Source organism: Oceanicaulis sp. UBA6590, assembly GCF_002433705.1.
Classification (GTDB): domain Bacteria; phylum Pseudomonadota; class Alphaproteobacteria; order Caulobacterales; family Maricaulaceae; genus Oceanicaulis.
This window is the reverse complement of the sequence record NZ_DJIQ01000026.1, coordinates 23906-78968: the sequence shown is the minus strand read 5'-3', so window position 1 is coordinate 78968 and position 55063 is coordinate 23906. Positions and strand designations below refer to the sequence as shown.

57 protein-coding genes and 1 pseudogene (1 of these 58 only partly in view) are annotated in these 55063 nt (G+C 64.4%); 31 read left to right on the top strand and 27 right to left on the bottom strand.

Annotated elements, in window-relative coordinates:
* The 7 genes from B2Z70_RS05750 to pheT form a co-directional block, all read left to right on the top strand.
* Window positions 1-192: the final stretch of a pre-peptidase C-terminal domain-containing protein gene (locus tag B2Z70_RS05750; RefSeq protein WP_009802358.1), read on the top strand. Its footprint begins 270 nt before the window's first position; 192 of the gene's 462 nt are visible here — the last part of the coding sequence; its start codon lies off the left edge, out of view; its stop codon occupies window positions 190-192.
* 198 nt (window positions 193-390) lie between these two features.
* Window positions 391-2151: a hypothetical protein gene (locus tag B2Z70_RS05745; RefSeq protein WP_292981952.1), complete on the top strand. Its 1761-nt coding sequence runs from the start codon at window positions 391-393 to the stop codon at window positions 2149-2151.
* A 187-nt stretch (window positions 2152-2338) separates the two neighbouring features.
* Window positions 2339-2542, top strand: coding sequence for a 50S ribosomal protein L35 (gene rpmI / locus B2Z70_RS05740; protein WP_009802356.1), 204 nt, complete (start codon window positions 2339-2341; stop codon window positions 2540-2542).
* 47 nt (window positions 2543-2589) lie between these two features.
* The gene (gene rplT / locus B2Z70_RS05735; protein WP_009802355.1) at window positions 2590-2949 is read left to right on the top strand and encodes a 50S ribosomal protein L20; all 360 of its coding nucleotides are present in this window, start codon (window positions 2590-2592) and stop codon (window positions 2947-2949) included.
* Window positions 2950-3089: 140 nt separating this feature from the next.
* Window positions 3090-4172 (top strand): phenylalanine--tRNA ligase subunit alpha, encoded by a 1083-nt coding sequence (gene pheS / locus B2Z70_RS05730; protein ID WP_292981951.1) that lies wholly within the window; start codon window positions 3090-3092, stop codon window positions 4170-4172.
* 9 nt (window positions 4173-4181) lie between these two features.
* Complete coding sequence (locus B2Z70_RS05725; RefSeq protein WP_009802353.1) at window positions 4182-4739, top strand: DUF8453 domain-containing protein; 558 nt, start codon at window positions 4182-4184, stop codon at window positions 4737-4739.
* Window positions 4740-4764: 25 nt separating this feature from the next.
* Window positions 4765-7155: a phenylalanine--tRNA ligase subunit beta gene (gene pheT / locus B2Z70_RS05720; RefSeq protein ID WP_292981950.1), complete on the top strand. Its 2391-nt coding sequence runs from the start codon at window positions 4765-4767 to the stop codon at window positions 7153-7155.
* A 71-nt stretch (window positions 7156-7226) separates the two neighbouring features.
* On the opposite strand, the gene B2Z70_RS05715 is transcribed toward pheT, so the two are convergent.
* Together B2Z70_RS05715 and B2Z70_RS05710 are read right to left on the bottom strand one after the other, a co-directional pair.
* Window positions 7227-8372 (bottom strand): hypothetical protein, encoded by a 1146-nt coding sequence (locus B2Z70_RS05715; protein ID WP_292981949.1) that lies wholly within the window; start codon window positions 8370-8372, stop codon window positions 7227-7229.
* Between the two features lie 149 nt (window positions 8373-8521).
* Window positions 8522-10741 carry a prolyl oligopeptidase family serine peptidase gene (locus tag B2Z70_RS05710; protein WP_292981948.1) on the bottom strand — a complete coding sequence of 740 codons (2220 nt, stop codon included), beginning with the start codon at window positions 10739-10741 and terminating at the stop codon, window positions 8522-8524.
* 138 nt (window positions 10742-10879) lie between these two features.
* Between B2Z70_RS05710 and dapF the strand changes: the two genes are divergently transcribed.
* From dapF to ftsY, 3 genes are all read left to right on the top strand, one after another.
* Window positions 10880-11686, top strand: a complete 807-nt coding sequence (dapF, locus tag B2Z70_RS05705; protein WP_292981947.1) for a diaminopimelate epimerase — start codon at window positions 10880-10882, stop codon at window positions 11684-11686.
* A gap of 277 nt (window positions 11687-11963) precedes the next feature.
* Window positions 11964-13277, top strand: coding sequence for a tRNA (N(6)-L-threonylcarbamoyladenosine(37)-C(2))-methylthiotransferase MtaB (gene mtaB, locus B2Z70_RS05700; protein WP_292981946.1), 1314 nt, complete (start codon window positions 11964-11966; stop codon window positions 13275-13277).
* Window positions 13274-14587: a signal recognition particle-docking protein FtsY gene (ftsY, locus tag B2Z70_RS05695; RefSeq protein ID WP_292981945.1), complete on the top strand. Its 1314-nt coding sequence runs from the start codon at window positions 13274-13276 to the stop codon at window positions 14585-14587. Before mtaB ends, ftsY begins: the two co-directional genes overlap by 4 nt.
* 215 nt (window positions 14588-14802) lie before the next feature.
* On the opposite strand, the gene B2Z70_RS05690 is transcribed toward ftsY, so the two are convergent.
* Genes B2Z70_RS05690 through rarD form a run of 3 tightly spaced genes read right to left on the bottom strand, consistent with a single transcriptional unit; the run spans window position 14803 to window position 17448 of the window.
* Complete coding sequence (locus B2Z70_RS05690) at window positions 14803-15513, bottom strand: NAD-dependent deacylase (protein ID WP_292981944.1); 711 nt, start codon at window positions 15511-15513, stop codon at window positions 14803-14805.
* Between the two features lie 4 nt (window positions 15514-15517).
* A complete protein-coding gene (locus B2Z70_RS05685) occupies window positions 15518-16495 on the bottom strand; it encodes an alpha/beta fold hydrolase (RefSeq protein WP_292981943.1) in 978 nt (325 codons plus the stop codon).
* Between the two features lie 17 nt (window positions 16496-16512).
* Window positions 16513-17448 carry an EamA family transporter RarD gene (rarD, locus tag B2Z70_RS05680; RefSeq protein ID WP_292981942.1) on the bottom strand — a complete coding sequence of 312 codons (936 nt, stop codon included), beginning with the start codon at window positions 17446-17448 and terminating at the stop codon, window positions 16513-16515.
* 209 nt (window positions 17449-17657) lie between these two features.
* Here rarD and B2Z70_RS05675 point away from each other — a divergent pair, with 209 nt between their 5' ends.
* Window positions 17658-20090 carry a methyl-accepting chemotaxis protein gene (locus B2Z70_RS05675; RefSeq protein ID WP_292981941.1) on the top strand — a complete coding sequence of 811 codons (2433 nt, stop codon included), beginning with the start codon at window positions 17658-17660 and terminating at the stop codon, window positions 20088-20090.
* On the opposite strand, the gene B2Z70_RS05670 is transcribed toward B2Z70_RS05675, so the two are convergent.
* The 6 genes from B2Z70_RS05670 to B2Z70_RS05645 all read right to left on the bottom strand — a co-directional run bounded on the left by B2Z70_RS05670 (window position 20091) and on the right by B2Z70_RS05645 (window position 24207).
* Complete coding sequence (locus B2Z70_RS05670) at window positions 20091-20411, bottom strand: hypothetical protein (RefSeq protein WP_009802342.1); 321 nt, start codon at window positions 20409-20411, stop codon at window positions 20091-20093.
* A 54-nt stretch (window positions 20412-20465) separates the two neighbouring features.
* On the bottom strand, window positions 20466-21068 hold the full coding sequence (locus B2Z70_RS05665; protein WP_292981940.1) for a hypothetical protein: 603 nt from the start codon (window positions 21066-21068) through the stop codon (window positions 20466-20468).
* 6 nt (window positions 21069-21074) lie between these two features.
* Window positions 21075-22397 (bottom strand): dicarboxylate/amino acid:cation symporter, encoded by a 1323-nt coding sequence (locus tag B2Z70_RS05660; RefSeq protein ID WP_009802340.1) that lies wholly within the window; start codon window positions 22395-22397, stop codon window positions 21075-21077.
* A 100-nt stretch (window positions 22398-22497) separates the two neighbouring features.
* Entirely contained in the window at window positions 22498-22803 is a 306-nt protein-coding gene (locus B2Z70_RS05655) for a hypothetical protein (RefSeq protein WP_292981939.1), read from the bottom strand.
* A 129-nt stretch (window positions 22804-22932) separates the two neighbouring features.
* A complete protein-coding gene (ahpD, locus tag B2Z70_RS05650) occupies window positions 22933-23463 on the bottom strand; it encodes an alkylhydroperoxidase, AhpD family (RefSeq protein WP_292981938.1) in 531 nt (176 codons plus the stop codon).
* Window positions 23464-23661: 198 nt separating this feature from the next.
* The gene (locus B2Z70_RS05645) at window positions 23662-24207 is read right to left on the bottom strand and encodes a peroxiredoxin (RefSeq protein ID WP_292981937.1); all 546 of its coding nucleotides are present in this window, start codon (window positions 24205-24207) and stop codon (window positions 23662-23664) included.
* A 361-nt stretch (window positions 24208-24568) separates the two neighbouring features.
* Between B2Z70_RS05645 and katG the strand changes: the two genes are divergently transcribed.
* A complete protein-coding gene (gene katG / locus B2Z70_RS05640) occupies window positions 24569-26743 on the top strand; it encodes a catalase/peroxidase HPI (protein ID WP_292981936.1) in 2175 nt (724 codons plus the stop codon).
* A 71-nt stretch (window positions 26744-26814) separates the two neighbouring features.
* Window positions 26815-27729, top strand: a complete 915-nt coding sequence (locus B2Z70_RS05635) for a hydrogen peroxide-inducible genes activator (RefSeq protein WP_009802335.1) — start codon at window positions 26815-26817, stop codon at window positions 27727-27729.
* 179 nt (window positions 27730-27908) lie between these two features.
* Here B2Z70_RS05635 and fabB read toward each other — a convergent pair whose 3' ends face one another.
* The 3 genes from fabB to B2Z70_RS05620 all read right to left on the bottom strand — a co-directional run bounded on the left by fabB (window position 27909) and on the right by B2Z70_RS05620 (window position 30361).
* Window positions 27909-29123 carry a beta-ketoacyl-ACP synthase I gene (gene fabB, locus B2Z70_RS05630; protein ID WP_009802334.1) on the bottom strand — a complete coding sequence of 405 codons (1215 nt, stop codon included), beginning with the start codon at window positions 29121-29123 and terminating at the stop codon, window positions 27909-27911.
* A complete protein-coding gene (gene fabA, locus B2Z70_RS05625) occupies window positions 29120-29656 on the bottom strand; it encodes a 3-hydroxyacyl-[acyl-carrier-protein] dehydratase FabA (RefSeq protein ID WP_009802333.1) in 537 nt (178 codons plus the stop codon). Before fabA ends, fabB begins: the two co-directional genes overlap by 4 nt.
* Before the next feature lie 114 nt (window positions 29657-29770).
* Entirely contained in the window at window positions 29771-30361 is a 591-nt protein-coding gene (locus B2Z70_RS05620; RefSeq protein ID WP_009802332.1) for an SH3 domain-containing protein, read from the bottom strand.
* Between the two features lie 139 nt (window positions 30362-30500).
* Between B2Z70_RS05620 and B2Z70_RS05615 the strand changes: the two genes are divergently transcribed.
* The 3 genes from B2Z70_RS05615 (at window position 30501) to B2Z70_RS05605 (ending at window position 31943) form a co-directional block, all read left to right on the top strand.
* Entirely contained in the window at window positions 30501-31400 is a 900-nt protein-coding gene (locus tag B2Z70_RS05615) for an MBL fold metallo-hydrolase (protein ID WP_292981935.1), read from the top strand.
* Window positions 31387-31626, top strand: coding sequence for a hypothetical protein (locus tag B2Z70_RS05610; RefSeq protein ID WP_292981934.1), 240 nt, complete (start codon window positions 31387-31389; stop codon window positions 31624-31626). Before B2Z70_RS05615 ends, B2Z70_RS05610 begins: the two co-directional genes overlap by 14 nt.
* Window positions 31627-31688: 62 nt before the next feature.
* Entirely contained in the window at window positions 31689-31943 is a 255-nt protein-coding gene (locus B2Z70_RS05605; protein ID WP_009802329.1) for a hypothetical protein, read from the top strand.
* Here B2Z70_RS05605 and B2Z70_RS05600 read toward each other — a convergent pair.
* Window positions 31867-32643, bottom strand: coding sequence for a HesA/MoeB/ThiF family protein (locus B2Z70_RS05600; protein ID WP_292981933.1), 777 nt, complete (start codon window positions 32641-32643; stop codon window positions 31867-31869). The genes B2Z70_RS05605 and B2Z70_RS05600 overlap by 77 nt on opposite strands.
* A 106-nt stretch (window positions 32644-32749) precedes the next feature.
* Between B2Z70_RS05600 and B2Z70_RS05595 the strand changes: the two genes are divergently transcribed.
* The 4 genes from B2Z70_RS05595 to B2Z70_RS05580 all read left to right on the top strand — a co-directional run bounded on the left by B2Z70_RS05595 (window position 32750) and on the right by B2Z70_RS05580 (window position 35880).
* On the top strand, window positions 32750-33169 hold the full coding sequence (locus tag B2Z70_RS05595) for a hypothetical protein (protein ID WP_292981932.1): 420 nt from the start codon (window positions 32750-32752) through the stop codon (window positions 33167-33169).
* Window positions 33170-33240: 71 nt separating this feature from the next.
* Complete coding sequence (locus tag B2Z70_RS05590) at window positions 33241-33696, top strand: hypothetical protein (RefSeq protein ID WP_292981931.1); 456 nt, start codon at window positions 33241-33243, stop codon at window positions 33694-33696.
* Window positions 33697-33769: 73 nt separating this feature from the next.
* The gene (locus B2Z70_RS05585; RefSeq protein ID WP_292981930.1) at window positions 33770-35074 is read left to right on the top strand and encodes an ATP-dependent DNA helicase; all 1305 of its coding nucleotides are present in this window, start codon (window positions 33770-33772) and stop codon (window positions 35072-35074) included.
* Window positions 35071-35880, top strand: a complete 810-nt coding sequence (locus tag B2Z70_RS05580) for a PIN domain-containing protein (protein WP_292981929.1) — start codon at window positions 35071-35073, stop codon at window positions 35878-35880. Before B2Z70_RS05585 ends, B2Z70_RS05580 begins: the two co-directional genes overlap by 4 nt.
* On the opposite strand, the gene dut is transcribed toward B2Z70_RS05580, so the two are convergent.
* The 4 genes and pseudogenes from dut to ubiB all read right to left on the bottom strand — a co-directional run bounded on the left by dut (window position 35877) and on the right by ubiB (window position 39717).
* Window positions 35877-36323 (bottom strand): dUTP diphosphatase, encoded by a 447-nt coding sequence (gene dut, locus B2Z70_RS05575; protein ID WP_292981928.1) that lies wholly within the window; start codon window positions 36321-36323, stop codon window positions 35877-35879. The two genes, B2Z70_RS05580 and dut, sit on opposite strands and share 4 nt — an antisense overlap.
* Window positions 36324-36383: 60 nt before the next feature.
* Complete coding sequence (locus B2Z70_RS05570; protein ID WP_292981927.1) at window positions 36384-36875, bottom strand: hypothetical protein; 492 nt, start codon at window positions 36873-36875, stop codon at window positions 36384-36386.
* 73 nt (window positions 36876-36948) lie between these two features.
* A pseudogene (gene coaBC / locus B2Z70_RS15420) lies at window positions 36949-38120 on the bottom strand (bifunctional phosphopantothenoylcysteine decarboxylase/phosphopantothenate--cysteine ligase CoaBC).
* Window positions 38121-38187: 67 nt separating this feature from the next.
* Window positions 38188-39717 carry a 2-polyprenylphenol 6-hydroxylase gene (gene ubiB / locus B2Z70_RS05555; RefSeq protein ID WP_292981922.1) on the bottom strand — a complete coding sequence of 510 codons (1530 nt, stop codon included), beginning with the start codon at window positions 39715-39717 and terminating at the stop codon, window positions 38188-38190.
* A 195-nt stretch (window positions 39718-39912) separates the two neighbouring features.
* On the opposite strand from ubiB, the gene B2Z70_RS05550 reads away from it, so the two are divergent.
* Complete coding sequence (locus B2Z70_RS05550) at window positions 39913-40095, top strand: hypothetical protein (RefSeq protein ID WP_292981920.1); 183 nt, start codon at window positions 39913-39915, stop codon at window positions 40093-40095.
* On the opposite strand, the gene B2Z70_RS05545 is transcribed toward B2Z70_RS05550, so the two are convergent.
* The 5 genes from B2Z70_RS05545 to B2Z70_RS05525 form a co-directional block, all read right to left on the bottom strand.
* Window positions 40084-41292 carry an RNA polymerase sigma factor gene (locus B2Z70_RS05545; protein ID WP_292981918.1) on the bottom strand — a complete coding sequence of 403 codons (1209 nt, stop codon included), beginning with the start codon at window positions 41290-41292 and terminating at the stop codon, window positions 40084-40086. The two genes, B2Z70_RS05550 and B2Z70_RS05545, sit on opposite strands and share 12 nt — an antisense overlap.
* Window positions 41293-41323: 31 nt before the next feature.
* Window positions 41324-41668 (bottom strand): YciI family protein, encoded by a 345-nt coding sequence (locus B2Z70_RS05540; protein ID WP_009802316.1) that lies wholly within the window; start codon window positions 41666-41668, stop codon window positions 41324-41326.
* The gene (locus tag B2Z70_RS05535) at window positions 41665-42030 is read right to left on the bottom strand and encodes a YciI family protein (protein ID WP_292981916.1); all 366 of its coding nucleotides are present in this window, start codon (window positions 42028-42030) and stop codon (window positions 41665-41667) included. Before B2Z70_RS05535 ends, B2Z70_RS05540 begins: the two co-directional genes overlap by 4 nt.
* A gap of 104 nt (window positions 42031-42134) precedes the next feature.
* Window positions 42135-42908: a class I SAM-dependent methyltransferase gene (locus tag B2Z70_RS05530; protein WP_292981914.1), complete on the bottom strand. Its 774-nt coding sequence runs from the start codon at window positions 42906-42908 to the stop codon at window positions 42135-42137.
* 61 nt (window positions 42909-42969) lie between these two features.
* On the bottom strand, window positions 42970-43611 hold the full coding sequence (locus B2Z70_RS05525; protein ID WP_292981912.1) for a hypothetical protein: 642 nt from the start codon (window positions 43609-43611) through the stop codon (window positions 42970-42972).
* A 46-nt stretch (window positions 43612-43657) separates the two neighbouring features.
* On the opposite strand from B2Z70_RS05525, the gene mutM reads away from it, so the two are divergent.
* The 8 genes from mutM (at window position 43658) to B2Z70_RS05485 (ending at window position 51820) form a co-directional block, all read left to right on the top strand.
* Window positions 43658-44518, top strand: a complete 861-nt coding sequence (mutM, locus tag B2Z70_RS05520; RefSeq protein WP_292981910.1) for a bifunctional DNA-formamidopyrimidine glycosylase/DNA-(apurinic or apyrimidinic site) lyase — start codon at window positions 43658-43660, stop codon at window positions 44516-44518.
* Between the two features lie 109 nt (window positions 44519-44627).
* Window positions 44628-45527, top strand: a complete 900-nt coding sequence (locus B2Z70_RS05515; protein WP_292981908.1) for a TraB/GumN family protein — start codon at window positions 44628-44630, stop codon at window positions 45525-45527.
* Between the two features lie 123 nt (window positions 45528-45650).
* Window positions 45651-46427, top strand: coding sequence for an enoyl-CoA hydratase (locus B2Z70_RS05510; protein ID WP_009802310.1), 777 nt, complete (start codon window positions 45651-45653; stop codon window positions 46425-46427).
* Window positions 46428-46547: 120 nt separating this feature from the next.
* Complete coding sequence (rpsT, locus tag B2Z70_RS05505; protein ID WP_009802309.1) at window positions 46548-46817, top strand: 30S ribosomal protein S20; 270 nt, start codon at window positions 46548-46550, stop codon at window positions 46815-46817.
* A 457-nt stretch (window positions 46818-47274) separates the two neighbouring features.
* A complete protein-coding gene (dnaA, locus tag B2Z70_RS05500; RefSeq protein ID WP_009802308.1) occupies window positions 47275-48711 on the top strand; it encodes a chromosomal replication initiator protein DnaA in 1437 nt (478 codons plus the stop codon).
* A gap of 124 nt (window positions 48712-48835) precedes the next feature.
* Entirely contained in the window at window positions 48836-49954 is a 1119-nt protein-coding gene (gene dnaN, locus B2Z70_RS05495; RefSeq protein WP_009802307.1) for a DNA polymerase III subunit beta, read from the top strand.
* Window positions 49951-51117, top strand: a complete 1167-nt coding sequence (gene recF / locus B2Z70_RS05490) for a DNA replication/repair protein RecF (protein WP_292981904.1) — start codon at window positions 49951-49953, stop codon at window positions 51115-51117. The genes dnaN and recF overlap by 4 nt, the downstream gene beginning before the upstream one ends.
* A 37-nt stretch (window positions 51118-51154) precedes the next feature.
* Window positions 51155-51820: a TetR/AcrR family transcriptional regulator gene (locus tag B2Z70_RS05485; protein ID WP_292981902.1), complete on the top strand. Its 666-nt coding sequence runs from the start codon at window positions 51155-51157 to the stop codon at window positions 51818-51820.
* Here the strand turns inward: B2Z70_RS05485 and B2Z70_RS05480 are convergent.
* Window positions 51777-52568, bottom strand: a complete 792-nt coding sequence (locus B2Z70_RS05480; protein ID WP_292981900.1) for a CPBP family intramembrane glutamic endopeptidase — start codon at window positions 52566-52568, stop codon at window positions 51777-51779. The two genes, B2Z70_RS05485 and B2Z70_RS05480, sit on opposite strands and share 44 nt — an antisense overlap.
* 137 nt (window positions 52569-52705) lie before the next feature.
* Complete coding sequence (thpR, locus tag B2Z70_RS05475; RefSeq protein ID WP_292981898.1) at window positions 52706-53254, bottom strand: RNA 2',3'-cyclic phosphodiesterase; 549 nt, start codon at window positions 53252-53254, stop codon at window positions 52706-52708.
* A gap of 194 nt (window positions 53255-53448) precedes the next feature.
* Between thpR and B2Z70_RS05470 the strand changes: the two genes are divergently transcribed.
* Window positions 53449-54210 carry a Bax inhibitor-1/YccA family protein gene (locus B2Z70_RS05470; protein ID WP_009802302.1) on the top strand — a complete coding sequence of 254 codons (762 nt, stop codon included), beginning with the start codon at window positions 53449-53451 and terminating at the stop codon, window positions 54208-54210.
* A gap of 55 nt (window positions 54211-54265) precedes the next feature.
* Here the strand turns inward: B2Z70_RS05470 and B2Z70_RS05465 are convergent, their stop codons facing one another.
* The gene (locus B2Z70_RS05465) at window positions 54266-54565 is read right to left on the bottom strand and encodes a DUF2794 domain-containing protein (protein ID WP_241760702.1); all 300 of its coding nucleotides are present in this window, start codon (window positions 54563-54565) and stop codon (window positions 54266-54268) included.
* A 376-nt stretch (window positions 54566-54941) separates the two neighbouring features.
* On the opposite strand from B2Z70_RS05465, the gene B2Z70_RS05460 reads away from it, so the two are divergent.
* Window positions 54942-55063, top strand: a 122-nt coding sequence (locus tag B2Z70_RS05460; RefSeq protein ID WP_292981969.1) for an ATP-binding cassette domain-containing protein, incomplete at its 3' end; no start/stop codon positions are given.

The following is a 55063-nucleotide window of genomic DNA, read 5'->3' as shown; positions in this document are numbered from 1 at the left end:
GCGGACACCACCCTTGTGATCAACACGCCCAGCGGCGGTTGGTCGTGCAATGATGACGGCGGCAACGGCACCAATCCGTCGATCCGCTTCAACAACCCGCAATCGGGCCAGTATGACATCTGGGTGGGCACCTATTCCAGCGGCGCCACCCAGGCGTCCCAACTGCACATTTCCGAACTCTACAGCCAGTAGGGTTCCGCGCCGCTTTCCGTCCTGCGGGGGCGGCGCAGAGGTTTGGCCGGCGGGGGAATCCCGCCGGCCTTTTGCCAGGCGCCGGCAGGCGCGCCTGGGGGCACAATATCGCCGTGGCGGCGCCAGATGGTCATGATCTGGCCTGTTTGCGGGACATGCTCTGATGCATGTCGAAGTTCAAACACAAAGGGGGACGACATGACGCCATCATTGAAACTCACGGCTTGCGCGGCGGCTCTGCTTCTGGCGTCGAACGCTCCGGCGCTCGCCCAGACCTTCCAGGGCGAACCGGCCTATGGCGTGCTGTCGCTTCAGACCGGCGCCGCGGAAACCGGCGTGCGCGCCGGCGGGGCCTGGGGCGCGAATATCCTCAGCCAGGGCTGCAACGGCTACATCACCGAAATTCCGACCCTGGCGGTCAACTATCAAGGTGATGCGGACCTGTACCTGTCCGCGGGCGCGGACGAGGACACGACCATGGTCGTGCGCGCGCCGGACGGCTCCCTGCATTGTGATGATGACGGCGCCGGCGAGTTCAACCCTGGACTGGTCTTCGCCAAGGCGGAAACGGGTCTTTATGAAGTCTGGATCGGCACGTATGCGGCCGGCATGGGAACGCCGCCGGTCCGGTTCCACGCCTCCACGACGGGGTTCGACACGTCCAATCCCTATACCGTGTCCCCCAACCCGTCCCTGCCGGGCGAGCAGAGCGTGCGCCTGCGCTCGGGCTTCCGCGATGATCCCCATGAAATCGAGGTGACCGCTGGCGGCGAGGCCCGGCTCGAGACCCTGGGCGCCCTGTGTTACGGCTATGCGGGCGAAGCAGCGGATGTGGCGCTGAATTTCCGCGCCGGTTCCCTGCCGCTCTACATCGCCATGGACAGCGAGCGCGATGGCGTGCTGGCCGTGCAGACCCCGTCAGGCGAGATGCTGTGCAATGACGATGCGGTGGGCCTGAATCCGGGCGTCTATCTGGAGAGCCCTGAGCGCGGCGAATACCTGATCTGGGCCGGTCTTCTGGGGGATCGCGGCGCGACCGAATCCGCAGTCCTGTCGATCTCGGAGATCGGCTATCAGGGCGTTGACCGGCGTCTGGACCTGACGGCGCGGCCGCGGTTCGGCTCCGGAACGCTCCAGGCCGGCTTCCTGCCCGACCCCGAAGCGATCGAGGTCGAGGCCGGCGGGCCGATCCAGGCCAGCATGGCGGTCGAGGATGGCGTCACCGCGATCGGGTATTGCACGGGCGACATCACCCGTGAGCCGACCTATGAGCTGACCTGGCGCGGCGGCGAGGATGCGCCGCTCTTCATCTCCGCGATCTCTGATGACGACACCACCCTGGTGGTCAACGGGCCCGACGGCGCCTGGATGTGCGATGATGACGGCGGTTCGGGCGTCAATCCGCTGCTGACGGTGGAGAATGCGCCCAGCGGCGTCTATGACATCTATGTGGGCCGGTTCTTCGGCGACGGCGAGACCTCGCCCGCCACGCTCTACATTTCCGAGATCGGCGGCGGCGCGGACCCGGTGAATTCCCGGGTGGATATCGCCCTGCCCGCCCTGTTCGGCGATCATCAGCTGCAAGCGGGCTTCACGCCGGACCCCTACCGCATTCAGGTCGAGGCGGGGGGCCCGATCGACTCAGAAAGCTCCGGCATCAACTCCGACGCGGACTGGTGCAGCGGATATTACACCCAGGCGCCGACCGCCCAGCTCGACTGGTCCGGTCAGAACGGCCCGCTCTCGATCTATGTCGAGGGCGAACGCGACACGACGCTGGCCATCAACATGCCCGACGGCAGCTGGCGCTGTAATGACGATGGCGGTCCGAGCCTCAGCCCGGCGCTGGAGTTCGATAACGCCATGAGCGGCGTCTACGACATCTATGTGGGCGTGTTCAGCGGCGAACCGGCCTCGGCCGAACTGATGATTTCCGAGTTCGACGCACCCGCCGACTAGGGCTGCGCGGCATGGGAATAAAAGGCGCCTCGGCCCGTCCGGGGCGCCTTGCATTTTGGGCGGGGACGCGTATAACCCCCGCTCTTACTCACCGGCCACCCCGGCCTTATCGACATGCCGGGCAGCCGAGAACGCTGGAATGACAGGTCTTCGCAGACCCGATTTCCCCGCAGGAATGGAGAGCGAAATGTCGAAACTGAAGACCAAGTCGAGCGCCAAGAAGCGTTTCAAGGTCACGGCCTCCGGCAAGGTTCTGGCCGGCCAGGCGGGCAAGCGCCACGGCATGATCAAACGCACCCCGAAGCAGATCCGTCAGAAGCGCGGCACCACCGCCCTGGCAGCTCCGGACGCGAAAGTCGTCAAGCGCACCTACATGCCGTACAACCGCTAAGGCGGACGGCTCAGCCCACCTTGTAACGAGATTTAGGAGACAGCCCTATGGCTCGCGTGTCCTCCGGTCCGGCCCGTCACGCCCGGAAAAAGAAGATCATTTCCCAAGCGAAAGGCTATTATGGCCGTCGCAAGAACACCTTCCGCACCGCCAACCAGGCGGTGGAGAAGGCTGGTCAGTATGCCTATCGCGACCGCCGCGCGAAAAAGCGGACCTTCCGCGCGCTGTGGATCCAGCGGATCAACGCTGCTGCGCGTCTGAACGACTTCACCTATGCTCGCTTTATGGACGGGCTCAACAAGGCCGGCATCGAGCTGGACCGCAAGGTTCTCGCCGACATCGCCGTGCATGAGCCCGAAGCCTTCGCCTCTCTGGTCGCACAGGCCAAGCAGGCTCTGCAGGGCTAAGTCGAACCCTATCGTTCGACAGCTTGTGACAAGCGCCCGCCTGCAGATGCTGCAGGCGGGCGTTTTCGCGTTTGAGATCAGGCGCGGGCCTCGCTAAACCCCTATCTGAATAACTGCTCGTCCGATCCCCGGAGTGACTAATGACCGCCTCTTCCGATCTTGATGCGCTGGAAGCGCGCCTGTCCGCCGACATTCAAGCGGCGTCCGACCTTGCCGCGCTCGACGCCCTCCGCGTGGGCGCCCTGGGCAAGAAGGGCGAGGTGTCCCTGAAAATGCGCGAGCTGGGCAAGATGAGCCCGGAAGAGCGTCAGGTGATGGGCCCGGCGCTCAACGGCCTCAAGGATCGCCTCAACACCCTTCTGGAGACCCGCAAGGCGACGCTGGAAGACGCCGCGATGAATGCGGCTCTGGCCAGCGAGAGCGTGGACGTCACCCGCCCGGTGAAGCGCGAGGCGCAAGGCTCGCTGCATCCGGTGGCGCAGGTGATGGAAGAGCTGGCGGTGATCTTCGCCGATATGGGCTTTGCGGTGGCGGAAGGCCCGGACGTGGAAGACGACTTCCATAACTTCACCGCGCTCAACTTCCCGCCCGACCACCCCGCCCGCGACACCCATGACACCTTCTTCATGAAGGCGGCGGAGGGCGAGACGGCGAAGGTCCTGCGCACCCATACGAGCCCGGTGCAGATCCGCACCATGCTCAAGACCAAGCCGCCGATCCGCATCATCGCGCCGGGCCGGGTGTATCGCTGTGACTGGGACCAGACCCACACGCCGATGTTCCACCAGGTCGAGGGCCTCGTGATCGACAAGGAGACCCATATGGGCCACCTCAAGGGGTGCCTGATGGATTTCGTCGCGGCCTTTTTCGAGACCGACAAGGTGGAAGCGCGCTTCCGCCCCCACCACTTCCCCTTCACCGAGCCGAGCGCAGAGATGGATGTGCGCTATGAGCGTGTGGGCGATGCGGTGAAAGTGGGCTCGGGCGACAAGTGGATGGAAATCCTGGGCTGCGGCATGGTCCATCCCAATGTGATCAAGTCCTGCGGGCTGGATCCGGAGGAATATCAGGGCTTCGCCTTCGGCATGGGCGTGGATCGCCTCGCCATGCTCAAATACGGCATGCCCGACCTGCGCCCCTTCTTCGAGCCTGATGCCCGCTGGCTCAGCCATTACGGCTTCAGCCCGCTCCTGCAGGCGAACCTCGCCACCGGTTTGAGCTAGGACACGGCGATGCGGCTCAATTCCGATCACCTTCAGGCTTTCGGCACCCTGGCCGCCGCGATCGCGGCGCTCATTGCGCTGTTTGTCGCCTGGGATCAGGGCCGCGTCATGCGTCAGGAGATCCGCGCCTCGGTCTGGCCGGCCCTGCAGGTGGATGGCTTCTCGACCCAGCGTGATGACGCCATCGTCCAGGGGCTGAACATTCAGAACGCCGGCGTGGGCCCGGCCCGGATCGATTCCATCGCCATCTTCTATCGAGGCGCGCTCGTTGCTGATCTCGAGGCTCTGTCCGAATTGTTTCCGGGCCATACCGGTCGTTCCGCGACCAGCGTCACCGGGCGCATCATTGGCGCGGGCGATACGGTGGAAGTCTTCGCCTTCCAGGCGCCGCGCTCAGAAGGCGATGATGCGGTCGAGATGATGTACGACCTCGCCAGCAACTATACCGTGGACGTGTGCTATTGCTCGGTTCTGGACGAGTGCTGGATGGCGCACACCAGCGGGTCCGCCAACCCGAAACCTGAATCTGTGGACGCTTGCCCTCTTGAAGGCGTCAGCAACCTCTAACTCCCCGACCCTTTGGACCTGACCGATGAAATTCACCTATTCCTGGCTCAAAGAGCATCTGGACACCGATCTCAGCCTCGCCCAGCTCGACGAGGCGATGACCATGGCGGGTCTGGAGATCGAGGAGATCGAGGATCCGGGCGCCAAGCTCGCCGAGTTCTCCACCGCCTATGTGAAAGACGCCCAGCCGCACCCCGATGCGGACAAGCTGCGCGTCTGTACGGTGGAGACCCGGGACGGGATCAAGCAGATCGTCTGCGGCGCGCCCAATGCGCGCGCAGGGATGACGGCGATCTATGCGCCGCTGGGCGCCTATATTCCGGGTCTGGATTTCAGCCTCGACAAGAAGCCGCGCAAGATCCGCGGCATCGAGAGCCATGGCATGATGTGCTCGACCAAGGAGATCGAGGCGGGCGAGGATCATGACGGCATTGCAGACCTCAAAGGCGACTGGCCGGTGGGCACTCCCGCCGCCGAGGCGCTGGGTCTGAACGATCCGGTCATCGACTTTGAAGTCACGCCGAACCGCCCCGACTGGCTGGGCGTTTACGGCATTGCGCGCGATCTGGCTGCGGCCGGCGCGGGCACGCTCAAAACCGGCCCGGTCAAGACAATCCCCGGCAGCTTCCCTTGCCCTGTGACAGTGAAACTTGACTGGCCTGAAGCCTGCCCGATCTTTGCGGGCCGGGTGATCAGGGGCGTCAAGAACGGCCCGTCGCCAGACTGGATGCAGAAGCGCCTGAACGCCATTGGCATCAAGCCCAAGAACCTGCTGGTGGACGTGACCAACTATGTCTCGTTCGACTATGCGCGCCCGCTGCACGTCTATGACATGGCCAAGATCGGTCCGGTGCTCTACGCCCGCAAGGGCAGGGGCGAGGCGGACCAGCATGTGGCGCTCGACGAGAAGACCTACACCCCGTCCGAAAGCCATTGCGTGATCGCCGATGATGAGCGGGCTCTGGGCCTGGGCGGCATCATGGGCGGCCAGTATTCGGGTTGCTCGTCGGACACGACGGATGTCTTCATCGAGAGCGCCTGGTTTGATCCGGCGATCATTCGCAAGTCCGCGCGCGAGCTGGGCATCGAGTCTGACGCCAAATACCGCTTCGAGCGCGGCGTGGATCCCGAGAGCCCGGTCGACGGCATCGAGCTCGCCACCGCGCTGATCCTTGAATATGGCGGCGGTGAGGCCTCTGACGTGACGGTGTCGGGCACAGCGCCGGCGCGTCCGGACGACATCATGTTCGATCCGGCCCGCATCAAGCGCCTTCTGGGCCTCGAGCTGTCTGAAGACCGGATCGAGGAGATCCTCGTCTCGCTGGGCTTTGGCGTGACCCGCGGCGAGCGCTGGACGGTGAGCGTGCCGAGCTGGCGTCGCGATTGCGCCCAGCAGGCTGACCTGATCGAGGATGTGGCGCGCATTGCGGGCTATGACAATCTGCCTGTGGTCTCCTTCCGCCGCCCCGAGGGCGAGCGTTTCGAGGCGCCTGCGACCGAATTGCAGAACCGGGTGCGGGCGGCGCGTCGTGCGGCGGCCAATCGCGGCTATCGCGAAGCCATTACCTGGTCCTTCTGCCGGTCGGATCAGGCGGATCTGTTTGGCGGCGTCGGCGAGGGTCTGGTGCTGGAGAATCCGATCAGCTCGGAACTGGATGTGATGCGTCCGACCGCGCTCATTCATCTTCTGACCAGCGTGCAGAAAAGCGCCGATCGCGGCTTTGACGATGCCCGCTTCTTTGAAGCCGGCCCGATCTATCTCAATGATGCGCCCGACGGTCAGCAGACCGTGGTCGCCGGCGTGCGCCGCGTGGTCGCCGCGCGCGACTGGCGGGGCGAAGGCGCGCCGGATGTCTTTGACATCAAGGCGGACGCCATGGCGGCGCTGGAGGCGGCGGGCGCGCCCGTCGACAAGCTGCAGGTGACTGCCGATGCGCACGATCACTGGCATCCGGGTCGGTCAGGCGTTCTGCGTCTGGGCCCGAACGTGCTGGCCGAGTTTGGCGAAATCCATCCCCGGACTCTGAAGGCGCTGGATGTGGATGGCCGCGTGCTGGCGTTTGAAGTGTTCCTGGACGCCATCCCGGCGACCAAGAAGAAGGCGCTCAAGGCGCGGCCGCCGCTGGAACTGTCTGGTCTGATGGCGGTCAAGCGCGACTACGCCTTCCTGATGGACGCGTCGGCGCCGTCGGCGGAGCTGATCAAGGCGGTCAAGGGCGCGGAAAAACAGCTCATCACCGATGTGGCGCTGTTTGACGTCTATTCCGGCCAGGGCGTGCCCGAAGGTCAGGTCTCGCTGGCGCTGGAAGTCACCATACAGCCGACCGACAAGACCCTGACGGACAAGGAGATCGAGGCGATCAGCGCCAAGATCATCGCCAACGCCCAGAAGGCCGGCGCGTCGCTGCGCGGCTAGAGCACAAGAAAACGCCCCGGAGGCTTGAGGTCTCCGGGGCGCTCACATCGCCCAGCCCCGTCCCTGTCGCGCTAGACCCTCAGATTGAGACCGCTGCGCGCGATCTCCTGCGGCGTCACGGCGCTATCAAGATTGTTATCAAGCGGTTGGGTCACCTGCCGGACGCGCTGGGGCTCCTGAGCGGTCTCGCTCAGCCGATCCACGAGTGAGGGGGTCGGATCGGGCTGGCTGAGCCCGTTATCACGGGTGGAGAGCCCGCTGTCGGCGCGGTCGAACCGCGTTTCAAACCGGGTGTTGGGTGTTGTGATTTCAGTCTCGGCGTCGCCCAGGCTGGCCCCGGTTTCCGGCCGGGTCACGGCGTCAGGATCGCGCGCCTCATCAGGGGCGTCATCCGTCTCTGCCGGAGCGGCGTCAACGCGGAGCGATGGGCTGTCTTCAGGCGACTGCGCCTGTTCCAGCGCCGCCGTGGTCGGGTTTACCTCTTGAGCGGCGCGGGCGCTGGCGTTCAGGCCGTCATCGGCCGGGTTTTCAGGCTCGCGGGCGGGGGCTTCGGGGCGGGCGTTCAGCTCGGGCTGACGCTCGCGGGCGAAAGCATCAGAGCGCTCGAGATTGTCCTCGATGCGCGTTTCAATGCGCTGTTCCTGGCGAGCGCTGGCGTCATCGCGCTGGGCCTCGCGGAGCTGATCGGTCTGAACGCGATCATCTTCGACCACGGTGCGAATCTGATCCGTGCGCTGCTCGCGGACTTGGACCGCGTCCGTGCGCGTCTGCTGACGGGTGGCCTCTTGCGCCTGCGCCTTGCTCAGTCGTTCGGCGACGCTGGGCGTGTCTGCAGCCGGCTCAGCGGTCTCTCTCGCTTGGACAACACTCGCTTCAGACGCCTCACGGGTCGGTTGCGGCGGTTCCGGGCGAATGGCGAGACGCTGCTCCTGAGCTTCGAGAAGCGCGGCATTGGTGGAGGCGTTGAGACGGTCCTGACTGACCTGGGCGAACCCCTCGGCCGCGGCGGAGCGGTTCGGCGTCTCATCGTCAGTAGACCGGTTTCCGGCGGGATTGCGATCCTGACGCTCCTGCGCGCTTTCAGGGCGGTCCACAGGCCGGACCGCCGCCGCATCGCTCGCGCCGGTGGAATTGATCAGAACGGGGTCAGACTCGCGGGGCGGCGTCCGGTATAGATCCACCAGATAGCCCGCACCGCCTTGTATATCGGCGACCATCGCGCACCTCTGCACATCTCGCGTCTCATCAGAGTATACAGATTCAGCGAAAGCCTGCGGCGCCCGACCGGTTCTGAGGGTTTCTCAAAGGTAAAGAAAAGGCCCCGACGAGGAACGCCGGGGCCTGATCATCAGGATGAGAGAAGGGTCTAGCCTTCGCTGGCGTCGCCCTCGTCCTCATCCATCAGCTCTTCCATCAGGAAGGTGTATTCGAGCGCCAGACGACGCGCGCTTTCCTGAAGGTTGGCGGCGGCGGAGTGACCGCCCTCCATGTTTTCATAATACAGCACGTCCTGATCCATCTCGTTGAGGAGATAGGCGAGTTTCCGGGCGTGACCCGGATGGACGCGGTCATCCTTGGTGGAGGTCAGCAGGAACATGGGCGGATAGTCGACGCCGGTCTCCACATTGTGGAAGGGCGAGATCGAGCGCAGGAAGGCGCGCTCTTCGGGGTTCTCGTCCGGGAAGCCGTATTCGTCCTGCCAGCTCGCGCCCGCCAGAAGCGTGTGGAAGCGCAGCATGTCCAGCAGCGGCACCTGGCTGATCACCGCGCCCCACAGATCCGGACGCTGGGTGTACATCACGCCGGTCAGAAGGCCGCCATTGGAGCCGCCCTGAACCGCCAGCTGGTCAGACGTGGTGACGCCGTCATCGATCAGGTCCTCGGCGACCGCGATCAGGTCGTCATAGATGCGCTGACGGTTGGTGCGCAGACCCGCCTGGTGCCAGGCCGGACCGAACTCGCCGCCGCCGCGGATGTTCGCCAGCACATAGGTGCCGCCGTTTTCCAGCCACATGCGGCCGCGCGTGCCCGAATAGGATGGGGTCAGGCTGACCTGGAAACCGCCATAGGCGTACAGAAGCGTCGGTTGCGGACCTTCCGCGCCTTCGGCGTGTACCACGAAATAGGGGATCATCGTGCCGTCAGTGCTCTCGGCCTGACGCTGTTCGACCACAAGGCCTTCGGCGTCAAACCAGGACGGGGCGGATTTCGCCGGTTCCAGCTCGAGATCGGCGGTGAGGCGATAGAGCGCTTCAGGCTCCAGGAAGCCTTCCACATTCACATAGGCGAGATCGGATTGCTCGTCGGCGGTGACGATGGAGAGCGAGGCGTTCTCCGGCGTCTCCACACTTTCGCTGGTCCAGCCGGCCTCGGTGCGGGTGAAGGCTTCAAGGCCGCCCACAACATTGTCGTTGATCACCATCAGAAGGTGGTTCTGGGTGGTGGCGACGCCATCGATGGACTGGCGCGCATTGGGCGTGAACACAACCTCGACGGCCGGCAGTTCGCCGGTCTCGACGAACTCGGCCATGTCAAAGCTGAGGATCGAGCCGGTGGGGTAGGTCATGCCGCCCTCGACCGGGGTCCATTCCTCTTCGATGGAGAAGACCAGCTGGCCGTCAAACAGGGTTTGCGGGCTCGATTTGCGCGGCAGCGGCATCTGCACCGGCTCGCCGGTTGCGCCATCAGGCAGGTAGAAATAGACGCTTTCAAAGAAGCTCGCGGCCTGGATGGCCATCATGTAGGCCGTGCCGTCCGCCTGTTCGAAGCGGGCGGGCCAGACGCCCACATTGCTTTCCTCGCCGGTGATGACCACTTCGGCCTCTTCGATCGGCGTGCCGCGGCTCCAGCGCTTCACCACGAAGGGATAGCCCGACTGGGTGGCTTCGGCCGGATCCAGCGCGGTCGCGATCAGCAGCGTGTCTTCGTCGATCCAGGCGGTCGAGCCCTTGGTCTCGTCGATGGTGAACCCGTCCTCGATGAATTCGCGGGTCTCCATGTTGAATTCACGGCGCACTGCGGCGTCAGAGCCGCCATCGGACAGGGTGATCATGCAGCGGGTGTAATCGGGCGCGAGGCAATCCGCGCCGCGCCAGACCCAGTTATGGCCTTCCGCTTCGCCCAGGGCGTCGAGATCGAGCACCACATCCCATTCCGGGTTTTCGGTGGCGTAGCTCTCGACCGAGGTCTTGCGCCACAGGCCTTTGACGTGGTCGGCGTCCTGCCAGAAATTCCAGAGCTCGCCATTGCGCACGCCGACATAGGGGATGCGGTCGGTGGACTGCAGCACTTCGAGCGCCTGATTGTAGAGCGTGTCATAGCGCGGGTCGGAGGTGAGGCGGTCGAGCGAGCGCTCGTTCATCTCGCTGGCGAAGGCGAGGGCGCGTTCGCCTTCCACCTCTTCCAGCCAGACAAGGCTTTCTTCTTCCGCCTGGATCGCAGCGTTCAGCTCTGCGCCTGGCAGGTTGGCGGTGTCGGTCACACCGGACTCCTCGGTTTCAGTCGTATTGGTTTGTTCGGACGGCGAACAGGCCGCGAGCGCCAGAACGGCGGCGGCGGCGGACAGGTGATAACCCCAGCGGCGCATCATGCTCTCCCCTTGTTGAGCGACTGCGCGCATTCAACAGGGCATCGGTCTCCGGGTCAAAGTGAACCTGCTTCAGCGAGCCTTCTCTTGCAGGCCGGGCAGGACCGGCGTATCGCTGACATTATGAGAGCTTACGCCATGAACGGGGCGGGCAACGCCTTCATCGTGCTTGATCGCCGCGACGCATCCGGTCCCGCCGCCTATGGGGAGAGCGGGATTGCGGCCCTGCTGGACGTGCATCCCTTTGATCAGCTGATCGTGCTCGACCCCTCATCAGACGCCGATGCAGACCTGCGGGTCTGGAACCGCGATGGCGGCGAGGTCGGCGCCTGCGGCAATGGCACCCGCGCCGCGGCCTGGCTGTTGTTCGAGGATGGCGCGAAACCGCAGCTCAGCTTCACCTCGTCCGGCGGCCCCATGAGGGCGCAACGGTTAAGCGATGGCGCAGCGGAAGTGGATCTGGGCCCGGCGCGGCTCGACTGGCGAGACATCCCGCTATCCCTGCCCATGGACACGATGCGGCTCGATTTCGGCGTCAACCTGCCCGATGGCGGACGCCTTGAAGGTCCCGGCGCGGTCTCCATGGGCAATCCCCATGTGGTGTTCGCGGTGGATGACGTGCTCGCCCTGCCGCTCGCCGAGATCGGCCCCTGCATTGAGCACGATCCGCTCTTTCCCGATCGGGTGAACGCCGGCTTCGCGCAGGTGCGCGCCCGGGACGATATCCGCCTGAAGGTGTTCGAACGCGGCGCGGGCCTGACGCTGGCCTGCGGCACCGGCGCTTGCGCGGCCCTCGTCGCCCTGCATCGTCAGGGGCTTGTGAACCGCGAGGCCGTAATTGAGGCCGATGGCGGCAAGCTGCCCGTGCGCTGGGACACTGAGGGCCATGTGCATCTGTCCGGCCCGGTGGTTCTGGAGCGTGAGCTCGATCTGCGGGGCGTTTGAACCTTGCTGAAACCCCGGCCAAGCGCAGCGCAGAGCCGGGGCCTCCATCAGGATTGGGCGCTTAAGTCGGAGAGAGGTCCCGGGTCGTCGCTCCGCTCGCCCGGGAATTCAAATCCTTCTCTTCCCCAGCGAAGGCTGGGGCCCAGAGCCGGGAATGCAGCGTTTCATGATCTCTGGGTTCTGAACTCTTGGGAATTCACGCTGTTCGCGCATACCCGCCCTGCAGACTCCCTTCCCCGCTTGACCGAAGGGCCTCTCAACCCCACTTTGCGCGGCCATGAGCACACCTGTGGAAAACCCGGCCCCGTCCCCTGAAGCGTCAGAGGGACGCGATGTGGAGATCGTCACCTTTGGCTGCCGGCTGAACGCCTGGGAGTCCGAAGTGATGCGCGATCATGCGCGTGCGGGCGGCTTATCCGATGCGGTGATCATCAACACCTGCGCGGTCACCAATGAGGCCGTGCGTCAGGCGCGCCAGACCATCCGCCGGATGAAGCGCGAGCGGCCCGATGCCCGCATGATCGTCACCGGCTGCGCCGCCCAGATCGATCCCGAGCAGTTCGCGAAGATGGCCGAGGTGGATCAGGTGCTTGGCAATGCCGAGAAGCTGCGCCCGGAAACCTTCAAGTCCACCGTCATTGGCGGTGGGGACAAGGTGAAGGTGGATGACATCATGGCGGTCAGCGAGATCGCCAGTCATCTCGTGGACGGGCTGGACGGCCGCGCCCGCGCCTATGTTCAGGTGCAGACCGGTTGCGATCACCGCTGCACCTTCTGCATCATCCCCTATGGCCGCGGCAATGCCCGCTCCGCCCCCGCTGGCGAGGTCGTCGATCAGGTCAAACGTCTTGTCGAGACCGGGCATTCCGAAGTGGTGCTGACGGGCGTGGACATGACGAGCTGGGGCCAGGACTTGCCGGGCGCGCCCAAGCTGGGCCGCCTCGTGCGCGCCATCCTCAAGCAGGTCCCGGACCTGCAGCGCCTGCGCCTGTCCTCGATCGACGCCATCGAGATCGATGAGGACCTGTTCCGCGCCATCGCCGAGGAAGAGCGGCTCTGCCCCTACATGCACCTGTCGCTTCAGGCGGGGGATGACATGATCCTCAAGCGCATGAAGCGCCGCCATTCGCGCGATGACGCGATTGCGCTGGCCAAACGCCTGCGCGCGGTGCGCCCGGACATCGCCTTTGGCGCGGACCTGATTGCGGGTTTCCCGACCGAGACCGAAGAGATGTTCGAGAACTCGCTAAGGCTGGTGGATGAGTGTGATCTCGCCTTCGTCCATGTCTTCCCCTATTCGCCGCGTCCCGGCACGCCGGCCGCGCGCATGCCGCAAGTGGACCGCGAAGTGGTGAAGGAGCGCGCCGCCCGTCTGCGCGCCAAATCGCATGAGGCGCTGCAACGCCATCTCGCCTCGCGCGTTGGCAAGGAGATGACGGTGCTGGTCGAGAAGCCCGGCTTCGCGCGCGCCGATGACTTCACCCCCGTGCGCATGAAATCGGGCGCCCGTCCCGGCGCGCTTGTCCGGGCGATGATCACCGGGCATGACGAGAAAGCCCTGTTCGCAACACCGCTGGAGGCTGCCTGGTGAGCTGGTTCAAATTCGGTTTCGGCAAGAAAAAGCAAAAGGACGAGACCCCGTCCGAGGCTCCGGCGCTCGAGGCGCCAGAGACTGACGCCGAATCTGAAGCGCCCGTTGAATCCGCGGTGATCGCCGAAGTCGAAAAAGCGCCAGAAAGCCTCGATGAGCCGCGTCCGGCGGAACCGGCTCCGGCGCCTGCCGATCCCGAACCGGAGCTGGAAGACCGCGCCGAAGAGGTCGTCTCTGAAAATACTCCGAACCCGGATGAAATCGCTGAAACGCCTGCGCAGACAAGCGGTCTCGAGGCCTTGGCTGAAACTCTGGCCGAGCCCGAGTCAATTGATCCGGTTACGGAAGAAATGCCTCCAGCGGCCGAGCCTCAGCCTGAACTGGTTGAAGAGAAGAAGGGCTTCTTCGCCCGCCTCGCCGCCGGTCTGAAGAAATCCTCTTCCCGGCTCAGCGACGGACTGAGCTCGCTCTTCACCCAGCGCAAGCTCGATCAGGAGGCGCTGGACGAGCTTGAGGAATTGCTGATCGCCGCGGATATCGGCGCGCCCACCGCCGCCAAGGTCGTTGCGCGTCTGGCCAAGGATCGCTTTGACAAGGATGTCAGCGATCTCGAGATCCGCGAAGCGCTGGCCGATGTGGTGGCTGAGACCCTCCAGCCCTATGAGCAGCCGCTGGACATGACCGGCGGGACGCCGAGTGTTGTCGTGTTCGTGGGCGTGAACGGCTCGGGCAAGACCACCACCCTGGGCAAGATCGCGGTGAAGATGACGCGCGAGGGCGCGGACGTGATCACGGCGGCAGGCGACACCTTCCGCGCCGCCGCCGTCGAGCAGCTTCAGGTCTGGTCAGAACGCGCGGGCGCGAAATTCCTGTCGCGCGAGCTGGGCGCGGATGCGGCGGGCCTCGCCTATGACGCCATCCAGCAGGGCCGCACCGAGATAGCTGACGCGGTCCTGATCGATACCGCCGGCCGGTTGCAGAACAAGGCCGAGCTGATGGATGAGCTTCGCAAGATCATCCGGGTCATCAGGAAGATTGACGACACTGCGCCCCATCACGTGCTGCTGGTGCTCGATGGCACGGTGGGTTCGAACGCCATTTCCCAGGCCGAAGCCTTCATGGAGACCGCCCATGTCACCGGCGTCATCATGACCAAGCTCGACGGCACCGCGAAGGGCGGCGCGCTGGTGCAAGTGGCCGAACGCTTCAAGCTGCCCATCCACTTTATTGGCGTGGGCGAGGGTGAAGCCGATCTTCAGGCCTTCAAGGCGAAAGAGTTCGCGCGGGCGCTGGCGGGGCTTGAGTCCTAGTCACCTCTTTCCCCGCGCAGGCGGGGATCCAGAGATCATGAAGCGCTGTGGGGGCGGCTCTGGGCCCCGGCCTTCGCCGGGGAAGAGCGTATTACAAAGCCTGAATTCCCGGGCGAGCGAAGCGAAGACCCGGGACCACCCTCCGCGTAAAGCGCCCTATTCTGAACGAGGCCCCGGCTCGGCGCTGCGCTTTGGCCGGGGTTTCACGCTGGGTCTTACCCCAACCCCCTCACCCAGTCCGGCACCACTTCCGTCGCCGGGCCGTAATGCTGCTCTTCAAACAGATCGCTGATTTCGCCCGGCTCAAGGGTCAGCTCGACCGTGTGGGCGCCGCCGCGGCGTGCTTCGGAGACGAAGCCGGCGGCGGGGTAGACCGTGCCGGATGTGCCGACCGCAACGAAGAGATCGCACCGGTCAAGGGCGGCGTAGATCTGATCGAGCCCCAGCGGCATTTCCCCGAACCAGACCACATGGGGGCGCAATCCGCCGCTCTTCCCGCACCCCGGACACGGGCGGGTGCGGGTCATGTCCTCGCGATCAAGGAACAGATGGCCGCACAGGGTGCATCGGGTTTTCAGCAACTCGCCATGCATGTGCAGAAGGTTCGCGGAGCCCGCCTGCTCATGCAGATCATCGATATTCTGGGTGACCAGCAGATAATTCGCCCGGCCATCGAGCAGCCAGTTCTGTTCAAGCTCGGCCAGCGCAAAATGGGCCGCATTGGCCCTGGCGTCAGCGAGGTTCGCCCGGCGGGCGTTGTAGAACCCCAGAACGGTGTCGGGATCCGCCTCGAAGGCTTCGGGCGTGGCGAGCTTCATCGGGTCGAACTTCGCCCACAGCCCGCCTTCCTCACGGAAGGTGCCCAGCCCGGATTCCGCTGATACGCCCGCGCCGGTCAGGATGACGATGTTCTCAAACCGCGCCATCAGATCAGCCGTTCGGGAAACGGGTCTGGAGCCAGCCCAGCATCAGCTCGGACAGCTCTGTGGGCGCTTCATACTGGGTCCAGTGGCCGATATCCTCGATCACATTCATGTCGAGATCCTTGCACAGCATGGGCATCCAGCCCGCGAGCTTGGGCGGCAGCATGTAATCGCATTCCGCCGAGATCATCTGGCACGGCATGGAGAGCCGGTGATCGACCCCGCCCAGCCTTTCCCAGTTCGCATCGAAATTGCGATACCAGTTCATCCCGCCGCGAAAGCCGGTCCTGGCGTAGGTCTCGGCGTAGACCTTGCGGACCTCAGGCGGGACCACGCAATCGTCCTCGCTTTTCAAACCGCCACGCGCGACGAAATTATCAAACCGCTTGGGCAGATGGGTGATGGAATCGGGCAGCTTGTCGAGATCGGCGCTCGGGGCGGGGCCGGCAAAGCTGAAGGCGAAGAAATCCTCTTCCCGGCCTGCGAAGAACTCATCCATGGCCTCGTCCTGGAAGGCGACGATGTAATGATCCTCGCCACCGCGCTCGCGGAAGACCTCTGTGGGCGGGACCGAGCCGCGCGGCAGGTGCGGGGTGTTCACCCCGATCGCGCCCAGAAAGCGCTCGGGGACCAGACAGGCGGCGTGCCACATCAGAATGCCGCCCCAGTCATGGCCGACCCAGACCGCCTTCTCGATCCCGAGCGCGTCGAGCAAACCGGTGAAATCGCCCACCAGATGATCCACGCCATAGGCCTCGACCGGATGGGGCGCGTCCGAGGCGCCAAAGCCGCGATTGTCCGCCGCGATCACCCGGTATCCCGCCTTCGCCAGATCCTCGATCTGCTGCGCCCAGCTCAGCGCCAGCTCGGGCCAGCCATGCATCAGAAGCACCGGCACGCCGTCCTCGGGGCCGGCCAGGTGCACCGAGAGCGTCACCTCCCCCACATCGATCCTCTGGGCGGGCGGCATGGGTGGGTGTGACATCAATTCCTCCGGCGCAATCAGGCGGGCCGCATCCCCGCACGTTTTTGTTTTCGCTCGAAGTGTAGAAGCTCGAACACGAAGACGGCCAGCCCCGACCAGATGAAAATGAAGGTGGCGAGATAGGCGAGGCTGAAGGGTTCGCCATAGACGAGCCCCACGATGAATTGCAGGGTGGGCGCGACGAATTGCAGAACCCCGATGATCGCAAAGCTCAGACCGCGCGCTCCGGTGAGAAACAGCAGGAGCGGCAGCACCGTCATCGGGCCCGTCATCATCAGAAGGAGCGCCTCGCTCGGGCCATTGAAGAAATGGCCGGCGTTCTCCCCGCCCTGAATCTCGAACAGGGTGAGCACCACAATGGACGGGATCGCCATGATCAGCGTCTCCCAGAACAGGCCGACGCGGGCATCCACCTGCACCGTCTTGCGCACATAGCCATAGGCGGTGAACGTGCCCGCCATGATCAGAGCGAAGATGGGTAGCGTTCCTACCGTGATGATCTGGTTGAGCACGCCCAGCACGGCGAGGCCAATCGCGATGGCGCGCAGGCGCGAGAAGCGCTCACGGGCGACGAACACGCCCACGGCCACATTCATCAAGGGGTTGATGTAATAGCCCAGCGAGGCTTCCAGCACATGGCCGGAATTGACCGAGAAGATGTAGACCCACCAGTTGGTCCCGATCAGAAGCGAGGTGCACACCAGCACCAGCAGCGTCTTGCGGTCATTGAGCACGGCCAGAGCCGGCCCCAGCCGGCGACTGACATACAGGATCGCCAGCAAGATGGGCGCAGACCAGACCACGCGCTGCAGCACGATCTCGATTGGGTTCGCGAACGCCAGGAACTTGTAGAAGATCGGCGACAAGCCCCAGATGAAATAGCCCGAAAAGGCGGCGAGCGCAGCCTGTTTGGGGTCGAGACGGTCAGGAACAGGCGGGGGAATCTGGCTCATGCCCGCCATTTAGGCGCGCGCGACCGATCTGTCACCTGAAGGGTGCTGCATCCGTACGAATTCGTGATCCGGATGACTCGGCCCGGGGCTTTGAGGGCGCCGCTCTCCGATGGGAGCGAGATAAGACCAAAGCCGCATCCGAGAGCGTAGTGAATAAGTAACCCGATGCGCGGACATAGTCGGGCTTGTGTGTACTGCGGAGTGCGGCCATGCGCTGGTCTGATCTGAAACTGTCCCGAAAACTGCCCTTGCTGATCGTGGGATTCGCCCTGCTGGGCATGGCGGCTGTCGCGGCGGCCAGCACGGTGACGGCGACCGGGACGATCGCCCGTCTCAACGAGGATCGGCTGTCGGCGGTGGCGAGCTCCCGGGCGCATGAACTCGAGCGCTATTTCCAGCGGATCAGGACCGATCTCCACTCGGTCGCCTCTGATCCCACGACCGGGATCGCGCTTTCCGAATTCAACGAGACGTTCGCCGGACTGGCGATGGAGGGGTCTGCGACGCAGGTCCTGAAGGACGCCTATATCCGCAACAATCCCAACCCTTTGGGAGAAAAGCACCTGCTTGACGCGGCGATGACGGGCACGGCCTATGATGATGTGCATGCCCGGTATCACCCCTGGATGCGGGGTCATCTTCTGGACAATGGCTATTACGACATCTTCTTTTTCAACACCCGCGGAGACCTGATCTATTCGGTCTTCAAGGAAGAGGATTTCGCGACGAATTTCGCTCGCGATGGCGGAGAATGGTCGGGAACCGATCTTGGTGCGGCCTTCCGCGGCGCAATGGCGCTGGAAAGCGGAGGGTTCGCCTTCTTTGACTTTGCGCCCTACGCGCCCAGCAATGACGCGCCCGCCAGTTTCATGTCGATGCCGGTCTTCGAGAATGGAGAGCGCATTGGCGTTGTGGCCTTTCAGATGCCGATCGACGGCATCAACACGATCATGTCCGACACCAGCGGGCTGGGCGAAACCGGGGAAGCCCTGATCGTGGGTCAGGACCGTCTCCTGCGCAATGATTCACGCTATACGGCGGAGAGCGACATCCTTCAGGCGCGCCTTGATGCGGAAGCGGTCGCCCGCACCCTGTCGACCGGCGAGCCCGCGTTTTCCCCGCGCGTGACTTTTCAGGGACGGACCGTGGGCGAAGCAACCGCGGCCTTTGATTTCGCCGGCGTGCGCTGGGCGCTTGTCGCCTTGCAGGATACAGCCGAGCGGGACGCGCCGATCTGGGTCATGATCAGCGCGATTGGCGTTGTTCTGTTGTTCGCCTGCCTGTTGATCGGCATGGCGGGCCTGTGGGCGGCCAGAACGCTGAGCGGGCCCATGGGGCGGGTCAGCCTGGCGCTGGACGCCGTCACGACTGGCGGCGTGGTGAAGACCAACCATGCGGACCTTGAGCGGAAGGACGAGATCGGCGGCCTGGCCCGTGCGGTTCAGGCTTTCCAGCGCAATCTGCAGGAACAGGCTGTTCTGAAGGCCGAGCAGAGCCAGCGCACCAATCTGGACAAACGCCGACAGCTTGAGCTTGAGCGCCTGATCGCAGACTTCAAGACGCAGGTGGCGCGCATGATGGAGCTGGTTACGCGCGAAGTGGATCAGATGAATGCGGACGCCAGCGCGGTCAGCTCCGCCGCCGAGCAGGCGACGACAGGCGCAACGGATTCCGCGCGGGCCTCCGAACAGGCCTCCGAAGCGGTGTCCTCTGTCTCGGCCGCGGCGCAGGAGCTTGTGGCCTCGATCGCCGAGATTGCGCGCCAGACCGAAACCGCCCGGGATGTGGTGGAGAAAACGGTCGGACTCACCGAAGGCGCAGACGCACAGGTGAAACAACTCTCTGAATCCGCTCAGAAGATTGGCGCCATTCTCAATCTGATCAACGACATCGCCGAACAGACCAACCTGCTGGCGCTGAACGCCACCATCGAGGCGGCGCGAGCAGGCGAAGCCGGCAAGGGGTTCGCCGTCGTCGCCCAGGAGGTCAAGGCGCTGGCCGAGCAGACGTCCAAGGCGACCGGAGAGATTGCGACCCAGATCAGTTCCGTGCAGACCTCGACGCAGGGCGCCGTTTCCGCGCTGGGAAACATCTCCGACGCAATCCGAAAGGTGTCCGAGATCAGCAACGCCATCGCCTCCGCCATCGAGGAGCAGAACGCGGTCACCTCGGAAATCTCGAACGCGATCACCCTGGCTTCCAGTGGAACCGAACGGTCCGCCCTGGAAAGCGCTCAGGTCTCGGCCTCCATCACCCAGACCTCGGAGCGGGCAGCCAGCGTCCGCAAATCGGCGGAAACCGTCACAGGGACGCGGTCACAGCTGGAGAAGACCATTTCCAGCTTCCTGTCCGCCGTCAGTCAGGATCTTGATGACCGCCGCAAGGATCGCCGGTTCGAGGTCACCCAGGCCGTTGTCGTCACCCAGTCGGGCCGGTCACTGGAGGCGACCCTGCGTGATATCAGCCTGGGCGGCGTCCGGATCGAACCCCCGATCAAGGTCAGCCTGGGCGAGCGGGTGGAGATCTGTTTCCCGACCGGAGAACGGATCCGGGCCCGGGTCGCCCATGTGGACTCGACCTATTGTGGTCTTGCCTTTGTTGAAAGGCTGACGGTTCTGCCCGGCGGAGTCGCGGCGGCGTGATCAGTCGCCTGCGCGCCGCCGGTTGATCAGCGCGCCCAGTCGCCAGGCCAGCCAGACCGCGCTCCAGACATTGCCGAGGATCGGCAGGGGCAGGATGAAGGCCAGTGCGATCAGCTTGTTGGGCTCAAACACCCAGATCAGGATCGCGATCAGCACAAAGCCGAGATAGAGATCGATCAGGCTGACCACGCCCCAGGGCTCGGACACCAGCCAGCCCACCGCTTCGGAGAGCGACTGCCCGGCGGTCATCCCTGCCCAGACGATGGCGAAGGCGAGGGCGATAGCGCCCAGGGCTGCGATAATCCGAAAGCCTGTGGTCATGTCCCGCTCCTGTGCGTGCTTCACAAGGACATACGGGAAGGCAGGCGGATCGGATTACCGGTTCAGCTCGCAGCTGCGCACGCGGTCGCGCTGGTTCTGGGGGAAGCGTCCGATCCAGCACTGGTCAAAGACCGAGCAATAGCAGACTTGGACTTCGGACTCCCACCGGGCGGCGTTGAGGCGCTCCCAATAGGCGCGATCAGGCGTGCCTTCGGCGGGCCGGGTGAAGTGGATGAAGCCGGCCTCGTCATCGGGCGCCAGCAATTGCGGAGCGACGGGATTGGTCAGCACCTGATTGTCTTCAAAGATCTGCTGGAAAGCCTCTTCCCGGCCCTCGGGATCGTCGTCATACCCTTCGACCAGGCTGACAAAATAGGGGATGGGACCCGGATAGGTCACGCCTTCATGGATGAAGTGCAACCAGCGGATATCGACCGGACCGAGGCCGCGATTGCCGATGTAATAGCTCAGCCGGTGGACCTGTTCCTCACTGTCATAATTGCCGTGGGCGATAGTGGGGATGGGCAGCACGCTGGCTTCCAGCTGGCGCTGCATGACCACGCCCTGAAACACCGCCACAAACAGCGAGGCGACCGAGATGATCGTGACGGCGACCGCTACGATGATCTCGATCAGACGGATGCGGCTTGAGCGCATCGCAGCCTAGTCCCGGTCGGCGTCGGCCACGTCCGGCGTGGTTTTCGGCTCATACGGCTGGTCGGCGGGATGGCGATAGCAATCCTCATCAAGCTCGCCTTCCCATTTGGCCACAGCGGTCGCCACGGTGGCGTCGCCGGTGACGTTGAGCGCGGTGCGGGCCATGTCCATGATCCGGTCCACCGGCAGGATGAAGCCCACAATGATCGCCACCTGCTCGGCGCTGACGCCGAAGGTGTCGAGCACGATCGCCAGCAGGAAGAGCGAGGCGGAGGGAATGCCGGCCGCGCCGATCGAGACGATGGAGGCGGTGAAGGCGATCAGGAAATAGTTCGCCAGCGTCAGGTCATAGCCGAAGGCCTGGGCCGTGAAGAGCGCCAGAATCCCCAGATAGAGCGCCGTGCCGTCCATGTTGATGGTCGCGCCCAGCGGCAGGACCGAGCCTGCAATGGAGCGTTTGACGCCGAGATTCTCGCTGGCGTTGGCGATGGTCACCGGCAGAGTGGCGCTCGAGGAGGCAGTGGAATAGGCCACTGCGATGGCGTCGAGCATGCCGCGCAGGAAGTTCATCACCGGCAGGCCGAGCACGAAGCGGATGAAGCCGCCATAGACCAGCACGGCGTGGGTGATGAGGCCCACATAGACCGCCGCGATCAGCACGGCGATGGCGGCCAGCGCCTCGAACCCTTGCGAAGCAACAGTGTGGGCGACCAGGGCGAAGACGCCGAAGGGCGCCACTTCCATGACAAGATGGGTGACTTTCAGGATCACATTGGCGGCCTGGGTGAACAGATCGCCCACCAGCTTGCCCTCGCGACCGGCCATCAGGATGCCGACGCCCAGCAGCACGGCGAAGAAGATGATCGCCAGCACGTCGCCGTCCGCCAGCGCCGCGATGGGATTGTCCGGCACGATGCCCAGAAGGCGTTCGACCAGCGTCGGCGCTTCACGCGATACCGGCACGGCGTCTGCTCCGCCCAGATCCACGCCTTCTCCGGGCTTGAACAGCAGGCCGAAAATGATGCCGATGATGTTGGCGAAGAAGGTGGTGGCGAAATAGAGGGCCATGGTCTTCAGACCGATGGAGCCCAGCTTTTTGGGATCGCCCAGCGCCACCACGCCGGAGACCAGCGTGGTCAGGATCAGCGGGACGATGAGCATCCGGATCAGGTTGATGAAGAGATCGCCGACCGGTTTGATGAAGGTCTCGAGCCAGTCTGCGGCGGCTTCCCCGCCCATGATCCGGCTCAGAATGCCGCCGAAAATGACGCCGATCACGAGCGCGCCGAGCACGCGCTGCCAGAGCGCGATCTTAAACCAACCTCTCATACAGGCCCCTCCCCGGCGGCTCTCATATCAGAACCGCGCCAGCCTAAGCCCGGATGCGAGGAGGTCAACGATCTGACGCCGTAGGGTTATCAGAAATCAATCACAATTCGGATTCACGGGCCGCCTGGCCGACAGCCTTCAGCACGCCCATGCGCACGCCATAGACGAGCCAGAACACGCCGATGATCAGCATCCAGGGCGCGGTGGGCAGAGCCGGGTTGAGTCGCGACAGGACCACCAGCACGCTGGCCATGACCACATGACCGATCACCACGCGCCAGCTGAGATCGCGATAACTTTCCGCGGTCCGGATCGTGGCTTCCGAGAACCAGCGCCAGGCCCGGTTCACCGAGCCTGAATCCCGCTCCCGGCGGGCTCTTTCGGATTGGTCGGGCTGATAGGACATATGCTCAGGATACGGACTTGTTCAGGCCCTGTCAAAATGCCGTTTCCAAGGCGTGTGAACAAAAAAACCCGCCGTGACGGCCTTGCGCGACCGCCCGGCGGGCCCAGGAGAGATCGTGAGCGGCGGCGCCTAGCCGAGCGCGGCTTCGGCCCGGATGACGGCGGCGGCCGCGTTCACCACGGACGCGATGCGGACAGCGGCCTGGATCTGCTCGGTGGTCAGACCGGCCTTGCGCAGCTCGTGCTCGTGCGCGTCAATGCACATGCCGCAGCCATTGATGGCGGAAACGGCGAGGGACCACAGCTCGAAATCGGCCTTGTCCACGCCCGGATTGCCGATGACGTTCATGCGCAGCTTGGCCGGCATGGTCTTGTAATCGCTGGCGGAGACCAAGTGGTTGAAGCGGTAGAACACATTGTTCATGCCCATGATCGAAGCGGCGGCCTTGGCGGCGCTCAGCGCTTCGGCGGAGAGCTTGTCCTCGACCTCGGAGACGATGTCGTTGAGGGTTTCACGCTCTCCGACGGCATAGGCGGACGCCAGGAAAACACCGTATTTCTTCTGGTCGTCCAGAACGGTTTCGCGGGCCAGGGAGCTGAGATTCAGCTTGATGTCCTTGGCGTGGTCGGGGAGGCGGTTTTTCAGGGCGTCAAGGCTCATGGCGCGTCCTTTCATGCTTGCAAAGGGTTTGGACCGGCCGTCCGGCAGGGCAGAAGCGCCCGTCACCAGATGGGGGATAGGTTCGGGCGGGGGACATTGGGCGGCCGGTCCGGCTGCGCCCATGGCGGACCATGAACGTAGCGGGGCTGGCCGTCATCGGACGGCCCGTTAGGGCCGTCCGACTTCGGTGCGTTCGACTTAGAGCGTGTCGCCGCCAGCCTGACGGTTGCACGGGCACAGCTCGTCGGTCTGAAGGGCGTCCAGAACACGCAGGGTGTCGTCCGGGTTACGGCCGACATTGAGGTTGGTCGCATAGACGTGCTGGATGACGCCATCGGGATCGACAATGTAGGTGTAGCGGTAGGCCACGCCCTCGGGGGAGCGCACGCCCAGACCATCGACCAGAGAACCGGTGGTGTCAGCGAACTGCCACTGGTTCAGGCCCTTCAGATCCTGGTGCTCACGACGCCAGCCGAGCTTGGAGAACTCGTTGTCGGTCGAGCCGGTCATCACGACGGCGTCGCGATCAGCGAACTCGTCTTCCAGGTTCGCGAAGGCCACGATCTCGGTCGGGCAGACGAAGGTGAAGTCTTTCGGATAGAAGACGATGACTCTCCACTTGCCCGGGAAGGACTCGTTGGTGATCGGCTCGAAAGCGGACTCGCCATTTTCTTCGTGCTGATTGAATTTCGGCTTCACGCCGACGACTTCGAATTCGGGGAGCTTGTCGCCAATACCCAGCATGTGTGTCTCTCCTGGCAGGATTGAAAACTCGGACGAGGGCGGTTGGTTCGGGGTCCGCCCTTCGACGTCAATGGATATGAGGGCAAGCTATCGATAAATCCAATGGATTGTTCCTGTTGCTCCCATAGGATTTATCAATAGAGGAGGGGGTGTAGAACAAAGCAATATAGATCAGTGACTTAGGGCTCTTCCGTTGAGATGGTTCTCGCTGCAGCCGAGCCCTTGGAGCGGTTTTGCGCCGGCCAAAACCGCCATATCGATATATCCTATGGTCTCCCCTAATTAAATCGATTTGATAAATGTATGGGCCTCGCGCCATCCTGCCTGCAATCTAGACGTTCTGATCCGGGAGGACACGACCATGGACGGACACGATATGAAATCAGCGGGCGGGTGCCCGTTCCACCACGGCGGCAACACCGCCATGGACAAGCCGGTCACCAAATGGTGGCCGAATGCGCTCAATCTCGACATTCTCCATCAGCGCGGCGCACGCACCAATCCGATGGACCCCGACTTCGACTACAAGTCAGAAGTGAAGTCGCTCGACTTCGAGGCGGTGAAGGCGGACGTCAAAGCCCTGTTGCATGACAGCCAGGACTGGTGGCCGGCGGACTGGGGCCATTATGGCGGCCTGATGATCCGGCTCGCCTGGCACTCGGCGGGCTCCTACCGCCTCGCGGACGGCCGCGGCGGCGCGGGATCGGGCAATATCCGCTTCGCCCCGCTCAATTCCTGGCCGGACAATGCCAGCCTCGACAAGGCGCGTCGCCTGCTCTGGCCCGTGAAGAAGAAGTACGGCAACAAGCTCAGCTGGGCCGATCTCATCATCCTGTCGGGCACCGTGGCCTATGAGGACATGGGTCTGGAGACCTTCGGCTTCGGCTTTGGCCGTGAGGATATCTGGGGCCCCGAGACCGATGTCTACTGGGGCTCGGAAGCGCAATGGCTGGCGAAATCCGAAGAGCGCTATGGCGATCTTGAGGACGCCTCCTCGCTCGAGAACCCGCTGGCGGCCACCCATATGGGCCTGATCTACGTCAATCCCGAGGGCGTGAACGGCAATCCCGATCCGCTCAAGACGGCCGCCATGGTGCGCGAGACGTTCAAGCGCATGGCCATGGATGATGAAGAAACGGCGGCGCTGACCTGCGGCGGCCATACGGTCGGCAAGGCGCACGGCCGCGGCGCCGTGGACAAGATCGGCGCGGAGCCGGAAGGCTGCGGCGTGGAATCCCAGGGCTTCGGCTGGGCCAATGAAGGCCATCAGGGCAAGGCGTCCAACGCCTTCACCTCGGGCATTGAAGGCGCCTGGACCCAGCATCCCACCCAGTGGGATATGGGCTATTTCGACTATCTGTTCGGCTATGAGTGGGAGCTGAAGAAGTCGCCCGCCGGCGCTTGGCAGTGGGAACCGGTCGACATGTCCGAAGACCAGAAGCCGGTGGACGCGTCAGACCCGTCCATTCGCCACAACCCCATCATGACCGATGCGGATATGGCGATGAAGATGGACCCCACCTACAACGCGATCTGCCAGAAATTCCGCAAGGATCCGCAATACTTTGCCGACACCTTCGCACGGGCCTGGTTCAAGCTGACCCACCGCGACATGGGGCCCAAGGCCAATTATGTCGGCCCGTTCGTGCCGGATGAGGACCTGATCTGGCAGGACCCGATCCCTGCCGGAGCGACCGGTTACGATGTGGACGCGGTGAAAGCGAAGATCCGAAGCAGCGACCTGACCCCGGCCGAGCTGATCGCCACAGCCTGGGACAGCGCCCGGACTTTCCGTGGCTCCGACAAGCGCGGCGGCGCCAATGGGGCGCGTATTCGACTGGCCCCGCAAAAGGACTGGGAGGGCAATGAACCGCTGCGTCTGCACCGCGTGCTGACCGTGCTCGAACCCATCGCGGAAGAGACCGGCGCGTCGGTGGCCGATGTCATCGTGCTGGGCGGCGTTGTGGGTCTGGAAGACGCCATTTCCAAGGCCGGTTTTGACGTGGCCGTGCCCTTCACGCCGGGTCGCGGCGACGCGACCGCCGAACAGACCGATGCGGAGTCCTTTGAACCGCTTGAGCCTCTGGCGGACGGTTTCCGCAACTGGATGAAGGATCGCTACGCCGTCAGTGCGGAAGAGATGATGCTCGACCGCGCCCAGCTTCTGGGTCTGACCGCGAACGAGATGACGGTGCTGGTGGGCGGTCTTCGCGTGCTGGGCGTCAATCACAACGGATCGTCCCTGGGAGTCTTCACCGACCGGGTCGGGGCGCTGACGACGGATTTCTTCGTCAACCTGACCGACATGGATCTGAGCTGGCATCCGGCGGAAGACGGCCTTTATGAGGTCCGCAACCGCAAGACCGGCGAGGTGAAATGGGGCGCGACCAGTGCAGACCTGGTGTTCGGTTCGAACTCCATCCTGCGCGCCTATGCCGAGGTCTATGCCCAGGACGACAACAAAGAGAAGTTCGTCAAGGACTTCGTCGCCGCCTGGACGAAGGTCATGAACAATGACCGGTTCGATCTGAACTAGACCCTCGTTGGAGCGCTCCCTGGGTCAGGGGGCGCTCCTGCTTTATCTGAACCAGCCGATCAGGACGCCGAATGAGCAGCCACCTGCCCACGCTTCGACAACTCACCTTCCTTCTGGCGCTGGCCGAGCATGGCTCGTTTTCTCGCGCCGCCGAAGCCGCCCACGTCACCCAGCCCACCCTGTCCGCCGGCATCAAGGAGCTCGAGACCATTCTCGGCGCGACCCTGGTCGAGCGCGGCGCTCGGGGCGCAGCCCTGACGCCGGCCGGGGAGGCGGCGGTGGCGCGCGCCCGGATCGTGCTGACCGAAGCGGAAGACCTTGTCCATGTGGCCCGCGCGGCGGGCGAGCCGCTGTCCGGCCCGTTCCGTCTGGGGGTGATTCCCACCATTGCGCCCTTCCTCCTGCCCAAGGCCCTGCCCAGCCTGCGCGAGCATTATCCCAAGCTGGAACTGTTCCTGCGCGAGGACCTGACCCATCGGCTGGTTGAGGCGCTCAAGGATCGCCGTCTGGACGCGGCGCTCATCGCCCTGCCCTATGATGCGCCCGGCATCGAGACCACAGGGCTGCTGGAAGACGAATTCCTGTTCGCCGCCACGCCGGATCATCGCCTGGCGAAGGTCGACAAGCTCAATCCGGCCATGCTGGCGGATGAGCCGCTCCTGCTGCTGGAGGACGGCCATTGCCTGCGTGATCACGCGCTTGCGGTGTGTTCGGCCAGCAAGCCCGACACCAACGACGCCCGGTCCGACTTCGCCGCCACCTCGCTTCATACGCTGGTGCAGATGGTGAAATCGGGGCTCGGCGCGACGCTGCTTCCTAAACTGGCCATTGATGCGGGTCTGGCCGACCGGCTCGATCTCGCCATCCGCCCGTTCGACCCGCCGGTTGCCGGACGGGAAATCGGCGTCGCCTGGCGCAAGGGCAGCGCCCGTGAGCACGAGGCGCGCATGCTGGCCGATGCCGTGCGAGAGGCGCTGAAGGGGTAGGGGAAAGGCGCTGATTTTCCGACCCCGCCTCTCTTTCCCCGCGTAGGCGAGGACCCAGAGCCGCACGCTCAGCACTTGATGATGTCTGGGCCCCAGCCTTCGCTGGGGAAGAGCAGAGAAGTACAATAAAAAAACCCCGGCCTTTCGAGCCGGGGTTTTCGTTTGGCGCTGGTGCAGCCCTAGTCCGGGCGGCCCAGAATGATGGTGCCGTTGGTGCCGCCAAAGCCGAAGGAGTTCGACAGCACGGTGTTGAGCTCGGCCTGTTTCGTCTCGGTGACGATGGGCAGATCGGCGAGTTCGGGATCCATCTCGTCGATATTGATGGAGGGGGCGATGAAGCCCTCTTTCATCATCAGCAACGAATAGATCGCTTCCTGCACGCCCGCGGCGCCCAGGGAGTGGCCGGACATGGACTTGGTCGCGGACAGGGCCGGGACATCCTTGCCGAACACGGCGCGCAGGCCCTCGGCCTCCTTTACATCGCCCACGGGCGTGGAAGTGGCGTGCGGGTTGATGTAGTCGATGGTGCGGCCCTTGGCTTCTTTCAGCGCGATCTGCATGCAGCGCGCCGCGCCTTCGCCCGACGGCTGGACCATGTCATGACCGTCAGACGTCGCGCCATAGCCGAGCACTTCAGCGTAGATGGTCGCGCCGCGCGCTTTCGCCCGCTCATACTCTTCGAGCACCACAATGCCCGCGCCGCCGGCAATGACGAAGCCGTCGCGGTTCTTGTCGAACGCGCGCGAGGCCACAGACGGGCTGTCGTTATAGTTCGAGCTCATGGCGCCCATGGCGTCAAACAGGTTCGATAGCGCCCAGTGCAGCTCTTCGCCGCCTCCTGCGAACATCACGTCCTGCTTGCCCCACTGGATCTGCTCGGCGGCCGCGCCCATGCAGTGCAGGGACGTGGTGCAGGCCGAGCTGATCGAATAGTTCAGGCCCTTGATCTTGAACGGGGTGGCGAGGGTCGCCGAGCCGGTCGAGCACATGGCCTTGGGCACCGCGAACGGACCGATCCGCTTGGGGCCTTTCTCGCGGGTGATGTCGGCGGCCTTCACGATCGCCTCGACCGACGGACCGCCCGTGCCCACGATCAGGCCGGTGCGCTCGTTGGAGACGTCGCTTTCCTCAAGTCCCGCATCCGCAATGGCCTGCTGCATGGACATGTAGGCCCAGCCCGCGCCTTCACCCATGAAGCGATAGGCGCGCTTGTCCACATGCTCGGCCGGATCGGCCTTGGGACGCGCGTGCACCTGACACTTGAAGCCCAGCTCGGCGTATTCCGGCGCAGCAATGACGCCCGACTTGCCCGCTTTGAGGCTGGCCGCGACTTCCTGTGCGTTGTCGCCAATGGATGAAACGATGCCGATACCGGTTACGACGACACGCCTCATGCTTGTCCTCCGCCATTGTTGATCTCTTCAGGCCGGAACAGGCCCACCCGCAGGTCTTTTGCGGTGTAGATGGTCTGACCGTCCGCCTCTACGTGACCATCGGCGATGCCGAGCACAAGGCGACGATTGATCACACGCTTGAGATCAATGACATAGCGAACCTGTTTGACGCTGGGCGGCACCTGACCGGTGAATTTCACCTCGCCCACGCCGAGCGCGCGGCCCTTGCCCGGCGCGCCGGTCCAGCCCAGGAAGAAGCCCACAAGCTGCCACATCGCGTCGAGCCCCAGGCAACCGGGCATCACCGGATCGCCCTGGAAATGGCAGTCGAAGAACCACAGATCGGGGTTCACATCGAGTTCGGCGACCAGAACGCCCTTGCCGTGCGCGCCGCCCTCGGCGGTGATTTCGGTGATGCGATCAAACATCAGCATGGGCGGCAGGGGCAGCTGGGCGTTGCCCTCACCAAAGAGTTCGCCTTTGCCGCAGGCGATCAGGTCATTGTAATCGTAACTGTTTTTTTGGTCTGTCATGGGGTCCGTCGAGCCGGTCCGGCAAAACTGCGCCGGGGTCGGGAGTTGCGGCGAACGCGCCAGCGCTGCACGGGGTCCGCACCGCGCCAGGCTCTCATCCTGGGTTCAGATCCGTCAGTCGGCTGAAGCGGAATTGTCCGGGTCCGCCCCCAGCACGTCTGGTTCAGACGCAGAGCGGTAGCATGACGCTTGTTCCCCCTCAAGCGCGGGGCTCGGCTGGGTCTCTTCCGGATAGACGCCCCAGAAGGCGTCTGCGCGCGCCCAGCCGCGGCGATCATCCGCTTCCAGACGGCACCAGCCGGCGCGGCAGCGTTCAAGCCAGAGCACGGCTCCCGCTTCCACGTCGGCGATCAGGGAGGCGTCTGTATCGGGTCGCGACAGCAGGCGGGTCGCTTCGCTGGCCCAGACCGAGCGGCGGCCTGTCAGGGTGCGCCGGTGCATCCACACCTCCTCGCCCTCGGGATCGCGCACCCGGCGCCAGTCCGGGGTTTCCGCAACCACTTCCATGGGCAGGCCCTTGCGCTGATAGAGCCAGGCGACGGGATGAGTGAAGGAGGGGCCGGCGCGCCCGCGGGTCTCGTTGAATTTCAGCGAGACGAAGCGCGGCACCGGCAGGCCCGAGAAGGTGTCGCAGGTTTGCGCGCTTGCACTTTCAGGGGCCAGCAGGCCGCTCAACAGCAAGATCAGGGCAAACAGCTTTCGCATGGGGTTGCGTCATCCCGGTCAGAGTGAATCATCGGTTCAGGGTGACGGCGCATGATTAAGATTGTTTTTCGCAGGGACTGGATATGGGACGGGACCGCACCCATCTTGCGCCCAGATTGCAGCTTTCGGGGAAACCGCCATGATCCGCACCGCCCTTGTCGCCAGCCTGGCTCTCAGCGCCACGGCCCATGCCCAGTCTGAAAACCAGGTCTATGTGGAGACCACCGATCTGGGGGCCGGGCTCTACATGCTCGCCACCAATCAGGCGGGCAATGTGGGCGTCAGCGTCGGCGAGGACGGGGTGTTCATGATCGACACCCAGATGGAGCAGTTCGCAGCGGCCATTGACCAGGCCCAGCGCGAGGTGTCCGGCGACCGCGCCGTGGATCTGGTGCTGAATACCCATCTGCATGGCGACCATGTGCTCGGAAACGCCTATTTCGCCGAGCAGGGCGCCACGATCATGGCCCATCCCAGCGTGCGCGACGGACTGATGAACCCGGTGACCGCCCAGCTCACCGGCTCCACCCCGCAGCCGCTTTCGGGCGGCTATCTGCCGACCGTGGGCGTGAATGACGGCGATGTGGTGACGATCAATGGTCTGACCGCGCATCTGCATCACACCCCGGCGGCGCACACCAATGGCGATCTGTTCGTGGTGTTCGAGGACGCCAATGTCATCCATGCGGGCGACCTGCTGTTCTCGGGCTGGTTCCCCTATATCGATCTCGATAATGGCGGCACGGTGGACGGCTATATCGCCGGCATGCAGGCCATCGTGGACGTGGCGGACGCCGACACCCAGATCATTCCCGGTCATGGGCCGCTGTCGACCGAAGCGGATCTCGAAGCCAGCATCGCCATGCTGACCGAGGCCAAGGCCCGGGTTCAGGCGCTGGTGGATCAGGGCCTCAACCTGCAGCAGGTTCAGGACGCGGCGCCGCTGGCGGACTTCCATGATGACTGGAATTGGGGTTTCATCACCACCGAACGCATGGTCTGGACGCTGTATCGGGATATCACGGGTGAAATCGAGTAAGACTCAAACGGTCTGGATGCCGGAACCGCGCATTCTGACCCTGATCATCATGATCGCACTGGTCATGGGGCTCGTCTTCACGGGCCTGCTTGGCAGCTGGGCGTATGGCGGGGCCGTCGGCCTCGTCTTCGCCGGCGGCATTTATCTGTTCGTCGTCGTCAATGCGCGCCGGGCCGCGAAAACGCTCGCCCAGCATCATCAGGGCAAGCATCGCGGCCGGATCTGACGCTTGCTGTTGCAGCGCGGTTTGGGGTAGGGAAGAGACACATTGTCTCAGGCCCTCTGTCCATGTTCACCAACACCGCCACCTATCCGCGCCGCCGCGCAGATCTGACCCTTCTGAGCTTCCTGGTTCTGGGGATGGCGGTGGCGCTGGTCGTGGGCGTTCTGGGGCGCAGCTTCACGCTCGCGGTGCTGCTGGGCCTCGCGCCCGGATTGCTGCTGGGCGGGATCGCCTGGTTCCGCATCAAGCGCGGGGGCTGCGGAGGGTGCCAGTTCTGTCCGATGCGCAAGCCGGGCAGCTGCGGGATGCCGGCAGACTGACCGTCCGCATCCGGCCCGACAATCCGTCATAAAGCCCGATCCGGCCTATGAGCGGCTCGCCCGCCCCTGAAATCAGCTTGATCGCCTCCATCGCCATCATCGAGCCAATGACGCCGGTCAGCGCGCCCACAACGCCCATCACGGCGCAATCCTCGGCATCGGGCGGAATATCGGGCACCCAGCACTGATAGCAGGGCGCGTTGTCCTGAAGATGCGGGCCGAACACGCCGATCTGCCCTTCCCAGCGGCCCACAGCGCCCGACACAAGCGGGATGCGGGCCTTGATCGCGGCGCGGTTCACCGCAAACCGGGTCGGAAAATCGTCACAGCCGTCCAGCACCAGATCGGCGTCCGCCAGTAGATCGGGCAAGGTGTCCGCTGTCGCCTTCAGGCTCAGCGCCTCGACCTCGACGCCCGGATCAAGCGCCTTGAGCGCGGCCTCGGCCCGCTCCACCTTGCTGGCGTCCACATCCTTGGTTCTGAACAGGATCTGTCGCTGCAGATTGCTCAGCGACACCGTATCGGGATCCACGATCCTGATCTGGCCCACCCCCGCCGCGGCGAGATACAGCAGCGCCGGCGCGCCCAGCCCGCCCGCGCCGATCACCGTGATGCGGGCGCGGGACAGTCTCTGCTGGCCTGGTCCGCCCAGCTCTCTGAGCACGATGTGTCTCGCATGTCGTTTGACGTCCACGCTCATCTCGGTCAGACCTGCTCTTTGCTGACGGGCGGCGCCTGTGCGCTCAGCCTGCGTTCATGAAGGCGAGTGTAGCTCAGAGTGAACCGCCAACCATGGGGATGCACAGATGAAATACCAGATCGCCGCCGCCCTGGCCCTTGTCCTGACGGCCTGCGCCACATCCGAGGGCTATCGCCAGCATATGAGCCAGCTTGTGGGGCGCACCCAGGATGTGGTTCTGGTCGAGTTCGGCTCGCCCGACCGCGTTGATGAGCTCAGCGATGGCGGCGAGGTCTGGAGCTATATGCGCGAGGAGCAGCGCGTCATTCCGGGCGGCTATCGCACCATCCCCAATGAGCGCCGGGTCACCTATGTGGATTCCAATGGCGAGCGCCACACGCGGATCGAGCGCTATGACGAGACGGTGTATGAGCCTGACGAGTCGCGCTGGGTGCAATGCGAGACCCGTATCGTGATTGATCCCGCCGGCGTGGTGCGCGACTTCCGCTTTGTCGGCGATGCCTGTGTGGCCGAGGAACTGTATTGATTGAACGCGGACCAGATTGTATCCTGATACGAGAAATTTGACGATTATTTCGCGTATAAGGAGCATCTGGCATGCGTGTGAGCTTGGCGATCGTGGCTGCGCTGGGCGGCCTGGTTCTGACGGCCTGTCAGAGCACGGGTTCATCCGGTTTCATGCCGCGCCAGTTCGTCGGCGTCGCTGTTGACCAGCTCAGCGCCGCCTATGGCGAGCCGGTCAGCGTGGCGGCCCTTGAGGGCGGGCGTCAGCTCTATGTCTACGAGACGGTGTCGAGCGAGGACCTTCGCCAGCTGAGCCCGCAAGCGCGCGCCCAACTGGCCAATGCGCCCCGCTCCCAGCCCTATACGATGACCCAATCGGTCTATAACGACGACGGCATCGTGATCGAGACGCGCAAATCCTCCTTTGCGCCCCTGTCGAACCCGGCCTATGCGCCGGTCCTTTGCACCATAGAGGCGGTCAGCGGTCCGGACGGTGTTGTCCAGTCAGTGTCTGTCGCAAACGATCTGTGCCTGACGATCCGCAGCTGAGCACGCCGCGCTCCGCGCTGGATCGCAGCGCCGAATGAGGGCAGGGTCGAGCTCCCTCAAAGGAGCTCAGACCGTGCTGACCCCTCGCCCCGGAATTACGCTTTCTCCTGACCAGCAGGCCGTGGTCGATTACGCCATTTCCGGCGGCTCGCACCTGTTCCTGACCGGTCGCGCGGGCACGGGCAAGACCACGGTCACGCGCGCCATTCTTCAAAGGCTGGGGCCGCAGGCGGCGGTCGTGGCGCCCACGGGCGTCGCGGCCATGAATGCGGGCGGACAGACCCTGCACAGCTTCTTTCGCCTGCCGCCGCGCCTGATCACGCCGGGCGATATCCGCCGCTTGCGCAATGCGCGGACGGTGAAGGCGTTGACCACTCTGGTGATCGACGAGATCTCCATGGTCCGCTCGGACATGATGCAGGCGGTCGATTTCTCCCTCCGCCTCAATCGCGACAGCAATGAACCCTTTGGCGGCGTACGCATCATCCTGGTGGGTGACCTCGCGCAGCTGCCGCCCATCGCGCAGGGCGAGGAGGGCATGTTTTTGGAAGAAACCTATGGCGGGCCCTTCTTCTTTCACGCCCCCGCCTTTCGCGACGCCGGCTTCACCATGGTGGAGCTGACCGAAGTGCACCGTCAGGCCGATCCCGAATTCGTCGAAGTGCTCAATGCCGTGCGCGACGGCGAGCTGACCGATGATCTCGCGGAAATCCTCAATGCGCGCGTGACGGGCCGGATCGGGCTCGAAGCGTCTGGCACCCATGTGGTGCTGACGCCCACCAATCAGGCCGCCTCCTCCATCAATCAGGCGCGTCTTGAAGGCTTGCGGGGCGAGCCGCGCGGCTTTTCCGGCAAGGTCGAGGGCGAGTTCGACCCGCGTCTCTTCCCCACCGATGACCCGTTGGTGCTCAAGGCCGGGGCGCGGGTGATGATGATCCGCAATGATCCGGGCGGGCGCTATGTGAACGGCTCCATCGGCGAGGTTCTGGGTTTCTCCTCGGACGGCGTGAAAGTGCATGTGAACGATCAGGTCGTGACCATCGAACCGGTCAGCTGGGAACGCATCCGCTATGCGGCGGACGGCAATTCGAGCAAGCTCAAGCGCGAGACCATTGGCTCCTACGTCCAGTATCCGCTCCGGCTCGCCTGGGCGATGACCATTCACAAGGCGCAGGGTCTGACGCTGGACAAGGTCTATCTCGATGTATCTCGGCGTCTCTTCGCCCATGGTCAGGCCTATGTGGCCCTGTCGCGCGCCCGCTCGCTGGAAGGGCTGGAATTGTCGCGCGCCTTGAGACCGTCCGACATCATCACCGATCAGCGCCTGTTTGACGTGAAGGCGTTCTGTGATCCGGCTCCGCTGGGGATTGGCGGATGACGCCAGAGGCTGCGCAAATCGCGCTGGGGGTTGATGCCTGGGGGCTCAACCAGCTGGTCGCACTGGGCGAATTCGCCCAGGCGCTGGATGAACGCAGCGTCAAACGGCTGGCCGAGCAGCGCCGCCGGGTCCGCACGCAGGCGCTGAAAGACCTCGCCGAGATTGATGGCCTGCATCTGGCGCCGTCCAGCTCGGACGCGCCGGTGATCGCCGCCCCTGAAGCGGTTGAATTGCCAGAAGACTTTGATCGGCCGGCCGTGTTTCTGGATGCCTGCGTGCTGGCGGGCGCCGTGCGTCGGCACCTGGTGCTGGCGCTGGCTGACGCCGGGTTCTTCTATCCGCGCTGGTCGGAGAAAGTGCTGTTCGAGACCGGCCACGCCCATGCCCGGATTGTCGACGGCAAGCCGGATCGGGATGGTCCCGGAGAGGCCGCGCGCCTCGTTCTGGCGCTCGAGCATGCCTATCCTGAAGCGCTGGTGCCCACCGAGGACGCCATGGCGGTCAAGGTGACCGGCAAGCTGCCCGATCCGGACGACGCCCATGTCATGCAGGCCGCCAGCGCCGGTCAGGCGCGGGTGATCCTGACCGAGAACATGAAGGATTTCCCCCGCGCCACGCTGAAACCGCTGGGGCTGTATGCACGCCCGTCCGGCGATTTCATCGCGTCCCGTCTGGGTCTCGCGCCTGAGGCCGCCCGCGCGGCGCTTCTGTCCGCCGCACACAGGCTGGGGCTGAGCGCGCCGCGCTTTGCTTTGGCGTTGCAACGGTCGCGACTGGGATCGCTGGCGAAGAAGCTGGGGATCTAGACGCCGGTCGAGCCAAATCCGCCCTGGCCGCGCGCGGTTTCATCGAGCGCATCGACCGGGTTCCAGCTGATCTGGGTGAACTGGCCGATCACCATCTGGGCAATGCGCTCGCCGCGCTGGACGACGAAGGGCTCCTTGCCGTGATTGATCAGGTTGACGCGCAGTTCGCCGCGATAATCCGCGTCCACCGTGCCGGGCGTGTTCACGCAGGAAATCCCCTTCTTGGCCGCGAGCCCCGAGCGGGGGCGGATCTGGGCTTCATAGCCTTCAGGCAGGGCGATGCAGATGCCGGTCGGGATCAGCTTCCATTCGCCCGGCGCGATCACCACGGGCGCATCCGCAGGCACGGCGGCGGGCAGGTCCAGACCGGCGGAGCCCGCCGTCTGATAGGCCGGAAGCTCAAGGCCTTCAAAATGTTCGAGCGTTTTGACATTCAGCTTCATGACGCAACCCTTCCCGCCGCTTGAGTGTGCGGGAAGGGTTAGCGCCTGAAGCGGGCGAAGTCAGCTGTCTTGTTCTTGTGCGCGCAGATACGCATCCAGCGCCTGCTCGCTTTCGGCAAAGCCTTCCAGCGCGCCGATAATGCCGGTCCGCTCATCGTCATTGAGCCCGCCCTGGGCCATTTGCACGCGGTATTGCGGCTCGGTCATCTCGCCATTCTCGTCCTCCATGGCCGGCTGGAAGCCCAGAATGAGCATCTGGGCGTTCTCGCCCTCGCCGGTGGAGATCAGAAGCGGAGTGGAGTGATAGCGCACAAGCTCGAAATCGTTCGGGCGCGGCACGATGCTGTCGCGCTCACACGCGATGGCGTTTGCGCCTTCCGCCAGCGGCGGGGCGTCCATCAACCCTTCCAGGTCGGCGGCTTCAGTCACGCTGTACCCGACCATCGGGACCGGCTCCTGGCCGGCGCCTTGCGGGTAGATCGAATAGCAGTCCGCCTGTGCGGCGGTCGCGCCAAGGCCGGCAAGCGCGAGGGCTGTCAGTACGGTTTTCATGTCAGGTCCTGAGTTTGCTTAACCTCTCAAGCCTAACAAGCGAAAAGGGGCGAATTCAAACTCAGTGTGAAGTCTATGAAAGCGCTTGCTTTATGCGACTGGCGAGATTTCGGGCCAGCTCTGACTTCGCCGCCCGAGCGAACGCTTCCTCGCCGTCGGGCGTGATCAGCAGCGCCGCGTTCTCCGCCCCGCCCATCACATCGCCGGACACGTCATTGGCGACGATCCAGTCGCATCCCTTGCGATCTCGCTTGGCGCGGGCGTGGGCGACCACGTCATGGGTCTCTGCGGCGAACCCCACCACCAGACGCGGGCGTTGACCGGGGCCATAATGAGAGATCGTCTTCAGGATATCGGGGTTCTCCGCCAGCGGCAGGCTCGCCATAGCACCCTTGTCGAGCTTGAGCTTCCTGTCCGCCGTTTCCGCCGGGCGCCAGTCGGCGACCGCCGCGACGGAGACGAAGACGTCGGCGGGCAGCTGGTCATTCACCGCCGCCAGCATCTCGCGCGCGGTCTCGATGCGCACGGTCTGAAGCCCCTTGGGATCGTTCAGCGCCACAGGACCGGAGATCAGCACGACCTCGAAGCCGAGATCGCGCAAGGCCTCGGCGATGGCGTAGCCCTGCTGGCCCGAGGAGCGGTTCGAAAGGAAGCGGACCGGATCGATCGGTTCCAGCGTCGGGCCGGCGGTGACGATCGCCTTCATGACTTGAGCGCGGCCTCGATGGCGTCGGCGATGCGCACGGGTTCGGGCAGGCGGCCGGGACCAAACTCGCCACAGGCCATCTCGCCCTCATCCGGCTCCATCACGGTGACGCCATAGCTGCGCAGCGTCTTCACATTCGCCTGGGTGGCGGGATGGGTCCACATGCGCACATTCATTGCCGGAGCCATCAGCACGGCCTTGTCGGTGGCGAGCAGCGTTGTGGAGGCGAGATCATCGGCCAGCCCGTGGGCGGCCTTGGCCATCAGGTTCGCCGTGGCGGGGCAGACCACCACGAGACCGGCCGAGCGCGACAGCTCGATATGGCCCATTTCCGCTTCATCGGTCAGCGAGAACAGTTCGGAATAGACCTTGTCGGCGGTCAGGGCGCCCACGCTCATCGGAGTGACGAACTGCTTGCCGGCCTCGGTCAGGATGGCGCGCGTCCGGATCGACCGGCGCGCCAGCTCGCGGATCAGTTCGAGCGATTTATAGGCTGCAATACCGCCGCCTATGATCAGAAGAATGCGTTTGTCCGCCATGACATGCCCCGCGGCTGTTTCAGCTCAGGCTTACCCTGAACAGGCCTTTACGTCACCTGAGGACGGATCACATCACCGCCAGCAGCACCGCGATGGCGGCTGAGGCGCCGGCGATCACGCCCAGCCCGGCGATCAGCCAGCGCGAGCCGGACGTATCCGGGGTTTCGCGTTCCCGCATGACGCGGGCGGTCTCGGTCAGCTCGTCCAGCGCGTCGGGCAGGCGCTTGATGGCGGACTTGGCGCGGTCAAAGGCTTCGCTGAGATCCTCGATCCGGCCTTGCGGGCCCAGCTCGCGGCGCATGAAGCGCTCCACGGCGGGGCCTGACGCCTGCCACATGTTGTGGTCATCGGTCAGCAGGCGACAGACGCCCTCGGCCTGCACCATGGTCTTCTGAAGCAGCACCAGCTGGGGTTGGAGATGCATGTCATAGAGATCGGTGATCTCGAACAATTGCATGAGCACCCGGCTCATGGGCGTTTCGCCCGCGCTCTTGCCGAAAATCGGTTCGGCCACGGCGCGCAGGGCGCTGGCGAAATCGGCGCGGGAATGGTGTTCGGGCACATAGCCGGCGTCGAAATGGGCTTGCGCTGCGCCGTCATAATCGCGGGTCAGGAAGCCATGAAGGATGCGCGCCAGATAGCGCCGCTCGCCCCGACCCAATCGTCCGATAATGCCGAAATCCACCGCCCACAGCAGGCCTTCCTTCGTCACGAACAGATTGCCCGCATGAAGGTCCGCGTGGAACACGCCCTGCTCGAGCGCGGTCGACAGGAACGCGTCAGTCAGATCGCCCGCCAGCTTCACCGTATCCACGCCCGCAGCGCGCACTGCGTCGAGATCGGTCATCGGAATGGCGTCGATCCACTGGGTGGTGAGCACCTTCTTGGCGGTCAGAGGCCAGACGACCTCGGGAATGAAGAAGTTCTGCGCCGCGACTGCGGCTTCGCTCAGCTCGTTGGCCGAGGCCGCTTCCAGACGAAGATCGAGTTCGAGCACCAGCGAGCGCGCCACGGTCTCCACAAAGGCGCGCGGCTCCATGCGCTTGGAGGCCGGGAACAGACCTTCGGCCAGTTTTGAGCCCAGACGCATGGCGGCGATGTCGCGCTTGATCCGTTCGGCCACGTCCGGACGCAGAATCTTCACGGCCACATCGCGACCGTCGAGCGTTTTCGCCTTGTGCACCTGCGCGATGGAGGCGGCGGCGACCGGCTCGCCGAATTCAGAAAACAGCGCTTCGACCGGCTGGCCGAACTCGGCCTCGATCGTGGCGCGCGCCTGCGCCATGCCGAAGGGCTCCATCTTGTCCTGAAGCCGGGACAGGCCGCGGGCGAACTCCGCGCCGATCACATCAGCGCGCGTCGCCAGCACCTGACCGAATTTCACATAGGACGGACCCAGCTTTTCAAGGGCATGAGCCAGACGTTCGCCGGGATTCTTCGCCCGGTCGCGGATGGCGATCAGACGCGCGAACTTGCCCAGCACCCGCGCCGGCGCCGGAAACGCCGACTGGTACTCAGCCGGGAAGATCGCGTCATGACGGGCCAGCGTCCAGGCGGCGCGCGTCAGGCGAAAGACGTTCGAGATGGTTCCAAACACGAGGGAGAGGTTTAGGGCGCTGGGGCGGGTTTGGCGAGGGGGCGCGGCGCCTTGCGGGCTGCGTCATGGTGATCCGCAGGACCACGGGGCTGCATTTGCGACGGGCTTGCTCAAGGGCCAAGCCAAACATAGTGTTTCAGGAGAAACGTCTCGACTTTGGATAGAGCTGGGCGCTGTGATCAGGAGCGTAACTCCATGATGGAGGACAACGACACCAAGCCTGAGGCCTGGCTCGGCCTGCCATCTAGCCTTTGGCTTGGTCTGCTCTTCGGCGTGTTCTTTCTGGGCCCGCTTGTCATGGACCCACTTCTGGACGGGGCGTCTGATGCCCTGATGGGCCGCCCGAATGCGGTTCAGGAGCGCCTTTTAGCGCAATAGAGCCGCTCTGGCCTGTCCCAGATAATCCCGCACCGCCGGATCCGCGCTTAACGCCATCGCTCGCTCATAGGCGCGTGCGGCGTCCTCGCGTCTTCCAGCTCGCGCCAGCCAGTGCGCCAGCGCCGCCCAGTACGGCTGATACTCCGACGCCTGACCCTGAAGCTTTTCCAGACTGTCCAGCGCCCGCTCCGCCCCAAACGCCTCGCCATGGGCGCAGGCGCGCGCCGTCAGGGCGCCCAGGCTAGGGGCGTGACGGATCATGGCATCATAGAGCGCGGCGGCGGCCAGCCAGTTGGTCTCTGCGGTTACCCGCCGTTCGGCGTGGACCGACTGGATCGAGGCTTCCAGCGTATAGCGACCGGGCGGGGCGAGCTTCAGCGACCGGCGCAGAGCGTTCTCGGCCTGAGAGATCAACGCGGCGTCCCACAGTTGCGGGTCCTGTTCCGACAGCGGAACGAACCGACCCTCGGCGTCCCGCCTTGCCGGGGTGCGCGCTTCGCAATGGGCGATGAGGGCGTAAAGCCCCCAGACGTCCGCGATCTCCGGCGCCAGCTCGGTCAGAAGCCGGCTCAGATAGAGCGCCTCGCCCGCAAGGCCCCTCACCCGGCTCTCACTGGCGCCGATCTCGTCCCAGCCCGTGCCATAGGCGGCATAGATCGCGTCCAGCACCGGGGTGATGCGCGCAGCCAGCTCGTCCTTGCCGGGCAGGTCGAACCGGGCGCCGCGCTCGCGCAGGCGCGCCTTGCCACGGCTCAGCCGCTGGCCCATGGCGGCGGGGCTGATCAGAAAGGCGGCGCCGATCCGAGCCGCATCCAGCCCTAGCACCGCTTGCAGCATCAGTGGGGTATGCAGCGTCGGATCAAGATCGGGATGCGCGCAGGCCAGCATCAGCCCGAGGCGTTCATCGGGCAGGGCGTCCGGATCATCACGCTCAGTCAACTCATCCAGCAAGCGCTCGATCTCCGGCTCGGCGCGGGCCTGCACGCCGGACTGGCGTGCGCCATCAATCAGGCGACGATGAGCGGTTTTCAGAAGCCAGGCTTCAGGCTGGTCCGGCAGTCCGCTCCCTGGCCAGCTGCGCAAGGCCCGCTCGAAGGCGTCTGACAGGGCGTCCTCGGCGCGGGAAAGATCGCCCCAGCGTCGCGCCAGCCTCGCCACAAGGCGTCCATAGGACGTGCGCGCGACAGCCTCCGCCATCGCGCGCGCCTCATCGTTTCCAGACTCAGTCTCAGGCGTCGCCATAGGCGGGCACGGGACGGACCTCGATCTGGTCGCCGGGCAGACGCGGGCATTTCGCCGCCCAGTCGAGCGCGGTCTTCATGCTGTCCGCCTCGATCACGTAAAAGCCGCCCAATTGCTCCTTGGTGTCGGCATAGGGGCCGTCCTGCACGCCGGCATCGGTGACGCGTTTGGCGGTCGCAGCTGCGTCCAGCGGTTCGCCGCCGACCATGACGCCCGCTGCGGCAAGGGCTTCAGAATAAGCGCCGTGCTTTTCAAACATGGCCATTTGCTCGGCTTCGCTCAGGGCGGCCCACTGGCTCTCTGCGCCATAGATCAGAAGGGCGTATTTCATATCAGGGTCTCCACGCTGTCATTGATGAACTCGATAGGGCGCACTTCAACGGCGCCGTTCAGGGCCGCCGGGCAACGCTCCGCCCAGCTCAGCGCATCCTCGACACTGTCCATGTCGATCATGATGACGCCGCCCAGCTGCTCAGGCGAGTCCGAATACGCCCCGTCTGTGATCCGCCGGGTGTCGCCCGAGCGCCGCAATACGACGCCGGTCTCGGGCGCTTGCAGGCAGGCCCCGAGCGGCATGCGGTCCTCCAGCGCGCCTGAATAGGCCGCCCAGCTTGACCAGTAGGCGGCGGCCTCCGGTCCTCGCCTGCGGGCGAAATCTCCCGCGTTTTCATAGATGAGGAGTGCAAACTGCATCGCTCCCTCCCTGTTACTCCCTGCCGGCATGACAGGGATGATCCAAGGACGGGCGAGCCAGGTCTGTTTCGACAGGGCGCGTGAAAAAAGTTGAAAAAGTCCGCCTAGACCTTCCAGCCCATATGGATGGCGGCGATGCCGCCGGACAGGTTCGTCACGCTGACGCGTGCGAAGCCCGCCTCTTCCAGTTCCGCCGCAAAGGCGTCCTGGTGGGGAAACTTGCGGATGGATTCAACAAGGTATTGATAGCTGTCGCGATCTTTCGCCACCCATTCGCCGATCTTGGGGATCGCGCCGAAGGACCAGGCGTCATAGAGCTTTTCAAGCGGACGCGTGGTGGGGCGGGAAAACTCCAGACAGACAAACCGTCCGCCGGGCTTGAGCACGCGGCGCATATCCTTGAGCGCCTTGATCCGGTCAGTGACATTGCGGATGCCGAAACCGATGGTGATGGCGTCGGCCACCCCGTCGTCAAAAGGCAGGCATTCCGCGTTGGCGGTGCACCAGTCGAGCCGGTCGCGTTCGCCGCGCTTGAGGCCCGCCAGCAGCATCTGTTCATTGATGTCGGCGACCACGGCCTCGGCGTACTGATCCGTGCCGCGCCGCAGGGTCATCGCATCGGCGCGATCGAGCCAGGCCCGGGCGATATCGCCGGTGCCGCCCGCCACGTCGATCAGGCGCGCGCCGGGGCGGGGCCCGGCCTTGGTGACCGTGATGTCCTTCCAGACCCGGTGCACCCCGAGACTCATCAGATCATTCATCAGGTCGTATTTGCGCGCCGAACGGTCAAAGACGTTGCGGACTAGGCCCTGCTTTTCAGTGCGGGCCACATCGCGGAAACCGAAGGAGACGGTGTCTTGATCTGAGGTCTGGGTCATGGCGGCCAAGCTAGTGCGCGAAAGCGCTCAACGCCAGCCTGATCTACCGCGCCCAAACGCCTCAATCGGTCTCAAGCGCGGTGACCGCCTGATCGCCGGTCACATAGCGGAACAGGGTGAAGCCCGCGCGCTCCCGCCATCCCCCGTCAGGGCTGTAAAAGCCCAGCATCACGCAATCGCCCGGCGGAGCATAGGCGCTGAGGCGATAGGCGCAGGCGGTGACCAGATCGAGCCCGTCCACCTCCCGCGTCGGATCGGCCTGGGTAAGCAGCACGCGCAAGCCGGTGCGGGCCTGGGCCAGATCATCACAGGCGCGGCTGAGATGGGGCCATTGCCCGCGCCATTGCGCATGGATCACGGCGGGCTGATCGCGCAGCGCGCTGTCATCCGCCGCATAGACCCGCCAGCTCACGGGATAGGGCCCGCCCTCGGCCAGTCTGACGCCCAGCTCGGGCAGGGCGCGGTTGAGCGGTCCCATCTTGGCGGAGACTTCCTGACGCAAGGCGTCCGAGTGCGGGATGACGCGGTCAATCTCCAGCGCCAGTTCGACCGCCAGGTCCCGGGTCCAGGGATTGCGGACCCGACGGGCATAATCGACGGGCGCATCCGCTCCCGCGCGTCGCTCCGTCAACGCCATCAGGGCCGCCTGCACGCACTGGCCTGCTTGTCGCGCATCAACAAGGCTCGCGCGTCTGGCGCTCATGGCCTATCTCCTCCCCCCGAGGATCCGGTGTTCAAGGACAGTCTAGATGCCCGAATTGCCTGAAGTCGAGACGGTGCGGCGCGGTTTGATCCCGGCGATGGAGGGACGGCGCATCCTGCGCGCCGAGGCGCGGCGACCCGATCTGCGCTTCCCCTTCCCCGACCGCTTCGCCGAGCGCCTGACGGGAAGTGTGGTCGAACGGCTCGACCGGCGCTCGAAATATCTCCTGGCGCGCCTGGGATCGGGCGAGACGCTGCTGATGCATCTGGGCATGTCAGGACGGTTTTCGGTGACGGCGGAGGATATCAGCCGCCAGCCGGGGGATTTCGTGTATGCCGCTCCCGCCAATCCGGCCCATGACCATGTCGTCTTTCAGATGGAGGGCGGGGTGACGGTCACCTATAACGACCCGCGTCGTTTCGGCTTCATGACGCTTTACGAGACAGACGCCGAGGCCGCCCAGCCCTATCTCAGGGATCTGGGGCCTGAGCCGCTCTCGAACGGTTTCTCAGAAGACCTGTTGAACACGGCCTTCAAGGGGCGCCGCAGTCCGATCAAGGCGGGATTGCTGGATCAGCATGTGGTTGCGGGTCTGGGCAATATCTATGTCTGCGAGGCGCTCTGGCGGGCGCAGATCAGCCCGCGCCGTCTGTGCCAGTCCATCCCCGGCGCCCGGGCGGCGCGTCTGGCGCCTGCGGTCCGGTCCGTGATTTCAGAAGCCATCGAGGCGGGCGGCTCCACCTTGCGTGACTATGCGGGAGCGGATGGCGCGATGGGATATTTCCAGCACCGCTTCGATGTCTATGGACGCGAGGGCGAGCCGTGCCATCGCTGCGAGGACAGCCGTGTCGAACGCATCGTGCAGTCAGGTCGATCCACCTTCTTCTGCCCGTCCTGTCAGCGTTGAGCCGACCTGTTCTTAACATGAACTTTTGTTAACCATACCGGTTTGGGTTGAACCGGGCGCGGCGCTGTTTATCCCTGTGGGTGAAGAGTAAACCTGAACGAGGTTCTGAATGTTCAAGCCAATTCTGGGCGCGCTCGCGGGCCTGATGCTCGCTGTTTCGCCCGCTGTCGCGCAGTCCGAGGCGGAGGCCCCGGCCATCTGGGCGATGTCAGACGAGGACAGCACGGTCTATCTGCTGGGCACGGTTCATATCCTGCATCCTGACCTGGACTGGCGAACGCCCTATCTCGACACGGTGCTGGAAGAGGTCGAGCAGGTCTGGTTCGAGGCGGACACGTTGTCGCCTGAAGCGAACGCCCAGATGACGACGCTGATTCCGCAACTGGGGCTCAACACCACCGACACGCCGATGACCCAGAGGCTCAGCGATGAGGCGAACGCCGACCTGGCGACGTTTGCGGGACGTCTGGGCGCGAACCCGGACCAGCTCAGGGCCGCGCTTGACCCCTACCAGCCCTGGATCGCCACGATCCAGCTGGCCGTGCTGCAGATGCAGGCGGCCGGATATGATCCCGCCAGCGGCGTCGAGGTCGTGCTCAACCAGCGCCTGGCCGATCAGGACAAGACGTTTCACTATCTCGAGACCGTCGAGGAACAGCTGCGCTTTTTCGCCGACATGCCCTATGAGACCCAGCTCGCCAATCTGGAGCTGAGCCTGCATGAGGCGGTGGAGAACCCCGACATGTTTGACGATCTGGTCGGAGCCTGGGCCGAGGGCGACATGGACCGTCTCAACGAGATCATGAACTCGGACATGCGCGAGCAGACGCCAGAGCTCTACGACGTGATCCTGGTTCAGCGCAATCGCAACTGGGCGCCGGAAATCGCCGCGGCGCTGGACGGTGACGAGGATGTTCTCATTGCGGTGGGCGCCGGTCACATGCCCGGTGAGGAAGGCGTCATCGCCCTCCTCCAGGCCCGGGGTCTCGAGGTCCGCCGCGTCCAGTAGCACGCTGCGTCTGCGAAAAGCGGGGCCCGCCGGGGGTGACCACCGGTCGGGCTTCCGCTATGAGAGCGCCCGTTTTGACGCATATCCCGCGCAGATGAGCGCGTAACCGCATCGGAGGGCCGCATGGCCTACAATACGATCCAAGTGAAAACCGAAGGCCGGGTGGGCGTCATCACGCTTGACCGTCCGTCCGCCCTGAACGCGTTGTGCGACGAGCTCACCAATGAGCTCAAGGACGCCCTCGCCGCGTTCGAGCGTGATGAAGAGATCGGCTGCGTGATCCTCACCGGGTCGGCCAAGGCGTTCGCCGCCGGCGCCGACATCAAGGAACTGCAGGAGAAGGACTTCGTGTCCCTCTACAAGCACGATCCCTTCGCGGAATCCTGGGAGAGCGTGGCGCGCTTCCGCAAGCCGATCATCGCGGCTGTGTCCGGCTATGCGCTGGGCGGCGGCTGCGAGATCGCCATGATGTGCGATTTCATCATCGCCAGCGAAACCGCCAAGTTCGGCCAGCCCGAGATCAATCTCGGCGTCATGCCGGGCGCGGGCGGCACCCAGCGCCTGCCGCGCGCCGTGGGCAAGGCCAAGGCCATGGATTTGTGCCTGACCGGCCGCATGATGCCCGCCGAGGAAGCCGAGCGCGCGGGCCTTGTGAGCCGTATAGTGCCGGCGGAAGAGCTCTTGGACGTCGCCATGGAAGCGGCGACCACGATCGCCTCCAAATCCCTGCCCATCGCCATGATGACCAAAGAGGCCATCAACATGGCCTTTGAAATGGGTCTGGCCGAGGGCGTGCGCTTTGAACGGCGCGTCTTCCAGTCGCAATTCGCCACCGAGGATCAGACCGAAGGCATGGCTGCGTTTGCTGACAAACGCGCTGCGCATTTCAAGCATCGGTGATGAATCTTGGCGTATACCAGTTGACCGCACCTGCGCAGACCGGTATACGCCGCGCCTCATAGTTTTACCCGGCGGCCGGCTTTGGCCTGGCGCCCTTGATCATACGGATCTGGAGACCTCATGGCGAACACGTCATCCGCCAAGAAAATGGCGCGCAAGATTGAGCGCCGCACGGCCCTGAACAAAGCCCGTCGCACGCGCATGCGCACCTATGTCAAGAAAGTCGACGCGGCCATCGCGACCGGCGATCAGGATCAGGCTCGCGCCGCACTGCGCACCGCGGAGTCCGAGCTGATGAAAGCGGTCAGCAAGGGCGTGATCCACAAGAACGCCGGCGCCCGCAAGGTCTCGCGCCTTTCGGCCCGCGTGAAGTCGATGACGGCTTCTTAAAAGCTGGTCCATACCCGGACGAAAAAAGAACGCCCGCACAGAGCTGTGCGGGCGTTCTTTTTTGTTCTGCAGTAATTTTGTGCGGATGCAAAATTCTAATAAAAACAGTAGATTAATTTTCTTATTCAGAGCAGGGATGGTCGTGTCGCTAGATCAAGAAATCCCCGCGGCGCAAGCCCTGAAAACAGCGAAATTTTTTTTCAGATCGCAAACGCCCGACCTGCTTTAGGAATCAACCTGTCAAGCGCGGAATCCGAAAAATGCGTGGGTTAATCATGTTGATTCGCGCGCTCGCGACGGTAACCTGACGACCTCGACGGAGTTGTCCCCACACGGACCGAAGCCAGTCCGCCGAGCACGATAACATGCGTGCTGGGTGCGGGAGAACTGCGTTCAAAATTAAAGCCGCGACCGCGGGCATACCGGGGCGCGCAGAGTGGAATGAAGGTTGGGGCACATGGGGTATTCTCAAGATGCGACGGCGCGACGTGACGGGATGGACGTGATGGATTCCAGCTCGATCGTGACCGTCTGGCGCGCCGTCCGTGCGCGCTTGCGCGAAGAATGCGGAGATCTGGTGTACGCCGCCGAGATCGCCCGGCTCCGGGTGGAGCTGGATGCGGCGGGCCGCGTGTGCGTGATCTGTCCGAACGAGTTCGGCCGCGCCTGGGTCGAGGACAATGTGGGCGTCCGCCTGCGCGCGCTCTGGGCCAGCGTCGCCGAACAGGCTTGCGATATCGTGATCTGTACGGAGAAAACGCTCTCCTCCGCCAAGTCCCAGACGGTATCCGTGGCCGCGCTCAATGCCGGCGGCGTGTCTGAAACCGCGGCCCTGCCGCCGGCCGAGCCCGTTGAGGCCGAGGCCAAGCGCGAGGCCCGTTTCACCTTCGACACCTTCATGGTGGGTTCGGCGAACATGATGGCGGCGACCGCGGCGCGGGCCGTGGCCAGCGCGGATGCGCCGCCTTTCAATCCCGTCTTCTTCCATGGCGATTACGGCGTGGGCAAATCCCACCTGCTGGCGGCGATCGCTCATTCCGCCTCGCTCAGCGGCAAGCGCAAGAAGGTGCTGTACCTGACGGCGGAGGAATTCCTCAACGGCTTCCAGTCCGCCCTGCGCGCTCGCGACGTCCAGCCCTTCAAGGATCTGGTGCGCGATTGCGACATGCTGCTGATCGACGATGTGCATTTCATTTGCGGCAAGCCGCGCACGGAAGACGAGTTCCTGCAGACCGTCACCGCCCTGATCAGCGCCGAGAAGCAGGTCGTGCTCGCCTCCCATTGCGCGCCCTCCCAGCTCAGCGTCTCCGATGATCGCTTGCGCAACATTCTCGCGGGGGGCTTCAACTGTCCGCTCCAGGGCCCGGATCTCGATCTGCGCCGCAAGATCCTCGACTGCAAGATCGCCCAGGCGCGCAATCACTGCCCGGATCTGGAAGTGCCCGAAACCGTGCGCGACTTCCTCGCCGCCCGGGTCACCAGCTCGGCGCGTGAGCTCGAAGGCGTCCTGAACAACATCATCGTGCGCACCGCCTATATGAACCGCCCCGTCACCATGGAGACGGTGGAGGAGGCGCTGGGCGAGCTGCCGGTGAAGGCTGAGCGCCGCATCACGGTGGACGATATCCAGAAAAGCGTCGCGTCCTATTTCTCCATCACGGTGGATGATCTGATCTCCAAGCGCCGCACCAAGGCGGTCGTGCGCCCCCGTCACATCGCCATGTATCTGGCGAAAACCATGACCACGCGGTCCTTGCCGGACATTGGTCGCCGCTTCGGCGGTCGCGATCACTCCACCGTCATTCATGCGGTGAACAAGATCACCGAGACCCTGACCTCGGACGCGGTGCTGGCCGAAGATGTGGAGGCGCTGCGCCGCCGCTTGCGGGGTTAAGCAGTTTCATTGAAAAACGACCGCAAGACCCCCTTCTTGCGGTCGTTTTTTTTAGGCTATGGTGCTTGACCCAAATCAGGCGATTCTCGCCCTCCTGTTCTGAATTCTCTGTTCGAGGCGACACATGAAGCTCACGATAGAGCGCGCGATCCTGCTCAAGGCTCTGGGCCACGTTCAGGCCGTCGTGGAGCGCCGCAACACCATTCCGATCCTGTCCAACGTGCTGATCAATGCGTCAGACGGGTTCGCCCGCTTCACCGCGACCGACCTCGACATGGAGATCGTGGAAGAGGCCGAAGCCAGTGTGGAGCGCGAGGGGCTGATCACCGCGCCCGCGCACACCCTCTATGAAATCGCCCGCAAGCTGCCTGAAGGCAGCCAGGTGACTCTGGAGCTGGGCGGCGATGATCCGCGCATCCTGCTGTCGGCCGGGCGCTCGCGCTTCAATCTGCCGATCCTGCCGCCGGGCGACTTCCCGGTCATGCCGAGCGAGGATCTGGCGGTCAGCTTCACCGCGCCCGCCAGCGAGATCGCCCGCCTGATCGACAAGACCAAGTTCGCCATCTCCACCGAAGAGACGCGCTATTATCTCAACGGCATCCATCTGCACGCCGCCGAGCGCGATGGTCGCAAGACCCTGCGCGCCGTTGCGACGGACGGCCACCGTCTGGCGCTGGCGGAAACCGATCTGCCTGACGGCGCCATGGGCATGCCGGCGGTGATCGTGCCTCGCAAGCCGATCCAGGAATTGCGCCGCCTGCTCGAGGATCTCGACGGCGATGTTGATGTGTCTGTCTCTGAAGGCAAGATCCGCTTCCAGCTCGGCGCCGCGGTGCTGACCTCGAAGCTCATCGACGGCACCTTCCCCGACTATGAGCGGGTCATCCCGCGCGGTAATGACAAGGTGATGCGCATTGATCGCGCGCCCTTCGCCCAGGCCGTGGACCGGGTCGCCACCATCAGCCAGGAAAAATCGCGCTCGGTGAAGCTGTCGCTCGCGCCGGGTCAGGTCACCCTCACCGTGAACAACCCTGAAAGCGGCGCCGCCAGCGAAGAGCTGGTCGCCGATTACAGCGCGGACGAGATGACCATCGGCTTCAACGCCCGCTATCTGCTGGATGTGGCTAGCCAGATCGAAGGCGATGAAGCGATCTTCGAGCTTGCTGATTCCGGCTCGCCCACCCGCGTCACCGATTCCGGCGACAAGGACGCGGAATACGTGCTGATGCCGCTGCGGGTGTGACCTCAAGCGGCCCTGATACCGGTGGGCCCGCCGTCACGCGGCTCAAGCTCACCGGTTTTCGCAATTACGCCCGTCTCGATCTCGCGCTCGATGCGCGACCGGTTGCTCTGTTTGGCGAGAACGGCGCGGGCAAGACCAATCTTGTGGAAGCGGTGTCCTTTCTCGGGCCGGGGCGCGGATTGCGCGCCGCCGGGGCGGACGCCGTGCGTCGTCGCACCGATGAGGGCGTGGACCCGCTCTGGGCGGTCTATGCCGAGGCGATGACGCCGGAAGGCCCGGTCAGCCTCGCCACCGGCGCCGACCCTCAGAACCCGACCCGTCGGCGGACGAAACTCGATGGCGCCGCCGCGACCCAGACCGAGCTGGCGCGCCTGATCCCCATGCTGTGGCTGACCCCGCGAGAAGACCGGCTCTGGGCCGGGCCGCGTGCGGATCGACTGCGCTTCTTTGACCGGCTGGTCCTCGCCGCGGCGCCCGATCACGCCAGCTCGGCCAGCGCGTACGAGAAATCCATGAAGGAGCGTCAGCGGCTTCTGGACCGGGTCGCCGAGGGCGGCCGGGCGGACCCTGACTGGCTCAACGCGCTGGAGGCGGAAATGGCGGCGTCCGGCGTGGCGCTGGCCGCCGCGCGGCTCGATGCCCTCGCGCGCTTGCAGGACGAGATCGACACGCGCCCTGAAAGCCAGTTTCCCAAGGCGGACCTGGCGCTTGATGGGGCGGTGGAAGCCAAACTCGCTGAAGGTCTGAAGGCGGGCGAGGCGGAAGACTGGTTCGCGGACGAGCTCCAGCGGGTGCGACCGCGCGACGGCGCAGCGGGCCGGGCGCTGACCGGACCGCATCGCACCGAGCTGGACGCGCGGCATCGCGCCAAGTCCCAGCCCGCTTCTGATTGCTCGACGGGGGAGCAGAAATCCATGGTGCTGGGGCTTGCTTTGGCCCAGGCCGCCGCCATTCGTCGCCTGTCGGGCCGCGGTCCGGTGCTGATCTTTGACGAGGCGTGCGCGCATCTCGACGCCGCGCGCCGGGACGGTCTTGCCGAAACCGTGCTCGATCTCGGGGTTCAGGCGTTCATGACCGGCGTGGAGCCGGTCCTGTTCGAGGCCTTTGGAACCGGCGCCCAGCGGGTGGAAGTCCGAGACGGCTCCGCCCGGCTTCTGGACTGACTTGCCAAGTGGAGCTGATCGGAGTTCAACACCTCTCATGAAAGGCGCAAAACCGGCTCTGCAGACCCGATCCCAGCACACGCGCGACAAACTGGTCGCGGCGCTCGAGCGTCTGTTGCGCCAGAAGGCGTTCGAGCAGATCTCCGTCGCCGAGATCGCGCACGAAGCCGGGGTGTCTGTGGGGGCGGTCTACAACCGGTTCGAGAATAAGGACGCCTTCATTCCGGTCCTGTTCGAGCTCTACAAGGCCCGGCTTGAGGATCACGCCGCCGATCAGCACGCCGAGGCCGAGCAGGATACCGATGAGAGCCTGCGCGGGGTGCTGCATCGGACCTTGCGGGTCGGCGCGCGCTTCATGGCGCGCGAAGCCCATCTCATGCGGTCGGTGCATCTGTATGCGCGCATCCGGCCGGATCTGATTGGCGAGGGATGGGAAGAGATTACGGAGACCGCGCGACAGTCCCTGGGCGCCCTCTATGATCATTTTGACGCCGAGATCACCCAGCGCGACCGGACAAGGGCCATCGAGACGCTCGCCTATTTTCTCAATACGGCATTGATCGAGGCGGGTCTGTATCCCGATCTCGGACCGCCAGCGCCCAAGGGGTTGAGCCTCGAAACGCTGGCGGAGGAACTGGCCGATTTCGCCTGGGGCTATCTTACGGCGCAGCGGGCGCCAGCGTCGGAACCGGCTTGCGGCTAAGATAGAGATAGAGCCCGCCCACCATGTCGGCGGCGATATGCACGATGATCGCCGGCCAGAGTGAGCCAGACAGCACCACCAGAACGGTCAGACCGAGGGTGATGGGAATGATGCGGATCATGCCGGACACCCCCTGATAGGTGTGAAAGCCGATGAAGATCACCATGGAGACCAGTGCGGCGGCCCAGAGCGGCATGACCAGCACCAGCGCGCCCAGCAGGAAACCGCGAAAGATGATTTCCTCGTTCCAGCCGGCGCTGACCGCCATCAGCTGAAAGCGGCGGTGCTCCGCCCCGGTCTGCGGCTGGATCAGGTCCACGCCCTCCATGCCCTCGAGCGCCTTGGCCATCTCCGCACGGCCTTCAGACGTGCGCAGCGGCAAGAGCTGGCTGAGCAGAAACAGGACAAACACGCAGGCGATGGCCCATCCGGCCCATCCGCGCCAAGCGTTCTCACCGGTCAGGGCTGGCAGGTTCAGGCCAAGGCTGATGACATCCCGTCCCGAGGCGAGCCAGCAGACCAGACAGATTCCGCCCAGCAGCCAGAGCATCACGATCGTTTCGGTCATGGTCTTCAGGGCCGCGCGTTCAGTCTGGAGCCTGGCGCGGCGACGCGCGGCTTTCGTGCTGAGCTCGGCGTAGATGAAGGCGATCACGATCGCGACCATGCCGAACCAGAGCGCGGGCTCGGACGCCACAGCGGCGACCAGACGCTCGGCAAGCGAAGGAGGGGCGGAAGATATGGACATGTCAGGGCCTCTGATACGAATACGAATTCATGTTCATATTTAGGAATTGAGCTGACATGTCAATGGCCGCGCCTCTTGCGGGCGGTCCAAGCGGGCCGGGCTGTGCGCGACCTGGCCTGATCGAGACGGGCCTGTCGCTAGGCGATAAGGGGATATTCCGTCTCGATCCGATAGAGATTGGGCGTGTGCGGCTTGCGCGCCCAGCTCGAGTACAGATGGAAGCGATCCACCGTGAACGGGTCGGACTTGAACAGGCCCAGTCTCTGCTCGAAGCGCTGGACGCGGCCCATGTCCACATCCCGGTTCAGGTAAGCCAGTGTGAGATGGGGCAGATAGGCGCGCTTCTCGATCTCGACGCCCGCCTGTCGGGCCGCCTTCCGGCATTGCCGGGCCAGATCCATCAGGGCGGGATGATGCTCCACGCCCAGCCAGATGGCGCTGGGATCGCCGCCGCCGAACCGGCCCGCCCCTTCCAGCCTCAGCTCGAAGGGCGCCAGCCGGACCTGACCGAGCGCGGAATCAAGCTCCTCGATCACCGGTTCATCCAGCTCGCCGTAAAAGCACAAGGTGATGTGCAGGTTTTCACGCGGGCGCCAGTTGGCGTCCGGCACGCCGGTCATTTCGGCGCAGGCCTGATCGGCGACGGTGTCAGACAGGGGCAGGGCGGCGAAAACACGAAGCGACATGGTCTCAGGGGGCATGCGCGGGGCGGCTGCGTCAAGCGGGCGCGGCGCAGGATACGTGAAATCCCTTTAATAATAAGGGATATCAGAATGTGATCCATTCCGGTTTCTCTTGAAACCCGAGCGCAAAACTCCGATATTCAACACCACAAGGCGCGCATCGTCGCGTTCACCTGTTTCTGGTTGAGAAGGACATCATGAACCAGTTTTCGCACCCTGCTTACGGCGCACAGACGCTCGACACCTCTGTGGATGCCGGCCTGCGCAGCTTCATGCTGGGCGTTTACAACAAGATGGGCCTCGGGCTCGTCCTCTCCGCCGTTCTCGCCTTCGTGGCGGGCACTGTGGATCCGGTGACGCAGCTCGTCTTCAACTCGCCGCTCTATTTCGTGGTCCAGTTCGGCCCGATCGTGCTGCTGTTCGGCTCCATGTTCTTCATGCGCAACCCGTCCCCGCTGGGCGCGGCGGTCCTGTACTGGGCCGTTGTCTCCCTCATTGGCACGGGCCTCGGGGTCTGGGTCCTGATGGCGACCACCGGCGCCAGCGCCGAGACCCTGACGGGGACCATCTCGGTCACCATGGGCACGATCGCGCAGGCCTTCTTCATTACTGCAGCGGCCTTCTTCGGTCTCTCGCTGTATGGCTACACCACCAAGACAAACCTGCAGCCCATTGGCAGCTTCCTCGTCATGGCGGTGATCGGCGTTGTGCTGATCTCGCTGCTCAACGTGTTCCTGATCGAGAGCTCGGGCCTGCAATGGCTGATCCAGTTCGCGATCCTGGGCCTGATGGCGGGCGTGGTGGCCTGGCAGACCCAGTCGCTGAAGCTGACCTATGTGGAGGCGCGCGGCGACCAGCGGTCCCTGGGCGTGCTGACCTATTACGGCGCGCTGAACCTCTACATCGCCTTCATCAACATGTTCCAGATCATCCTGATGATCCTGGGCAATCGCGACTAGGCGATCCGTTATCCCGGCAAAAACCCCGGAGCGAACGCTCCGGGGTTTTTTGTTGTCAGGATCCGCTCCAGCTGAGTTTCCTGAGCTGGTTGTCGAAGACCTTGAGCACGTTGGACAGGTCATGACCGCGCTTGAGGATGGTTCCGCCCGGCGCGACCACCTTCCAGGCGCCCTGCCTGCGGGCGTCGGCCGGGGTTTTCACGATGCGATAGATCGGCACTTCGGCGGCGTTCCTGAAGATGGAGAATTCAGCGCGATCCTTGAGACCGTCTATGGCGTAGTCGCGCCATTCGCCGCCCGCCACCATCATGCCGTAAACCCTCAGGATCTGGTCCAGCTCCGTGCGATGAAACATGATCCGGTCGTCGCGCGGGCGGGGCGTGGGAAGGGGAGTCAAAGCCATGTCTGTTCTGAATTAACCTTTGATCTGGACCTTACGAACTTTTCACAGTCTGCCGCAATCTCGCCTCAATTTCGTCCTCGGGCAGCCTAACCCCGTCACCACCTTAAAGCGGTCGGCTGGCGCATACAAAATCCGCCTGATCTGGATTCACAGCCCCCCCAGCCCCCCGGGTCTGGCGGTGAGCGCCGGTCGACACCTTCTTCCTGACATCGGATTTTGAATTTTCAGGCTTTGGTCATTCCGGGCCTCTAGAAAGCTGGTGTGAGGGGAAGAGGTAAGCTACCCCTGTTGTGCAGTTTTCCGCCGCTGACGGGATGATCCGCCGCCCATGATCCGCGCTGACCGCCTGATCAAACGCTTCGCCGGCTTCACCGCCGTGGATGAAGTGTCCTTTACGGTCGAACGCGGCGAAGTGGTCGCGTTCCTCGGCCCCAATGGCGCGGGCAAATC

Excerpts from the sequence above, each read along its gene's own strand:
- B2Z70_RS05745 (WP_292981952.1), top strand. The coding sequence starts at position 391 with ATGACGCCATCATTGAAACTCACGGCTTGCGCGGCGGCTCTGCTTCTG.
- rpmI (WP_009802356.1), top strand. The coding sequence starts at position 2,339 with ATGTCGAAACTGAAGACCAAGTCGAGCGCCAAGAAGCGTTTCAAGGTC.
- rplT (WP_009802355.1), top strand. The coding sequence starts at position 2,590 with ATGGCTCGCGTGTCCTCCGGTCCGGCCCGTCACGCCCGGAAAAAGAAG.
- pheS (WP_292981951.1), top strand. The coding sequence starts at position 3,090 with ATGACCGCCTCTTCCGATCTTGATGCGCTGGAAGCGCGCCTGTCCGCC.
- B2Z70_RS05725 (WP_009802353.1), top strand. The coding sequence starts at position 4,182 with ATGCGGCTCAATTCCGATCACCTTCAGGCTTTCGGCACCCTGGCCGCC.
- pheT (WP_292981950.1), top strand. The coding sequence starts at position 4,765 with ATGAAATTCACCTATTCCTGGCTCAAAGAGCATCTGGACACCGATCTC.
- B2Z70_RS05715 (WP_292981949.1), bottom strand. The coding sequence starts at position 8,372 with ATGGTCGCCGATATACAAGGCGGTGCGGGCTATCTGGTGGATCTATAC.
- B2Z70_RS05710 (WP_292981948.1), bottom strand. The coding sequence starts at position 10,741 with ATGCGCCGCTGGGGTTATCACCTGTCCGCCGCCGCCGCCGTTCTGGCG.
- dapF (WP_292981947.1), top strand. The coding sequence starts at position 10,880 with ATGAACGGGGCGGGCAACGCCTTCATCGTGCTTGATCGCCGCGACGCA.
- mtaB (WP_292981946.1), top strand. The coding sequence starts at position 11,964 with ATGAGCACACCTGTGGAAAACCCGGCCCCGTCCCCTGAAGCGTCAGAG.
- B2Z70_RS05690 (WP_292981944.1), bottom strand. The coding sequence starts at position 15,513 with ATGGCGCGGTTTGAGAACATCGTCATCCTGACCGGCGCGGGCGTATCA.
- B2Z70_RS05685 (WP_292981943.1), bottom strand. The coding sequence starts at position 16,495 with ATGTCACACCCACCCATGCCGCCCGCCCAGAGGATCGATGTGGGGGAG.
- rarD (WP_292981942.1), bottom strand. The coding sequence starts at position 17,448 with ATGAGCCAGATTCCCCCGCCTGTTCCTGACCGTCTCGACCCCAAACAG.
- B2Z70_RS05675 (WP_292981941.1), top strand. The coding sequence starts at position 17,658 with ATGCGCTGGTCTGATCTGAAACTGTCCCGAAAACTGCCCTTGCTGATC.
- B2Z70_RS05670 (WP_009802342.1), bottom strand. The coding sequence starts at position 20,411 with ATGACCACAGGCTTTCGGATTATCGCAGCCCTGGGCGCTATCGCCCTC.
- B2Z70_RS05665 (WP_292981940.1), bottom strand. The coding sequence starts at position 21,068 with ATGCGCTCAAGCCGCATCCGTCTGATCGAGATCATCGTAGCGGTCGCC.
- B2Z70_RS05660 (WP_009802340.1), bottom strand. The coding sequence starts at position 22,397 with ATGAGAGGTTGGTTTAAGATCGCGCTCTGGCAGCGCGTGCTCGGCGCG.
- B2Z70_RS05655 (WP_292981939.1), bottom strand. The coding sequence starts at position 22,803 with ATGTCCTATCAGCCCGACCAATCCGAAAGAGCCCGCCGGGAGCGGGAT.
- ahpD (WP_292981938.1), bottom strand. The coding sequence starts at position 23,463 with ATGAGCCTTGACGCCCTGAAAAACCGCCTCCCCGACCACGCCAAGGAC.
- B2Z70_RS05645 (WP_292981937.1), bottom strand. The coding sequence starts at position 24,207 with ATGCTGGGTATTGGCGACAAGCTCCCCGAATTCGAAGTCGTCGGCGTG.
- katG (WP_292981936.1), top strand. The coding sequence starts at position 24,569 with ATGGACGGACACGATATGAAATCAGCGGGCGGGTGCCCGTTCCACCAC.
- B2Z70_RS05635 (WP_009802335.1), top strand. The coding sequence starts at position 26,815 with ATGAGCAGCCACCTGCCCACGCTTCGACAACTCACCTTCCTTCTGGCG.
- fabB (WP_009802334.1), bottom strand. The coding sequence starts at position 29,123 with ATGAGGCGTGTCGTCGTAACCGGTATCGGCATCGTTTCATCCATTGGC.
- fabA (WP_009802333.1), bottom strand. The coding sequence starts at position 29,656 with ATGACAGACCAAAAAAACAGTTACGATTACAATGACCTGATCGCCTGC.
- B2Z70_RS05620 (WP_009802332.1), bottom strand. The coding sequence starts at position 30,361 with ATGCGAAAGCTGTTTGCCCTGATCTTGCTGTTGAGCGGCCTGCTGGCC.
- B2Z70_RS05615 (WP_292981935.1), top strand. The coding sequence starts at position 30,501 with ATGATCCGCACCGCCCTTGTCGCCAGCCTGGCTCTCAGCGCCACGGCC.
- B2Z70_RS05605 (WP_009802329.1), top strand. The coding sequence starts at position 31,689 with ATGTTCACCAACACCGCCACCTATCCGCGCCGCCGCGCAGATCTGACC.
- B2Z70_RS05600 (WP_292981933.1), bottom strand. The coding sequence starts at position 32,643 with ATGAGCGTGGACGTCAAACGACATGCGAGACACATCGTGCTCAGAGAG.
- B2Z70_RS05595 (WP_292981932.1), top strand. The coding sequence starts at position 32,750 with ATGAAATACCAGATCGCCGCCGCCCTGGCCCTTGTCCTGACGGCCTGC.
- B2Z70_RS05590 (WP_292981931.1), top strand. The coding sequence starts at position 33,241 with ATGCGTGTGAGCTTGGCGATCGTGGCTGCGCTGGGCGGCCTGGTTCTG.
- B2Z70_RS05580 (WP_292981929.1), top strand. The coding sequence starts at position 35,071 with ATGACGCCAGAGGCTGCGCAAATCGCGCTGGGGGTTGATGCCTGGGGG.
- dut (WP_292981928.1), bottom strand. The coding sequence starts at position 36,323 with ATGAAGCTGAATGTCAAAACGCTCGAACATTTTGAAGGCCTTGAGCTT.
- B2Z70_RS05570 (WP_292981927.1), bottom strand. The coding sequence starts at position 36,875 with ATGAAAACCGTACTGACAGCCCTCGCGCTTGCCGGCCTTGGCGCGACC.
- B2Z70_RS05550 (WP_292981920.1), top strand. The coding sequence starts at position 39,913 with ATGATGGAGGACAACGACACCAAGCCTGAGGCCTGGCTCGGCCTGCCA.
- B2Z70_RS05545 (WP_292981918.1), bottom strand. The coding sequence starts at position 41,292 with ATGGCGGAGGCTGTCGCGCGCACGTCCTATGGACGCCTTGTGGCGAGG.
- B2Z70_RS05540 (WP_009802316.1), bottom strand. The coding sequence starts at position 41,668 with ATGAAATACGCCCTTCTGATCTATGGCGCAGAGAGCCAGTGGGCCGCC.
- B2Z70_RS05535 (WP_292981916.1), bottom strand. The coding sequence starts at position 42,030 with ATGCAGTTTGCACTCCTCATCTATGAAAACGCGGGAGATTTCGCCCGC.
- B2Z70_RS05530 (WP_292981914.1), bottom strand. The coding sequence starts at position 42,908 with ATGACCCAGACCTCAGATCAAGACACCGTCTCCTTCGGTTTCCGCGAT.
- B2Z70_RS05525 (WP_292981912.1), bottom strand. The coding sequence starts at position 43,611 with ATGAGCGCCAGACGCGCGAGCCTTGTTGATGCGCGACAAGCAGGCCAG.
- mutM (WP_292981910.1), top strand. The coding sequence starts at position 43,658 with ATGCCCGAATTGCCTGAAGTCGAGACGGTGCGGCGCGGTTTGATCCCG.
- B2Z70_RS05515 (WP_292981908.1), top strand. The coding sequence starts at position 44,628 with ATGTTCAAGCCAATTCTGGGCGCGCTCGCGGGCCTGATGCTCGCTGTT.
- B2Z70_RS05510 (WP_009802310.1), top strand. The coding sequence starts at position 45,651 with ATGGCCTACAATACGATCCAAGTGAAAACCGAAGGCCGGGTGGGCGTC.
- rpsT (WP_009802309.1), top strand. The coding sequence starts at position 46,548 with ATGGCGAACACGTCATCCGCCAAGAAAATGGCGCGCAAGATTGAGCGC.
- dnaA (WP_009802308.1), top strand. The coding sequence starts at position 47,275 with ATGGGGTATTCTCAAGATGCGACGGCGCGACGTGACGGGATGGACGTG.
- dnaN (WP_009802307.1), top strand. The coding sequence starts at position 48,836 with ATGAAGCTCACGATAGAGCGCGCGATCCTGCTCAAGGCTCTGGGCCAC.
- B2Z70_RS05485 (WP_292981902.1), top strand. The coding sequence starts at position 51,155 with ATGAAAGGCGCAAAACCGGCTCTGCAGACCCGATCCCAGCACACGCGC.
- B2Z70_RS05480 (WP_292981900.1), bottom strand. The coding sequence starts at position 52,568 with ATGTCCATATCTTCCGCCCCTCCTTCGCTTGCCGAGCGTCTGGTCGCC.
- thpR (WP_292981898.1), bottom strand. The coding sequence starts at position 53,254 with ATGTCGCTTCGTGTTTTCGCCGCCCTGCCCCTGTCTGACACCGTCGCC.
- B2Z70_RS05470 (WP_009802302.1), top strand. The coding sequence starts at position 53,449 with ATGAACCAGTTTTCGCACCCTGCTTACGGCGCACAGACGCTCGACACC.
- B2Z70_RS05465 (WP_241760702.1), bottom strand. The coding sequence starts at position 54,565 with ATGTTTCATCGCACGGAGCTGGACCAGATCCTGAGGGTTTACGGCATG.